The 56,593-nt window shown below is 66.5% G+C and carries 51 protein-coding genes (2 of these 51 cut by a window edge); 30 read left to right on the top strand and 21 right to left on the bottom strand.

The genetic code is table 11. The features are described 5' to 3' along the window. The 5 genes from J2W23_RS21220 to J2W23_RS21200 all read right to left on the bottom strand — a co-directional run. On the bottom strand, positions 1–375 hold the 5' end (the start) of the coding sequence (locus tag J2W23_RS21220) for an ABC transporter permease (RefSeq protein WP_307650133.1). 495 nt of this gene lie to the left of the window's left edge; the window shows 375 of its 870 coding nt (coding positions 1–375); its start codon is at positions 373–375; its stop codon lies beyond the left edge, outside the window. Then, positions 372–1,214, bottom strand: a complete 843-nt coding sequence (locus J2W23_RS21215) for an ABC transporter ATP-binding protein (protein WP_373423975.1) — start codon at positions 1,212–1,214, stop codon at positions 372–374. The genes J2W23_RS21220 and J2W23_RS21215 overlap by 4 nt, the downstream gene beginning before the upstream one ends. Positions 1,215–1,295: 81 nt before the next feature. Further along, positions 1,296–2,306 (bottom strand): ABC transporter substrate-binding protein, encoded by a 1,011-nt coding sequence (locus tag J2W23_RS21210; RefSeq protein WP_176660223.1) that lies wholly within the window; start codon positions 2,304–2,306, stop codon positions 1,296–1,298. Between the two features lie 38 nt (positions 2,307–2,344). Further along, the gene (locus J2W23_RS21205; protein WP_307650132.1) at positions 2,345–3,235 is read right to left on the bottom strand and encodes a TauD/TfdA dioxygenase family protein; all 891 of its coding nucleotides are present in this window, start codon (positions 3,233–3,235) and stop codon (positions 2,345–2,347) included. 728 nt (positions 3,236–3,963) lie between these two features. After that, positions 3,964–5,076: a class I SAM-dependent methyltransferase gene (locus tag J2W23_RS21200; RefSeq protein WP_307650131.1), complete on the bottom strand. Its 1,113-nt coding sequence runs from the start codon at positions 5,074–5,076 to the stop codon at positions 3,964–3,966. A gap of 29 nt (positions 5,077–5,105) precedes the next feature. Between J2W23_RS21200 and J2W23_RS21195 the strand changes: the two genes are divergently transcribed. From J2W23_RS21195 to J2W23_RS21155, 9 genes are all read left to right on the top strand, one after another. Continuing rightward, a complete protein-coding gene (locus J2W23_RS21195) occupies positions 5,106–5,882 on the top strand; it encodes an SDR family oxidoreductase (RefSeq protein WP_176660220.1) in 777 nt (258 codons plus the stop codon). 8 nt (positions 5,883–5,890) lie between these two features. Then, positions 5,891–6,283, top strand: coding sequence for a dihydroneopterin aldolase (locus J2W23_RS21190; RefSeq protein ID WP_307650130.1), 393 nt, complete (start codon positions 5,891–5,893; stop codon positions 6,281–6,283). Between the two features lie 52 nt (positions 6,284–6,335). Beyond that, positions 6,336–7,277 carry a tRNA 2-thiocytidine(32) synthetase TtcA gene (gene ttcA, locus J2W23_RS21185; RefSeq protein ID WP_176660218.1) on the top strand — a complete coding sequence of 314 codons (942 nt, stop codon included), beginning with the start codon at positions 6,336–6,338 and terminating at the stop codon, positions 7,275–7,277. Between the two features lie 47 nt (positions 7,278–7,324). After that, on the top strand, positions 7,325–7,969 hold the full coding sequence (locus J2W23_RS21180) for a DUF4136 domain-containing protein (protein WP_307650129.1): 645 nt from the start codon (positions 7,325–7,327) through the stop codon (positions 7,967–7,969). Positions 7,970–7,990: 21 nt separating this feature from the next. Beyond that, on the top strand, positions 7,991–8,635 hold the full coding sequence (locus J2W23_RS21175) for a histidine phosphatase family protein (protein WP_176660216.1): 645 nt from the start codon (positions 7,991–7,993) through the stop codon (positions 8,633–8,635). A 134-nt stretch (positions 8,636–8,769) separates the two neighbouring features. After that, a complete protein-coding gene (locus J2W23_RS21170; RefSeq protein ID WP_176660215.1) occupies positions 8,770–9,477 on the top strand; it encodes a Crp/Fnr family transcriptional regulator in 708 nt (235 codons plus the stop codon). 73 nt (positions 9,478–9,550) lie between these two features. Beyond that, positions 9,551–10,297, top strand: a complete 747-nt coding sequence (locus J2W23_RS21165; RefSeq protein WP_176660214.1) for a 2OG-Fe(II) oxygenase — start codon at positions 9,551–9,553, stop codon at positions 10,295–10,297. An 8-nt stretch (positions 10,298–10,305) separates the two neighbouring features. Further along, the gene (locus tag J2W23_RS21160) at positions 10,306–11,013 is read left to right on the top strand and encodes an AzlC family ABC transporter permease (RefSeq protein WP_307650128.1); all 708 of its coding nucleotides are present in this window, start codon (positions 10,306–10,308) and stop codon (positions 11,011–11,013) included. Beyond that, the gene (locus J2W23_RS21155; protein ID WP_176660212.1) at positions 11,010–11,285 is read left to right on the top strand and encodes a hypothetical protein; all 276 of its coding nucleotides are present in this window, start codon (positions 11,010–11,012) and stop codon (positions 11,283–11,285) included. Before J2W23_RS21160 ends, J2W23_RS21155 begins: the two co-directional genes overlap by 4 nt. 22 nt (positions 11,286–11,307) lie before the next feature. Here the strand turns inward: J2W23_RS21155 and J2W23_RS21150 are convergent, their stop codons facing one another. Together J2W23_RS21150 and J2W23_RS21145 are read right to left on the bottom strand one after the other, a co-directional pair. After that, entirely contained in the window at positions 11,308–14,475 is a 3,168-nt protein-coding gene (locus tag J2W23_RS21150; RefSeq protein ID WP_307650127.1) for an efflux RND transporter permease subunit, read from the bottom strand. Between the two features lie 61 nt (positions 14,476–14,536). Then, a complete protein-coding gene (locus J2W23_RS21145; protein ID WP_176660210.1) occupies positions 14,537–15,712 on the bottom strand; it encodes an efflux RND transporter periplasmic adaptor subunit in 1,176 nt (391 codons plus the stop codon). A 254-nt stretch (positions 15,713–15,966) separates the two neighbouring features. On the opposite strand from J2W23_RS21145, the gene J2W23_RS21140 reads away from it, so the two are divergent. The 9 genes from J2W23_RS21140 to J2W23_RS21100 all read left to right on the top strand — a co-directional run bounded on the left by J2W23_RS21140 (position 15,967) and on the right by J2W23_RS21100 (position 26,213). Continuing rightward, positions 15,967–16,422, top strand: coding sequence for a hypothetical protein (locus J2W23_RS21140; protein WP_176660209.1), 456 nt, complete (start codon positions 15,967–15,969; stop codon positions 16,420–16,422). A gap of 90 nt (positions 16,423–16,512) precedes the next feature. Next, complete coding sequence (gene miaB, locus J2W23_RS21135) at positions 16,513–17,880, top strand: tRNA (N6-isopentenyl adenosine(37)-C2)-methylthiotransferase MiaB (RefSeq protein ID WP_307650126.1); 1,368 nt, start codon at positions 16,513–16,515, stop codon at positions 17,878–17,880. After that, positions 17,880–19,307, top strand: coding sequence for a sensor histidine kinase (locus J2W23_RS21130; RefSeq protein ID WP_176660207.1), 1,428 nt, complete (start codon positions 17,880–17,882; stop codon positions 19,305–19,307). Before miaB ends, J2W23_RS21130 begins: the two co-directional genes overlap by 1 nt. Before the next feature lie 78 nt (positions 19,308–19,385). Continuing rightward, positions 19,386–20,054 (top strand): hypothetical protein, encoded by a 669-nt coding sequence (locus tag J2W23_RS21125; protein WP_176660206.1) that lies wholly within the window; start codon positions 19,386–19,388, stop codon positions 20,052–20,054. Then, complete coding sequence (locus J2W23_RS21120; protein ID WP_176660205.1) at positions 20,051–21,439, top strand: sigma 54-interacting transcriptional regulator; 1,389 nt, start codon at positions 20,051–20,053, stop codon at positions 21,437–21,439. Before J2W23_RS21125 ends, J2W23_RS21120 begins: the two co-directional genes overlap by 4 nt. Positions 21,440–21,632: 193 nt before the next feature. Further along, a complete protein-coding gene (locus tag J2W23_RS21115) occupies positions 21,633–21,839 on the top strand; it encodes a hypothetical protein (RefSeq protein WP_176660204.1) in 207 nt (68 codons plus the stop codon). Between the two features lie 5 nt (positions 21,840–21,844). Then, positions 21,845–23,869 carry a glucans biosynthesis glucosyltransferase MdoH gene (gene mdoH / locus J2W23_RS21110; protein WP_307650125.1) on the top strand — a complete coding sequence of 675 codons (2,025 nt, stop codon included), beginning with the start codon at positions 21,845–21,847 and terminating at the stop codon, positions 23,867–23,869. A 305-nt stretch (positions 23,870–24,174) separates the two neighbouring features. Then, a complete protein-coding gene (locus tag J2W23_RS21105; RefSeq protein ID WP_307650124.1) occupies positions 24,175–25,077 on the top strand; it encodes an RNA ligase family protein in 903 nt (300 codons plus the stop codon). After that, positions 25,074–26,213 carry an AAA family ATPase gene (locus tag J2W23_RS21100; RefSeq protein ID WP_307650123.1) on the top strand — a complete coding sequence of 380 codons (1,140 nt, stop codon included), beginning with the start codon at positions 25,074–25,076 and terminating at the stop codon, positions 26,211–26,213. Before J2W23_RS21105 ends, J2W23_RS21100 begins: the two co-directional genes overlap by 4 nt. A 69-nt stretch (positions 26,214–26,282) precedes the next feature. On the opposite strand, the gene ffh is transcribed toward J2W23_RS21100, so the two are convergent. Then, the gene (gene ffh / locus J2W23_RS21095; RefSeq protein WP_306880362.1) at positions 26,283–27,671 is read right to left on the bottom strand and encodes a signal recognition particle protein; all 1,389 of its coding nucleotides are present in this window, start codon (positions 27,669–27,671) and stop codon (positions 26,283–26,285) included. A 115-nt stretch (positions 27,672–27,786) separates the two neighbouring features. On the opposite strand from ffh, the gene J2W23_RS21090 reads away from it, so the two are divergent. From J2W23_RS21090 to J2W23_RS21055, 8 genes are all read left to right on the top strand, one after another. Beyond that, entirely contained in the window at positions 27,787–28,602 is an 816-nt protein-coding gene (locus tag J2W23_RS21090) for a cytochrome C assembly family protein (protein ID WP_206177309.1), read from the top strand. Further along, positions 28,599–28,874: a PP0621 family protein gene (locus J2W23_RS21085; protein WP_307650122.1), complete on the top strand. Its 276-nt coding sequence runs from the start codon at positions 28,599–28,601 to the stop codon at positions 28,872–28,874. The genes J2W23_RS21090 and J2W23_RS21085 overlap by 4 nt, the downstream gene beginning before the upstream one ends. A gap of 16 nt (positions 28,875–28,890) precedes the next feature. Then, positions 28,891–30,588 (top strand): two-component system sensor histidine kinase NtrB, encoded by a 1,698-nt coding sequence (locus J2W23_RS21080; protein WP_307650121.1) that lies wholly within the window; start codon positions 28,891–28,893, stop codon positions 30,586–30,588. Positions 30,589–30,592: 4 nt separating this feature from the next. Beyond that, complete coding sequence (locus tag J2W23_RS21075; protein ID WP_307650120.1) at positions 30,593–32,170, top strand: sigma-54-dependent transcriptional regulator; 1,578 nt, start codon at positions 30,593–30,595, stop codon at positions 32,168–32,170. Then, positions 32,157–32,780, top strand: a complete 624-nt coding sequence (ampD, locus tag J2W23_RS21070; protein ID WP_307650119.1) for a 1,6-anhydro-N-acetylmuramyl-L-alanine amidase AmpD — start codon at positions 32,157–32,159, stop codon at positions 32,778–32,780. Before J2W23_RS21075 ends, ampD begins: the two co-directional genes overlap by 14 nt. A 350-nt stretch (positions 32,781–33,130) precedes the next feature. Then, positions 33,131–36,043, top strand: coding sequence for a ribonucleoside-diphosphate reductase subunit alpha (locus J2W23_RS21065; RefSeq protein WP_307650118.1), 2,913 nt, complete (start codon positions 33,131–33,133; stop codon positions 36,041–36,043). A 191-nt stretch (positions 36,044–36,234) separates the two neighbouring features. Beyond that, complete coding sequence (locus J2W23_RS21060; RefSeq protein WP_176660195.1) at positions 36,235–37,470, top strand: ribonucleotide-diphosphate reductase subunit beta; 1,236 nt, start codon at positions 36,235–36,237, stop codon at positions 37,468–37,470. 196 nt (positions 37,471–37,666) lie between these two features. Then, entirely contained in the window at positions 37,667–38,197 is a 531-nt protein-coding gene (locus tag J2W23_RS21055) for a histone H1-like DNA-binding protein (RefSeq protein ID WP_042578341.1), read from the top strand. Positions 38,198–38,279: 82 nt separating this feature from the next. Here the strand turns inward: J2W23_RS21055 and J2W23_RS21050 are convergent, their stop codons facing one another. The 7 genes from J2W23_RS21050 to J2W23_RS21020 all read right to left on the bottom strand — a co-directional run bounded on the left by J2W23_RS21050 (position 38,280) and on the right by J2W23_RS21020 (position 44,719). Then, positions 38,280–39,182 carry a carbohydrate kinase family protein gene (locus tag J2W23_RS21050; protein ID WP_176660194.1) on the bottom strand — a complete coding sequence of 301 codons (903 nt, stop codon included), beginning with the start codon at positions 39,180–39,182 and terminating at the stop codon, positions 38,280–38,282. 63 nt (positions 39,183–39,245) lie between these two features. Next, positions 39,246–40,673, bottom strand: coding sequence for a zinc-ribbon and DUF3426 domain-containing protein (locus tag J2W23_RS21045; RefSeq protein WP_307650117.1), 1,428 nt, complete (start codon positions 40,671–40,673; stop codon positions 39,246–39,248). A gap of 73 nt (positions 40,674–40,746) precedes the next feature. Continuing rightward, the gene (prmA, locus tag J2W23_RS21040; RefSeq protein ID WP_307650116.1) at positions 40,747–41,637 is read right to left on the bottom strand and encodes a 50S ribosomal protein L11 methyltransferase; all 891 of its coding nucleotides are present in this window, start codon (positions 41,635–41,637) and stop codon (positions 40,747–40,749) included. 16 nt (positions 41,638–41,653) lie between these two features. Further along, the gene (gene accC, locus J2W23_RS21035; protein WP_176660191.1) at positions 41,654–43,003 is read right to left on the bottom strand and encodes an acetyl-CoA carboxylase biotin carboxylase subunit; all 1,350 of its coding nucleotides are present in this window, start codon (positions 43,001–43,003) and stop codon (positions 41,654–41,656) included. A gap of 2 nt (positions 43,004–43,005) precedes the next feature. Further along, positions 43,006–43,467 carry an acetyl-CoA carboxylase biotin carboxyl carrier protein gene (accB, locus tag J2W23_RS21030; RefSeq protein WP_307650115.1) on the bottom strand — a complete coding sequence of 154 codons (462 nt, stop codon included), beginning with the start codon at positions 43,465–43,467 and terminating at the stop codon, positions 43,006–43,008. A gap of 100 nt (positions 43,468–43,567) precedes the next feature. Next, the gene (locus tag J2W23_RS21025) at positions 43,568–44,122 is read right to left on the bottom strand and encodes a TlpA family protein disulfide reductase (protein ID WP_176660189.1); all 555 of its coding nucleotides are present in this window, start codon (positions 44,120–44,122) and stop codon (positions 43,568–43,570) included. Next, positions 44,123–44,719, bottom strand: coding sequence for a hypothetical protein (locus J2W23_RS21020; RefSeq protein WP_176660188.1), 597 nt, complete (start codon positions 44,717–44,719; stop codon positions 44,123–44,125). It abuts the gene before it with no gap. Positions 44,720–44,830: 111 nt separating this feature from the next. On the opposite strand from J2W23_RS21020, the gene mpl reads away from it, so the two are divergent. Both mpl and J2W23_RS21010 read left to right on the top strand, forming a co-directional pair. Then, complete coding sequence (gene mpl / locus J2W23_RS21015; protein WP_307650114.1) at positions 44,831–46,222, top strand: UDP-N-acetylmuramate:L-alanyl-gamma-D-glutamyl-meso-diaminopimelate ligase; 1,392 nt, start codon at positions 44,831–44,833, stop codon at positions 46,220–46,222. Further along, positions 46,219–46,728, top strand: coding sequence for a cupin domain-containing protein (locus J2W23_RS21010; RefSeq protein WP_307650113.1), 510 nt, complete (start codon positions 46,219–46,221; stop codon positions 46,726–46,728). Before mpl ends, J2W23_RS21010 begins: the two co-directional genes overlap by 4 nt. 6 nt (positions 46,729–46,734) lie before the next feature. Here the strand turns inward: J2W23_RS21010 and J2W23_RS21005 are convergent, their stop codons facing one another. From J2W23_RS21005 to J2W23_RS20980, 6 genes are all read right to left on the bottom strand, one after another. After that, positions 46,735–47,853 (bottom strand): 3-deoxy-7-phosphoheptulonate synthase, encoded by a 1,119-nt coding sequence (locus J2W23_RS21005; RefSeq protein ID WP_307650112.1) that lies wholly within the window; start codon positions 47,851–47,853, stop codon positions 46,735–46,737. 229 nt (positions 47,854–48,082) lie between these two features. Further along, entirely contained in the window at positions 48,083–48,622 is a 540-nt protein-coding gene (locus J2W23_RS21000; RefSeq protein WP_307650111.1) for a hypothetical protein, read from the bottom strand. Between the two features lie 79 nt (positions 48,623–48,701). Further along, positions 48,702–50,162 (bottom strand): metalloprotease TldD, encoded by a 1,461-nt coding sequence (gene tldD / locus J2W23_RS20995; protein ID WP_307650110.1) that lies wholly within the window; start codon positions 50,160–50,162, stop codon positions 48,702–48,704. A 56-nt stretch (positions 50,163–50,218) separates the two neighbouring features. Continuing rightward, positions 50,219–51,373 (bottom strand): rod shape-determining protein RodA, encoded by a 1,155-nt coding sequence (gene rodA, locus J2W23_RS20990; RefSeq protein ID WP_307650109.1) that lies wholly within the window; start codon positions 51,371–51,373, stop codon positions 50,219–50,221. Between the two features lie 32 nt (positions 51,374–51,405). Beyond that, positions 51,406–53,262, bottom strand: coding sequence for a sensor histidine kinase (locus J2W23_RS20985; protein WP_307650108.1), 1,857 nt, complete (start codon positions 53,260–53,262; stop codon positions 51,406–51,408). A 6-nt stretch (positions 53,263–53,268) separates the two neighbouring features. After that, a complete protein-coding gene (locus J2W23_RS20980; RefSeq protein WP_176660181.1) occupies positions 53,269–54,021 on the bottom strand; it encodes a response regulator transcription factor in 753 nt (250 codons plus the stop codon). 369 nt (positions 54,022–54,390) lie between these two features. On the opposite strand from J2W23_RS20980, the gene J2W23_RS20975 reads away from it, so the two are divergent. Together J2W23_RS20975 and J2W23_RS20970 are read left to right on the top strand one after the other, a co-directional pair. Then, on the top strand, positions 54,391–54,984 hold the full coding sequence (locus J2W23_RS20975; RefSeq protein ID WP_176660551.1) for a YqiA/YcfP family alpha/beta fold hydrolase: 594 nt from the start codon (positions 54,391–54,393) through the stop codon (positions 54,982–54,984). Positions 54,985–55,112: 128 nt separating this feature from the next. After that, positions 55,113–56,593, top strand: the 5' portion of a protein-coding gene (locus J2W23_RS20970) for a ribonuclease catalytic domain-containing protein (RefSeq protein WP_307650106.1). It continues 580 nt past the right edge of the window; only the first 1,481 of its 2,061 coding nucleotides appear in the window; its start codon is at positions 55,113–55,115; the stop codon falls past the right edge of the window.

Below are 56,593 nucleotides of genomic sequence, written 5' to 3'. Positions count from 1 at the left end.
GTCCAGCAGGTCGCGGCCGATCTGCGTGGACACCGCGAGCGTGGTGAGCGCGAAGGCCAGCACCACGCCGGCGAGGTAGCCCTGCAGCAGCACGGCCAGCGAGATGCGCACCTTCTCGATCAGCTCGACGCTCGCAAGTCCTTCGAACAGCGCACGGGCCGTGGCGGTGAAAGTGGGCAGCAGCAGGTCGTTGTCCTGCCAGCGCGCCGCGAGCTCCCAGAGCACGGCGATGGCGATGAGGATCAGGCCCTTGCGCACGCCCGCCTGCGCCCAGATGCGGGCGGGCAGCGGCAACGTGCGTTCGAGCGGGGCTTCGGTGAAAGGCTCGAGCGTGCGTTCGTACTCGGGGCGGATCGGCGGAACGATGGCGCTCATGCCGTGGCCTCCGCGTGCGCATGTTCTTCTTCGAACAGCATGTCGTGAATGCGCTGCGCCGTGCCCTGGAACTCGGCACCGCCCAGGCTCGCGAGCGAGAAACCGTGGCTGTTGACCTCGGCGCGCATGCGCCCCGGATGCGGCGACAGGAGCGCAACACGGTTGCCCACCACCAGCGCCTCCTCGATGGAATGCGTGACGAACAGCAGCGTGAAGCGCACCTCGTCCCACAGCTCGAGCAGCTCCTGCTGCATCTTGCGGCGCGTGAGCGCGTCGAGCGCGGCGAAGGGCTCGTCCATCAGCAGCACCCGCGGCTGCATCGCGAGTGCACGGGCGATGGCCACGCGCTGCTTCATGCCGCCCGAGAGCTGGTGCGGATGCACATCGGCGAACTTGGCGAGGCCGACCTTGTCGAGGTAGTGCAGTGCGCGCTCGGCCGCGTCCTTCTTGCCGAGCGTGCGAGACGCCAGCAGCGGGAACATGACGTTCTGCTTGACCGTCTTCCACGGCGGCAGTTGATCGAACTCCTGGAACACGACGATGCGGTCGGGACCGGGCTGCGTCACGCGCGCGCCGTCGAGGCGGATCTCGCCTTCGACCGGTGCGATGAAACCACCCACGGCCTTCAGCAGCGTGGACTTGCCGCAGCCCGACGGACCGAGCAGCACGAAGCGGTCGGCGGCGTGCACGTCGAAGCTCACGCGGTGCGTGGCGCGCACGACGCGTTCGGGGGTGCGGTATTCGAGGCTGACGCCGTCGACTTGCAGCAGCGGTGCGCTTTCTTGCCCCCTCTCCCGCTCGCGGGAGAGGGTTGGGGTGAGGGCAGGTGACGACGCCAGAGGCTCGCCCCTCACCCCCGCCCTCTCCCGATGGGAGAGGGAGTCACCCCGCGAATCCAGGACGGCCGCGTTGCTCACTGTTCAATTCCCCGAAGCGTTCTGCGCATCGTCGAAGAAATAGTCCTTCACCGACGCCGGCTTGTTCTTGATCGCGCCCACGCGGTGCATGAACTCTGCCAGCGCATAGGTGTTCTGCGGCGTGGTCTTGAACTGCACCTCTGGGTTCTTGATGATCTTGAGCAGCAGCTCGCGGTCGAGCTTCGCGTTGCTCACCTTCAGGTAGATATCGGCCGCCTTCTCGGGATTGGCCGTGACGAACTTCGCCGCCTCGTCGAGCGCATCGACAAAGGCTTTGTAGGTCTTGGGGTTCTCGCTGCGGAATTTCTCGGTGGCATACAGCACCGTGGCCGAGGCCGGACCGCCGAGCACCTGGTACGAATTGAGCACGATGCGCGCATTCGGATTGCCCGCGAGCTCCTGCTCCTGGAACGGCGGATTGCCGAAGTGGCCTGTGATCTCGGTCCCGCCCTTGATGATGGCCGCTGCCGCATCGGGATGCGGCAACGCCACGCTGATCTTGTCGAGCCGGTTGAACTCCTTGTCGCCCCAGAGCTTGGCCGAGGCGAACTGCAGCACCCGCGACTGCACCGACACGCCGACGGCGGGCAGTGCGATGCGGTCCTTCTCGGTGAAGTCGGCGATCGTCTTCACGTTCGGGTTGTTGGTCACCAGGTAGTACGGGAAGTTGCCGAGCGACGCCACGCCCTTCACGTTCTGCTTGCCCTTGGTGCGGTCCCACAGCGTGAGCAGCGGGCCGACGCCGGCGCCCGCGATCTCGATGTTGCCCGAGAGCAGCGCGTCGTTCACCGCCGAGCCGCCCGAGAGCTTGATCCACTCGACCTTGGCATCGACGCCCGCGGCCTTCGCGTGCTTCTCGATGAGCTTCTGCTCCTGCGCGACGTTGAGCAGCAGGTAGACGATGCCGAACTGCTCGGCGATGCGGATCTGCCCTTCGGCGTGCGCCGCGAGGCTGCCGGCGAGAAGGCCGAGGCCGGTGACGAATGCGGCGGCCTTGCGGGTGAAGCGGTTCATGGTGGAGAGCGGTCCGGAAAAAGAAAGATCGAGAGAAATCAGAACGGCGTGTCGCCGACGATGGTGGTGCGGTTCAGGCGCCGGCGCAGGTGGTCGGGCGTGCCGGCCGCCAGGTGCATCAGCGAGCGGTTGTCCCAGAACACCAGGTCGTGCGGCGCCCAGGTGTGGCGGTACACGAACTCGGGCTTCACGCTGTGCGCGAACAGCTCGGCCAGCAGGGCATCGCTTTCGTCCTGCGGCAGGCCGACGATGCGCGTCGTGAAGTGCTCGCTGACGAACAGCGCCTTGCGGCCCGTCTCGGGGTGCGTGCGCACCACCGGTTGCACGGCAGGTGCGACCTGGTCGATCTGCGCCTGCGAGAGCTTGGGCCGCCACGGGTTCTTGGCGCGCAGCTCTTCGTATTTGGCGAGGTAGCTGTGCTCGGCCTTGAGCGGAAGGATGCGTTGCTGCAGGTCAGACGGCAGCGATTCCCACGCGAGATGCTGGTCGGCGAAAAGCGTGTCGCCGCCTTCGCTCGGCAGTTCCTGCGCATGCAGCAGGGAGCCGAGGCTGGGCTTGGGCTTGTAGGAGATGTCGGAGTGCCAGTAGACGCCTGCGTCGCCAAGGCCGATGGGCTCGCCGTTCTCCTTGATGTTGGAGACGATCAGGATCTCGGGATGGTTCTTGAGCTGGAACTGGTGCAGCACGTGGATTTCTAGCGGGCCGAAGCGGCGGCTGAAATCGATGTGCTCGGCGGGGGTGATCTGCTGGTTGCGAAATACCAGGACGTGGTGGTCGAGGTGGGCGCGGTGGATGCGGGAAAAGTCTTCTTCGTTGATCGGCCTGGAGATGTCGAGGCCGATGATTTCGGCGCCTACCGGGGCATGGAAGGGGCGCACTTCGAAGTGCTGGGGCGCGGCCTCGGTGTCGTGGGGGAGAGCGGCTGTCATTCCGGGAATGTAGGGGCCGGGGGGTGCTTCTCCAACGAAATCTTCGTTGCTAGCTTATTCTTTGCTTTTTGCTTTTTTCTTTCCCGAGGCCGGGTCTCGGCCCGGCGGCCGACTCACTTTCTTTTGCTTCGCCAAAAGAAAGTAAGCAAAGAAAAGGCGACCCTGCTGTCTGCGTCCCTACGCTTCGCTGCGGGCAACCTGCGGTGCTCGACTACGGCGGGGGTCCGCAGAACTCGCTTCGCTCAAACAGCTGCGGCCCTGATCCCGCCTACGTCTCCGCTCCTCGGCGCAGCCAGAAGGGCTTGGAGACCGACACGCCATCGCTGCGCTCGGCATCATCGCGGGCCATCGCTTTGCTCGGCCCGGAACGGCACACCCAACCGCATCCACCGACCATCACAGCCAATTCAAGGCGGACACGCGGAGCGTGTCCGCCCTTCGGGCCGAGCGAAGCAAAGGCCCGGGTTGTCTCCACCCCCTTCTGGCTGCGCCGAGGAGCGCAGCGTTTCGCGGATCAGGGCTCGCAGCTGTTTGAGCGAAGCGAGTTCTGCGAGACCCCGCGAAACGCGAGCACCGCAGGTTGCCCCGTAGCAACGCGAAGGGGTCGCAGACAGCGGGGTCGCCTTTTCTTTGCTTACTTTCTTTTGGCGAAGCAAAAGAAAGTGAGTCGCCCGCCGGGGCGAGACCCGGCCTCGGAAAGAAAACCAAGTAACAAGAAGGTTGAGAGGTCAGAGCGTATGACTGCGATCCCCCTCAACAAACCCCAACGCATCCCAAGGTTCACCGACCGCAAAACCCACAACCTTGAACAGCTCCCCCATCTCATGCTCGTGAATGAGCCGAGCCGCCATCCCCCGCTCCGCAGTCGTCCCCTGCTCCATCCTCGCCAACAGCCCGCAGTTCAACAGAAACCGCGCCTGACTCGTATACCCCAGCACCTCCAACCCCGCCTCCTGCCCCGCCACCGCGATCCCGGTGAAATCGACATGCGCCGTGATGTCCTTGTAGCCCACATCGGCCAGCGGATCCCCATCCGCCTGGTGCGCCCGATGGCACATCACCGTGCCCATGTGCCGCTGCGGGTGGTAGTACTCGCTCTCGGGAAAACCGTAGTCGATGAGAAAGGCCGCCCCCTTCTCCAGCCGGTCCGCCAGCGTGGCGATGAAAGCCTGCGCCTGCGGATGGACCTCGGTGAGGTAGTCGTGCGCGCCCGGCACATCGACCGGCGGGCGCAGCTCCGTGGCGCGGTCGGCCCACGTCCAGCCGTCGTTACTCGCATTGCGCACCACGCCACGCTCGAACCACTGCCCGCCCACGCGCGCCAGCAGTTGCACGGGCATCGCATCGAGCACCTCGTTGCCGACCACCACGCCCTGCATCGATGCAGGCAATTCGCCGAGCCATTCGACGCGATCCGCATAGCGCACCAGCGCCTGCTGCTGGCGCTCGCGCAAGGTGCCCGAGAGATCGACGATGCGGTAGCGCACGTCGCCGCGTCCCATCTCGTCGAGCGCGTGCAGCAACTGCACCGCCAGCGCGCCGGAGCCGGCGCCGAATTCCCAGACCGTGTCGGTGCCGGTCTTCTCCAGCGCCTCTGCCACCTGCGCGGCGAGCGTCTGGCCGAACATCGGCGTGAGCTCGGGCGCGGTCACGAAATCGCTGCCCGAAGAAGGCATGTGGCCGAACTTGGCCGAGGTATTGGCGTAATAGCCCAGGCCCGGCGCATACAGGGCGAGCGCCATGAAGCGATCGAAGCCGATCCAGCCGCCCGCGCGCTCGACGGAGCGGGCGATCAGGTGGTCGAGGGCGGTGGGTAAACTGTTCGGGGTCTTGGTCGTCACCCCCCGATTCTCTCTCCCTCTCTCCCCGCATGAGCACCGCCCCCCTCTCCCCTGCCCGCCGCACCGTCCTCGTCACGGGTGCGGGCCGGCGGCTGGGCCGCGAGATCGCGCTGGCGCTCGCCGCGGGCGGATGGCAGGTGGCGGTGCACTACCGCAACTCGCGCGCCGAAGCCGAGAAAACCGTCGCCGATTGCGCCGCGCTCTCGGGCGATTCGGCGCTCTTCGAAGCCGACCTGGAAGACGAGCACGCCACGCGCGCGCTGCTCTCCCGCGTGGCGGCGCGCTTTCGTACCGTCGACGCCGTGGTCCACAGCGCGGCCCTCTTCGAACACGACGACGCCGCCAGCTTCGGCTATGCCCTCATGGAACGCCATGCGCGCAGCAACACGGGCGCGGCCATCCTTCTGGCGCAGGCGCTGCACGACCATCTTTCGCGGCGCGACGCGCAGGGCGCGGTCGTCCACCTGCTCGACCAGAAGCTCTGGAACCCGAACCCCGATTTCCTGAGCTACACGCTCTCCAAGGCCGCACTCGAAGCCGCCACGCCGATGCTGGCGCTGGCCCTCGCGCCGCGCGTGCGCGTGGTGGGCGTTGCGCCCGGCCTCACGCTGCCCAGCCACATGCTGGACGACGACAAGTTCGCGCAGCTGCACAAGCTGTCGCCGCTGGGCCGCTCCTCCACGCCGGCCGACGTGGTCGCCACGGTGAAGTTCGCGCTGGAGAACGGTTCGATCACCGGCACCACGCTGCTGGTGGACGGCGGCCAGCACCTGATGAAATTCGAGCGCGATTTCTCGCTCATGTGAGCACGACCATGTCCAATTCCACGCCTTCGCCTTCCCCGATCCAAGGCCGCCAGACGCTCACCCTCCAGGGCCTGCGTTTCGATGCCAACCTGGGCATCCTCGATCACGAAAAAACCGCGCCGCAACCCATCCTGGTCGACGCCGAGCTCAGCCTGGGCCCGCAGCCGCTGCTGCCGCAGGACGACGACATCTTCCACGTGCTCGATTACCGCAAGGTGCGCCGCATCATCATCGAGGAGTGCACCGCCGAGCACGTCAACCTGCTGGAGAGCCTGATCGGCAAGGTGGTGCACCGCCTGCTGCAGCTGCCCGGCGTGCTGGGCGTGCGGGTGAGGATCGCCAAGCTCGAAATCTTCGACGACTGCGAAGTGGCGATCCGCATGGAAGCCGGGGAATGGTGATCCAAGGCAAAATCGGGGTCCTTTCCCCCGATTTGCCTGAAGTAGCCCACCAATGAACGCCGTCTGGATCGACGAGGCGCCTGCCGACGCCGCAACCGTCGCCGCGCCCACCAACTCGCTGAAGATCGAGCGAGAAACGCACAAGCTCGAGAAGCGCCTGTGCCGCGAGGTCGGCCGCGCGATCGTCGACTACAACATGATCGAAGAGGGCGACAAGGTCATGGTGTGCGTCTCGGGCGGGAAGGACAGCTACGCGATGCTGGACATCCTGCTCAAGCTCAAGGCCCGCGCCCCCATTCACTTCGACATCGTCGCGGTCAACCTCGACCAGAAGCAGCCCGGCTTTCCCGAAGAGGTGCTGCCCAAGTACCTGAGCGAGCTCGGCGTGGCCTTCCACATCGAGAACCAGGACACCTACAGCATCGTCAAGCGCGTCATTCCCGAGGGCAAGACGACCTGCGGCCTGTGCAGTCGCCTGCGCCGCGGCATCCTGTACCGCGTGGCGGACGAGCTGGGCGCCACCAAGGTCGCGCTGGGCCACCACCGCGACGACATGCTGCAGACCTTCTTCCTCAACATGTTCTTCGCCGGCAAGTTGAAGAGCATGCCGCCCAAGCTGGTGAGCGACGACGGCAAGCACATCGTGATCCGTCCCCTCGCCTACGTGGCCGAAAAAGACCTGGTGCGCTGGGCGCAGCACCGCGAATTCCCGATCATTCCGTGCACCCTGTGCGGCAGCCAGGAGAACCTGCAGCGCAAGCAGGTCGGCGAAATGCTCCGCGAGTGGGACAAGAAGCACCCCGGCCGCGTGGAGAACATGTTCACCGCGCTGCAGAACGTGGTGCCCTCGCACCTCTTGGACGGAACGCGGCACGACTTCAAGGGTCTGAAGGCGACGGGCGTGGCCGACGACGAAGGCGACAAGGCTTTCGACACGCCCTCCTACGACTTGCTCTCCCAGGCACCCGCAGCCCTTCGCATCGTCCAGGGCTGATCCGGCTACCCAGGGGAATTTTGGGCATCGCTGCCCGGAGACCCTTCATGAAACGTACTTCTCTCGCTCTGCTTTTGGTAGCAGCAGCATCCGTGACTCTCAGCGGCTGCGCCACCTCCTGGGTGGTCGACAGCGACGTGAAGAGCTTTTCCTCGCTCTCCACCGTGCCGCCCGGCGCCACCTACCGCTTCGAACGCCTGCCCTCGCAGCAGGCCGACACCGCCCGGCAGGACTCGCTCGAAGCCATGGCCGCCGCCGCGCTCGAAAAAGTGGGCCTTCGCCGCGACGACGCCAAGCCGCAATACAGCGCGCAGATCGGCGCCCGTGTGACCGCCGGGCTCTCGCCCTGGGCCGATCCGTGGCTCTTCGACGGCCCCTGGGGCTACGGCTACGGCGGCGCCTACGGCTATTACGGCCGCCGCGGGTATGGCGGCTGGTACGGCGGCCCGGCCTACTTTCCGCCGGCGGCCAACCCCTGGTACGAGCGCGAAGTGAGCATCGTGCTGCGCGAGGTCGGCTCGAACCGCGTGGTCTACGAGACCCGGGCCCGCAACAACGGCCCCTACAACGCGAGCGCGGCGATCCTGCCGGTGATGTTCCAGGCCGCGCTGCAGGGCTTTCCGAATCCGCCGCAGGGCGAGCGCCGGGTGAACATCGACCTGGCCACGGCGAAGACGCCGGCCGTGAAATAGCGCACTTCTAGAATCGAGCGGATGCAAGAAGCCACCCGTTTGATTGCCGTCCGCCATGGCGAGACCGCCTGGAACGTCGACACCCGCATCCAGGGCCAGATCGACATCGGACTCAACGCCACCGGCCTCTGGCAGGCAGAGCGGGCCGGCCAGGCGCTGGCGGACGAGGACATCGGCGTCATCTATGCCAGCGACCTCGCGCGCGCCTGGCAGACCGCCGAAGCCATCGCCAGGCCGCATGGACTCGCCGTGCAGCCCGAGCCGCGCCTGCGCGAGCGCGCCTTCGGGCACCTGGAGGGCATGAGCTTCGCGGAGATCGAATCGATGCTCCCCGAAGACGCCAAGCGCTGGCGCGAGCGCGATCCCGAATTCGAACCCGTCGGCGGCGAGAGCCTGCTGACTTTCCGCGACCGTGTCACGCGCGTGGCCGCCGAGCTGGCGGCGCGCCATCCGGGCCAGCTGGTCGCGCTGGTCGCGCACGGCGGCGTGATGGACGTGCTCTACCGCGCCGCCACCCGCCAGGAGCTGCAGGCGCCGCGCACCTGGCAGCTCGGCAATGCCGCCATCAACCGCATGCTGTGGACGCCGGAGGGATTCAGCCTCGTGGGCTGGAGCGACATCGCCCACCTGGCGGCGGACGACACGCTGGACGAGACGACGACCTGATGCGCCATTGCGCAATGGCGCAATGGCCAGATAGATACGCAAAAAAAGGAATTGCGCCTTTCACCTCGAGGCAAGGCGCAAACCGCAGAATTCTCCACAGGGATCACGAGGATTTTTTGCAACGCACCTTCTGAATGAAAAGAATAGATTCCGAATCTTCAGCCTATGCCAGCTGGGATGCCTCCCTGGCCCTTTCGACCCCATGGATCGAAGCGACACACCTGGGCAGCATCGTCAGTTTGACAACAGGGGATGTGCTGGCTCGCGAAGGGGAGCGGCACAATTATTTTTATCTTCTTCGGTCCGGGTTTGTTCACTCGACAATTCAACGAAGCAATGGCGCTGAATTTCTGCTCGAAATATTCGGGCCCGGCGCAATATTTGGCGAAGGCCCCGCATTTGCCAACAGGCCCCGCCCGACCACGACGCGCGTGGTTGCACCCGCAATTCTCAGCCGGTATCTTCCGTCGGATATCACGCAGAAATTCGCCACCATGCCCGAATTGGCGGCTTCGCTCATTCAGCTTCTAGGTTTCAAGAACCAAATGATTGTTGAAAAGCTGGCAGGCGTTGCAGCGGCGCCCAAAGAGCGTGTCGTCGATTTGCTCTTGCGTATTGCCCGATTGCAATCCAACAGCGAATTTTCGTCGGCGCCGGAATCAAAGGATTTTCAAGTCGATCTCACGCACGAGAAAATTGCGGCAATGACCGCATTGAGCCGGGTGACCGTGACAAGGACATTGAACGCGCTGTCCAGGCAAGGGGTCATCGAGACGCGGGCCAAGCAGGTCATCATCCATGACGCCTCCGCGTTACGTCGTTTGCACTACAAAAATAGTTAACTCTTTGTATACCCGGATACCACGAAAACCCTAATTTGACGCCATTATCAGCCTCGCAATTCAAGAGGAAAAGATGGCAGAGTCAAACAAGTGGGTGGTTGAGGATATCAATCGCACAACGCCGAACCTCGCGGCGATCAGGAAATTTTCAACCGGGGACCGCGCAGGCCTGCGGTTCGAGAATTTTCTACAGGAATACCAGGTCGACCTGATATTGCATGCCATTTCAAAAATAGGCATTGAATATTACGAGGGCGACGACAAAGCCGGCGGCATTGTCCGCAAAGGAAAACTCGGCCCCAATTTCTTTCGTTTCAAGGCAGACCCCGGCGAATATTTCCGCCGGACGCAGGTTTACCAGGAGATATTCGACCAGCAGATTCTCGGGCTCGTCAATTTCTTTCCTCGTGTGCAGGAAGTGGCGTCGAAGATGTTTTCCCTGGGCCCTGGGGTCGCCGAGCATCAGGGCAGGCACATGATGAAATTCACGGTGCGCGTTTTGCCGGAAGCGCCGATTCACCGGGACTGGATGCCGGGCGAGAATGCCGGGCTTTCATTTGCACCGCAAATCAAGGAGCAATTTGCCTGGAATATTTACCTCAAGACGCCGAAATCGGGCGGACAGACGCGCATCTATAACGAGCAGGATCTCGCGCAGGCCGGCAACGAAAGCGAATACTTCGAGGTCACGCCTCGCGTCGGCGATTTGATCATTTTTCGCACCACACAGGCACATTCGGTATTGCCAAGCGATGGAGAGCGGCTGACCCTGTCCGGGTTTTTCGGAACCACTCCTGAAAAGGTCCTGTTCTGGGTATAAGGGTTTCGATGGAAAAGTCCCTGTCCGCACCCATGGGAATTTCGCATGGATGGATTGCGGCGCTGCCTTTCATTCCCAAGGTATTGGTATTCGGCCTTATTGTCGGCGTTGCCAGCAACAATGCCGATTGGTCCCTGGGCGAATTGGTTTTCGCCGCCTTGAGCATCAATGCCGCCACCGCCCAATTGGCCGCGCTCGAATTCAACAATTCCGCCCATATTGGCGCGCTGATTGCATTGACCGTCGGCCTCAATGCAAAGCATCTTATTTTTACCGCCTCGCTTTGGCCTTACCTGAAGAATTCCGGCAAATGGCGGGTGTGGCTGGCGGCGGCCATGGTGACCGACAGCAGCTGGACGGCATGCCACATCGCCGCCCAGCGCGGCCCGATCAACGTCAATTTCATCCTGGGCAACGCCTCCGCGCTGACCCTGGCGTGGACGGCCGGCTGCATCGCCGGATACCAGTTCGGCGCCGTTTTCACGCAGCAGATGCTGTATCGCTTTGGCATGGATGCGCTGGTTCCGCTCTCGATGGCGCTGCTGCTGCCTGTCGGCCTGCGAAGAAATCCTCACCAGCTGGCGCCTGTCGCCATCGGCGCGGTGGTCGGCCTGGCTTACTGGTGGCGAACCGATCAACAGGCCGCGGCGGTGCTGGTGGCGGGCCTGGCCGGCATGGCGGCCACGCTGTGGCTCCATAGGAAAGGCGAGGCATGAACGCCATCCTCGTCATGGCCCTGGTCACGATCGCGATCCGCCTGTCGGGCCTGGGCGCTGCCCAATGGCTGTCGCGTTGGCCGGCGGCCGAGGTCGCCTTGTCGAACGCCGGCCCCAGCTTGATGGGGGCCTATCTGTTGATCCAGATCTGCATCGCGCCGACCTTGCTCCTGCCCGTGGCCATCACCATGGGCGTGGTGTGGCGCTTCGGAGGGTTGCAGATCGCCTTTCTCGCCGGATGGCTGGCGCTGATGGCCGCGCGCCATCTTTGATGCCGAAGGGGGCTGCCTCAGTTCAGGCGTGCGCCGTTGCGTCTCCGGCCACGCCCGCTTCGGTTTTCTTCGCCTCGCCCGGCAACTCGACCATCGGCCCGGTGCCGCTGTAGCGGTCGAGCGCGAGGTAGATCGCGGGCGTGATGTAGAGCGTGATCACCTGCGAGAAGATCAGCCCGCCGACCACCGCCACGCCCAGCGGCTGGCGCAGCTCGGCACCGGCGCCCAGGCCCAATGCGAGCGGCAATGCACCCATCAGCGCGGCCAGCGTGGTCATGAGAATCGGGCGGAAGCGCAGCCGGCAGGCTTCGCGGATTGCGTCGACCGGCTTCATGCCTTCGGTGCGCTGCGCGTCGAGGGCGAAGTCGATCATCATGATCGCGTTCTTCTTCACGATGCCGATCAGGAGCAGGATGCCGATGGTCGCGATCAGCGTGAGGTCGAAGCCGAAGATCTTGAGCGACAGCAGCGCGCCCACCGCCGCCGAAGGAAGCCCCGCCAGAATCGTCAGCGGGTGGATGTAGCTCTCGTACAGCACGCCCAAGAGCACGTAGATGACCAGCACCGCGAGCACCAGCAGCACCGCCTGGCTCGACTGCGAACTCTGGAACACCGCCGCATCGCCGCCGTAGGTGGTGATGATCGACTGCGGCATGTTCAGCTCGGCCTTGAACTGGTCGATCTTCGCGGTCGCGTTGCCCAGCGGCACGTCGGGCGCGAGGTTGAACGACACCGTCACCGCCTGCAGCTGGCCCTGGTGGTTGACCGAGGTCGGCCCCACGGTGCGGTTGATGGTCGAGAAGGCCGACAGCGGCACCAGCTTGCCCGAGGTGCTGCGCACCGACAGGCGCGAGACGTCGTCCTCGAACTGGCGGTCGTTGTCAGCGGCCGAGAGGATCACCTGGTAGGTGTTGCTCGCGGCGTAGATGCTGCCGATCTGCCGGTCGCCGTAGGCGTTGTAGAGCGCGGTGCGCAGGTCGCCCACCGCCACGCCGAGCACGCCGGCCTTGTCGCGGTCGATCTCCAGCGTGGCCTGCAGGCCCCGGTTCTGCGAGTCGCTGGTCACGTCGCGGAAGGCGGGGTCGGCGCGCATGCGCTCCATGAGCTTCGTGGCCCACGGCACCATCTCGCCGGCGTTCACGCTCTGCAGCGTGTACTGGAAGCGCGCCTTGCTCTGGCGGCCGCCCAGGCGCAGGTTCTGCACCGGCTGCATGTAGACGGCAATGCCCGGGATCTCGCGGAAGCGCTGGCGCAGCGACTCGAGCACCTTGGCCATCTGCGGGCGCTGGCTGCGCGGCTTGAGCACGGCGAAAAGACGCCCCGAATTCTGCGTGGCGGTCGGGCCGCCGACGCCGACGAAGGAGCTCACGTAGTCCACGCTCGGGTCGTCCTTGAGCGTCGCGGCCACGCGGTCCTGCAGCGCCTTCATGGCGGTGAACGAAATGTCTTCGGCCGCCTCGGTGGTGATCTGGATCTGGCCGATGTCTTCCTCGGGGAAGAAGCCCTTGGGAATGGTGACGAAGAGCCAGGCGGTGACCACGAAGGTGAGGCCCGCGGCGGTGAGCATCACCCAGCGGTGCGCCAGCGTCCAGTCGAGCGTGCGCATGTAGTTGCTGTGCACCCAGCGGTAGCCGCGTTCGAAGGCCCGGCCGATGGCGGTGCCGGGCTCCGGATGCTCTTCCTCGTGGTCGATCGCGCCTTCCTTGCGCGGCACGTGCTTGAGCAGCCGGCTCGCGAGCATCGGCACCAGCGTGAGCGACACGATGGCCGACACCAGCACCGCCAGCGCCACCACCACCGCGAACTCGTGGAACAGGAGGCCGATGACGCCAGGCATGAAGAAGATCGGGATGAACACGGCCACCAGCGAGATCGAGATCGACACGATGGTGAAGCCCACCTCGCGCGCGCCGCGCAGCGCCGCCGCGAAGGGCTCCATGCCCTTCTCGACGTAGCGCATGATGTTTTCGAGCACCACGATCGCGTCGTCCACCACCAGCCCCACGGCCAGCGTGATGCCCAGCAGCGAGACGTTGTCCAGGCTATAGCCGAAGGCGTAGAGCAGTGCGACCGCGCCGATCAGCGAGATCGGAATGGTCGCCGCCGGGATCAGCGTGGCCACCAGCCGGTGCAGGAACAAGAAGATCACCAGCACCACCAGCGCGATGGTGCCCAGCAGCGTGAGCTGCACGTCGTGCACCGCCTCGCGGATGGAGAGCGAGCGGTCGTTCACCATCTGGATCTCGACCGACTGCGGCAGCTCCGCCTTGAAGCGCGGGATGAGCGCGCGCACCGCGTCCACCACCTGCACGGTGTTGGCGTTGGGCTGGCGCTGCACGGCGAGCGAGATGGAGTCCTGGCCGTTGAAGCTGCTGGCGGTTTTGACCGACTCGAAGCTGTCCTCGATGGTCGCAACTTCATCGAGCCGCACCGGCGCGCCGTTGCGCTGGCCGACGATGAGCTTGGCGAAATCGGCCGCCTTCACGAGCTGGCGATTGGCCTGGATGGTGAGCGTCTGGCGCGGGCCGTCGAGCACGCCGACGGGCGTGTTGGCGTTGGCCGAATTCACCGCCTTGGCAAGCTCGTCGAGCGTGATGTTGCGGGCGTTGAGCAGGTCGGCATTCGCCTTGATGCGCACCGCGAAGGCCTTGCGGCCGTACACGCCCACCTGCGCCACGCCGTCGATGGTCGAGAGCGTGGGGGAGATCAGGTTCTCGGCGTAGTCGTTGAGCTCGGCCGGGTTCATCGACGGCGAGATCAGCGCGATGAACAGCACCGGCGCATCGGCCGGGTTCACCTTGCGGTACGAGGGGAGCTGCGTCAGCTCCTGCGGCAGCTGGCGCTGGGCGCGCAGCAAGGCGGCCTGCACGTCGACCGCGGCGGCGTCGATGTCGCGGCTGCTCACGAATTCGAGCGTGAGCGAGGTCACGCCCTGGGTGTTGACCGAGCTGATGGTCTGCAGGCCGGGGATGGTCGAGAACTGCTTTTCGAGCGGCAGCGCGACCGAACTCGCCATGGTGTCCGGGCTCGCGCCCGGCAGCTGCGCGTTGACGTTGATGACCGGCGTGTTGTAGCTGGGCAGCGCCGCCACCGGGATGCTGAAGTACGCAAAGATGCCGATGACCACCACCGCGGCAGACAGCAGCACCGTCATCGCGGGACGACGGATGCAGAGCTCCGAGATGTTCATCGGACGACCTCCGCGCTTCGCGCTGCGGTGCGAGCTTGCTTGGGGCGGCCCGGCGCGGCGCTCATGCCCGTTCCTGCTGCGGCGGCTTGATGTCGGTGCCTTCGGACGAGGCGGCGCTACCCGGCGTCACGCCCGTGGTGCCGTTGGGCGCGGCGCCCGGCCCGCCCGTCTTCGCATCGACACGCACCTTGCCGCCCGGGCGCACGTTCTGGCTGCCCTCGATCACCACCTGCTCGCCCGGCTCGATGCCGCTCACCGCCACCTTGGTGCCGAAGGTGTGCAGCGTCTTCACCTTGCGGCGGGTGGCGGTCTTGGCGGCATCGACCACGTAGAGCGAGGTGCCGTCGGACAGCATCATCAGCGCCGCGGCCGGCACCACCGTGGCGCCGCTGAGCGTGCGCACGGTGATGCGCGTGCCGACGAACTGGCCCGGCCAGAGGCCCTGGTCGGCGTTGGCGAACACGGCCTTGGCGCGCACGGTGCCGATCTGCGGATCGACCGTGTTGTCGACGAAATCGAGCGCGCCGATGAGCGGCGTCTTGCGGCCGGCGACGAGCGCCTCGACCGGCGCCCGGCTGCGCGCGGCTTCCAGCAGATCCTGCAGGTTGCCTTCAGGCACCGGAAAGCTCACGGCGATCGGGTCGAGCTGGGTGACGGTGACCAGCGACAGCGTCGGCTGCACCAGCGTGCCCGGGTAGATGTTGACGGCGCCGATGCGCCCGGCAATCGGCGCGCGAAGGGTCGCATAGCCCAGCGCCACCTGCGCCGACTGCACGGCGGCGCGGTCGGCCGCCACGGCGGCGCGCTGCGCCTCGAGCTGCGAGAGCGTGGCATCGGCCGCGCTCTTGGCGATGAAGTTCTGCGCCACCAGGTCCTGGCTGCGCTTGTACTGGCGCTGGAGGTCGGCCAGGGTCGCCTCGTCCTTTTGCTGCTGGGCGCGGGCCCGGGCGAGGTTGGCCTGGTCGTTGCGGTCGTCCAGCGAGAAGAGCAGCTGGCCCGCCTTCACGAACTGGCCTTCCTTCACATGCACGGCGCTGACGGTGTTGGTGACCTGCGGACGCAGGTCGACGCTGTTGAGGGACACCACGCTGCCGTTGACCTGCACCGTGACCGGCACGTCCTGCTTTTCGGCGGTGGCCAGGGTCACCAGGGCGGGGGCGCCGCCGCCGGATGCGGCGCCGTTCCCCGGGGCCGCGGCCGTCTTCGCATTCTTTGCCCCGGCCTTGTCTCCGGACATGCTCCACCACCCGCCCGCGACGGCTACGATCAACACACCCGCAAGGGCAATGGCAGCATTTTTCTTCATGGGTTCTTGTGCACTTTGGGCTGACACTGGCTATTGAATCAGCGCCCGACTCACGGCGTTCATGGTTCCCGTAAAGAAATGTAAAGCAGGTCAACCGACAAGCCCGCGCTCAACCTGCTGTGGCCGGCGCGAGGGGGCCGCACCCCTCGCTAAAATCGCCGCTCCACAGCCTCTGGATATACCCCATGAACCGCTGCAAGAAAACCACGAATGCCCTCACTTTCACCGCGCTGTGCGCCCTCGCCGCAAGCGCCGGACTTTTCTCGCTGCAAGCCAGCGCACAGGACGAAATTCCCCGTCCGCAGACCCAGAACGAATCGCTGAACGGCGGGCGCAACTTTCCCATCGGCACGCTGCGCGGCAAGTTCATGGTGACCAATGCGCCCGACGTCGAACTCGACGGCAAGGCCGACCGGCTGGGCGCCGGCGCCCGCATCCGCAGCCCGCAGAACATGCTGGTGATGCCCGGCGCGATCATTGGCCAGAAGTACCTGGTGAACTACACGCGCGATGCCGCCGGCCTGCTGCGCGAAGTCTGGATCCTCACGCCCGAGGAAGCCGTCGCCAGCCGCGAATCGCTGAGCAAGCCGCTCCTGAACATCTGGCCGTTCACCACGAACGACACCCTCAATACGCAGTAACCGCTGCACATCGGCAAATAGAAAGAGGCGGCACGGGCCTTCCGCGCCCGCCGCGCCCTCCATCCCCGGAGGGCATCGAGAGAGCACCCCATGAAAAAAGTATTCATCAAGACCTTCGGCTGCCAGATGAACGAGTACGACTCGGACAAGATGGCCGACGTGCTGAACGCCGCGCAGGGCTACGAGCCGACGCAGAACGTGGACGAGGCCGACCTCATCCTGTTCAACACCTGCTCGGTGCGCGAGAAGGCGCAGGAGAAGGTGTTCTCCGACCTCGGCCGCGTGAAGCACCTGAAGGCCAAGGGCGTGAAGATCGGCGTGGGCGGCTGCGTGGCCAGCCAGGAAGGCGCGGCCATCATCGCGCGCGCCCCTTACGTCGACATCGTGTTCGGCCCGCAGACGCTGCACCGCCTGCCCGAGATGCTCAACGACCGCGAGCGGCTGGACCGCCCGCAGGTGGACATCAGCTTCCCCGAGATCGAGAAGTTCGACCACCTGCCGCCCGCGCGCGTCGAAGGCGCGACCGCCTTCGTGTCGATCATGGAAGGCTGCTCCAAGTACTGCAGCTACTGCGTGGTGCCCTACACCCGCGGCGAGGAGGTGAACCGGCCGCTGGACGACGTGCTGGTGGAAATCGCCGGCCTCGCCGACCAGGGCGTGCGCGAGATCACGCTGCTGGGCCAGAACGTGAACGCGTACCGCGGCCGCATGGGCGACACCGCGGAAATCGCCGACTTCGCGCTGCTGATCGAGTACGTCGCCGAGATCCCCGGCATCGAGCGCATCCGCTACACCACGAGCCACCCGAACGAGTTCACGCCGCGGCTCATCGAGGCCTACGCCAAGGTGCCGCAGCTCGTGAGCCACCTGCACCTGCCGGTGCAGCACGGCAGCGACCGCATCCTCATGGCCATGAAGCGCGGCTACACCGCCATGGAATACAAGAGCACGGTGCGCAAGCTGCGCGCCATCCGGCCCGACCTCGCGCTCTCCAGCGACTTCATCGTCGGCTTCCCCGGCGAGACCGACGAAGACTTCGCCAGGATGATGAAGCTCATCGACGACTGCCAGTTCGACAACAGCTTCAGCTTCATCTTCAGCCCGCGCCCCGGCACGCCGGCCGCCGCGCTGCACGACGACACGCCGCACGAAGTCAAGCTCGCGCGCCTGCAGACGCTGCAGCGCGTGATCGACGGCAACGTGCGCCGCTTCGGCGATGCGCTGGTGGGCACCACGCAGCGCGTGCTGGTCGAAGGCGCTTCCCGCAAGGACGCGAACGAACTCATGGGCCGCACGGCCTGCAACCGCGTCGTGAACTTCGAGGGCGACGCACGCCTGGTCGGCCAGATGACGGACCTGCGCATCACGCGCTCGCTGGCCTACACGCTGCGCGGCGAGGTGGTGACGCGCGAATCGTCGCCGGTGCTGCAGCAGCCCGCCGTGGCGCTCGCCCACTGATGGCGAAGCGACCGTCGATCCGGGGCTCGTTCCAGCAGCTCCTGCTGTTTGCCTTTTTGCTGATCACCGCGCTGCTGGTGGGCGTGGCGCTGCGCTCGGTGTTCCAGTACGACGCGCTCATGACCCAGAGCCGCGACGCCGCGGCGCGCGCGCTGCGCCTGTCGGGCGCGGCCCAGTCGCTGGCCGAACGCAGCGCGGCCATGGAACGCGCCGGGCGCCAGTCGCTGGTGCTCAACGACGCGGTGCTGCGTCGCCGCTTCGACGAGGCCGCGCGCGAATCGCACCAGGTGCTCGAGAGGCTCGAGAAGAACGGCCTCTTGCCCGCGAGCATCGAGCCGTGGCGCGTGCAGCTGGGCGTGATCGAAGGCCTGATGAGCGGCAGCGCCGACAGCGCCCTCGCCCGCGAAAGCACGATGGCCATGCAGTTCCGCGAGCTCGACACGCTCAACACCAGCCTCGCGCAGCAGGCCCAGTTCCTCATCGAGATGCAGAACGATGCGCTTGCCAAGCGCATCGAGAACGCGCGCCGCCGGCTGATGCGCGAAGTGGTGGCCGCGAGCGTGCTGGCGGTGGTGCTGGCGCTGGCCTTCGGCATCTGGCTTGCGCGTCCGTTCAAGCGCATGGAGCATGCGATCGTCGGCCTCGGCCAGAACCGGCTGGACGAACCGATCGACATCCGCGGCCCGGCCGACGTGCGGCGGGTGTCGCAGCAGCTCGAATGGCTGCGGCTGCGGCTCACCGAGCTGGACGCCGACAAGGCGCGGTTCCTGCGCCATGTGTCGCACGAACTCAAGACGCCGCTGGCCGCGCTGCGCGAAGGCGTCTCGCTGCTCGAGGACGGCGTGACGGGCCCGCTGAGCCCGGCGCAGCTCGAAGTGGCGCAGATCCTGAACCAGAACACCGTCTCGCTGCAGAACCAGATCGAGGCACTGCTGCGCTTCAACGCCGCCGCCTTCGAGGCGCGCGAACTGCGCCGCGAACGCACCGAACTGCTGCCGCTCATCGAGGAGCAGATCGAGGCCCAGCGGCTGCAATGGCAGTCGCACGGGCTTCGCGTGCGCGCCGAGGGCGAGCCGATCGCGATCACCGTCGACCGCACCAAGCTCGGCACGGCCATCGCCAACCTGCTGTCGAACGCGATCCGCTTTTCGGTCACGGGCGGTGTCATCACGCTCGCGGTGTCGGGCACGCCCGATGCCGTCCATATCGACGTGAACGACGCCGGGCCGGGCATCGCCGAGGGGGATCGCGACCGGATCTTCGAACCGTTCTTCCGCGGCGAACGTCAGCCCGAGCACACCGTGAAAGGCACCGGCATCGGACTTTCCATCGTGCAGGAGTACATTGCAGCCCACGGGGGCCGCATCACGCTGCAGCCTGGCGGACCCGGTGCACGTTTTCGCATCGAGCTGCCGCGCACGGCCTGAACCCCGATCTGCTTGCCGGCACGCCCCAGCTTCCTTCTGAATCACCGCTTCGCGCCCCTTCGTCCCTTTTTTCGACCCATGTCTTTTTCGTTCGTCCGCAGTTCCACCCTCGCAGCGGCGCTGGCCATGCCCTTCGCCCTGCTGCTGGCCGCCTGCGCCACGCAGCCCAAGCCGCCCGCCGAGGCCGATGCGTTGCCCCCGCCCGCCGTCGTGCCGCGCGTGATGCCTGTCGAGGCCGAGCCCCGCGCGCCCGCCACGCAGCCGGCTTCGCTCTTCACGCTGATGACCCAGGGACCGCAGGCGGCCATGCTGTCGTATGCCGACAAGGTGCGCCCGCTCGGCGGGAACGAACTCAGCACCGAGATCGCCCGCCTCGGCGACCCCGGCGACTCCCCGACCACGCAGATGCAGCTGGCGCTCCTGCTGTCGCAGACCCGCGTGCCGGCCGACCTGGCGCGAGCGCTGGGCCTGATGCAGCGCGTGATCGCCAACCCGTCGCCCGAAGCGCAGCCCCTGCACCCGCTCGCGCGCGCGCTGGCCGCCCGTTATGTGGAACAGCGCCGCGTCGAGGACGACCGCGACAAGCAGGTGCAGCAGCTGCGCGACAGCCAGCGCCGCATCGACCAGCTCAACGACCGCATCGAAGCGCTGCGCGCCATCGAACGCAGCTTCGCGCGGCCCTCCGCCACGCCGGCCCCGGCCGCGGTTCCGGCGCCGGCAACCAACGGAAACAAGCCAAGTCCATGAGTACCTCCGGCGCCCGCCTCCTCGTGGTCGACGACGACCCGGACATGCTGCGTCTGATCTCGATGCGGCTGGTGTCGGCGGGCTACCAGGTCACGGCCGTGACCTCGGCGGAAACCGCGCTCACCCAGTTGGAGATCGAGCATCCGCAACTGGTATTGAGCGACGTGCGCCTGCCGGGCCGCGACGGCCTTGCGCTCTTCGACGAGATCCGCAAGCGCCATCCCTCGCTGCCCGTGATCCTTTTGACGGCCCACGGCACGATTCCCGACGCGGTCGAGGCGACGGCGCGCGGCGTCTTCACCTACCTCACCAAGCCCTACGACGCCCGCGAACTGCTCGACAAGATCGGGCAGGCGCTGGCGCTCGGCGCTCCCGCCAGCACGCCGGCCAAGAGCGGCGACGAAAGCTGGCGCGCCGAAATCGTGAGCCGCAGCAACCGCATGGCCGAGTTGCTGGCCGAGGCCCGCATGGTCGCCAAGTCGGACGCCTCGGTGCTGCTGCGCGGCGACTCGGGCGCCGGCAAGGAACTGCTGGCGCGCGCCATCCACAAGGCCAGCGCGCGCGCCGACAAGCCGTTCGTGGCGGTCAATTGCGGGGCCATTCCCGAAGCGCTGCTCGAATCGGAACTGTTCGGCCACATGAAGGGCGCCTTCACCGACGCTCACGCCAATCACAAGGGCCTGTTCCAGCAGGCCGACGGCGGCACGCTGCTGCTCGACGAAATCGGGGACATGCCGCCCGCCCTGCAAGTGAAGCTGCTGCGCGTGCTGCAAGAGCGCGCGGTGCGGCCGCTGGGCGCGAGCCAGTCGATCGAGGTCGATGTGCGCATCGTCTCGGCGACCCATCGCGACCTGGACGCCGCGATGGAAGCGGGCCAGTTCCGCGAAGACCTCTATTACCGCCTGAACGTGGTGACGCTCACCCTGCCGCCGCTGTCGGCGCGGCGCGAAGACATTCCGCTCCTGGCCAACCACTTCCTGCAGCGGCTGTCGACCAAGTACGGCAAGCGGCTTTCCGGCTTCGCGCCCGAGGCGCTGAAGGCGCTGACCACCGCCGCCTGGCCGGGCAACGTGCGCCAGTTGTTCAACGTGGTGGAACAGGTGTGCGCGCTGTCGAGCTCGCCGCTGATCCCGCTGGCGCTGGTGCAGCGCGCGCTGCGGGTGCCGACGGTCGAGGTCCAGACCTATGCCGAGGCCAAGCAGCGTTTCGAGCGCGATTACCTCGTCGGCCTGCTCAAGCTGACCGACGGCAACGTGGCCGACGCGGCCCGCCTGGCCGACCGCAACCGCACCGAGTTCTACCGCCTGCTGCAGAAGCACGAGCTCACACCGGGCCACTTCAAGGCCGACGCTGTCGCTCCGGGCTCGGACCCTGTCGCCGAGTAGCGACGCCCCTAAGTCGTTGATTTAAAAGGGCATATCCCACCAGCCACCAAGGCTTGTCGGGATTCGGCGACAAAAACTGGGGTTTTGGGGGCCTGCGGCGGGCCTCCCCACCGAAAACCGTATCCAGATCGCTCCAAGTCATTGATCTGAAAGCGTTTTTCCAGGCTGGCACAGGGTTTGCCCCTGTACTGGCATGACAGCACTTACCAGCCCATCTTTCGCACTGCGCCAGCAGCGCGACGGCCTGCGTCAAAAGCAGTTTTCCCTCTCGCGGCCCCGTGCCGCGGGCCATTCGCTCGCCGCGCTCGCCAGTGCAGGCGGCGCCGAGCCGGATTGCGTCATCAAGCGCTTTCCTGCCATTGGCGACACCCCTTCTTCCCTCGACAAGCAACGTTGGTAAATCACATGAAGCCCACTGACTTCTCCCAACTGAACGTGCTGACCGAAGCCGATTTCTCGCACCGCAGCCCGGTCCGCGAAGAGCGCCACCCCAACTCGGTCACCGCGCCGCCCGTCAACCGCGGTTCGATGACGCCCCGCCCCTGGCGCGGTTTCTGGAACAGCATCGGCACCGCCCTGCTGGTCAAGCTCGGCGCCGGCCGTGCGGCCGAAGGCACCGACGCTGAGTCCGCCGAATCGACCCAGCAGGTCAAGCAGCCGTGGCAGCGCGCCGCGGCCCGCCGCCGCAACGCCTTCATGCTGCTCACCGTGCTGAGCACCGTGATCGCCTCCACGCTGTTTGCCGGCGTGCAACCCGACTACGACAACGTCTGGCTCGAATACGGCCAGATCGGCCTGTACGGCCTGCTCTCGGGCTGGGTCGTGACCGGTTTCGTGACCGCCCTCATGGGCTTCTATGTCTCGGTGCGCGGTGACAAGCACGCGCTGTCGGCCAAGCAGGTCGCCAACCACCCGATGAACCCCGAGGCCCGCACCGCGATCATCATGCCGATCTGCAACGAAGACGTTGCCACGGTGTTCGCGGGCCTTCGCGCCACCTGCGAGTCGGTCGCCTCCACCGGCCACGCCAAGCAGTTCGACGTGTTCGTGCTGTCCGACAGCTACAACCCCGAGACCGCCGCCGCCGAGCGCGCCGCCTGGGAAGACCTGCGCGCCGCCCTGGCCGACAGCCCGAACCAGCCGCAGGTCGAGGTGTACTACCGCCTGCGCACCCGCCGCACGCACCGCAAGGCCGGCAACGTGGCCGACTTCTGCCGCCGCTGGGGCAAGGACTACCGCTACATGGTCGTGCTCGACGCCGACTCGGTGATGAGCGGCGACTGCCTGACCTCGATGGTCAAGCTGATGGAAGCCAACCCGACCGCCGGCATCATCCAGACCGCGACGCAGGCCATCGGCCACGTCACGCTGCACGCCCGCGCACAACAATTCGCTTCCCGCGTGACGGGCCGCCTGTTCACGCTGGGCATGCAGTTCTGGCAACTGGGCGAATCGCACTACTGGGGCCACAACGCGATCATCCGCGTCGAGCCCTTCATGAAGCATTGCGCGCTGGCCCCGATCAAGGGCACCGGCGGCATGTCGGGCGGCATCATGTCGCACGACTTCGTCGAAGCCGCGCTGATGCGCCGTGCCGGCTACAACGTGTGGCTGGTGTCCGACCTGGTCGGCAGCTACGAGCAGCAACCGCCGGACCTCCTGGCCGAGTTGCAGCGCGACCGCCGCTGGTGCCAGGGCAACCTGCAGAACGCCCGCCTGATGGCCGAGCCCGGCATCCACCCGGTGCACCGCGCGATGTTCGTGACCGGCACCATGGCCTACGTCTCGGCGCCCCTGTGGCTCGCTTTCCTGACGCTGGGCACGGCCCTGTGGCTCAGCGGTTCCAGCCTCGTGTCGAGCTGGAGCGTGCTGCCTGCCGAACTGGCCGGCCTCTGGGTCTGGACCCTGTGCCTGTTGTTCCTGCCGCGCGTGCTGGGCATCGCTGCCGTGCTGATGCGCGGCGAGCAACGCCAATACGGCGGCACCTGGGGCCTCGTGAAGAGCTCGGTGATGGAAAGCGCCCTGGCCATCGTGCAGGCGCCGGTCCGCATGCTGGCTCACTCGCTGTTCGTTCTGGTCGCCCTCACCGGCATCAAGCTCGACTGGAAGTCGCCCCCGCGTGAAGCCAACGCCGTGCCGTGGAAGATCGCTGCCACGCAGTTGGCCCCGATGACGCTGGTGATCGGCATGCTGGCCGTCGGCGTCGCGATGATCGACCCGAGCGCGCTGATCTGGCTCATGCCTGTCGGCCTGCCGCTGCTGCTGGCGATTCCGCTGACCGTGCTGACCAGCCAGATCGCGCTGGGCACCACGCTGCGCGACCGCGGCTTCCTGCTGATTCCCGAGGAATCGCGTTCGCCGGCCGTGCTGCGCCGCGCGTGGATGCATGCGCTGCGCCTGGCGCGTCCTGCGGCTCTGGCTGCGGCGTGATGCGCTGAAGACACAGCACCTCCAAAAGCCGGCCTGAGGGCCGGCTTTTTTCATGGTGCGTGGCTAGAATCGCCCACTCTTTTTCTTTCAACCCACGGATCGTCCGATCCCCTGGAGCGCCAAGTGCCCCGATTCGCCGTCATCACTCTCTGACGCCGACAACACCACTTCACTGGTCATGTCGGGCGCCTAGCTGCGTACCCCGCTGACCAGACACGGCCTCCCCGGCCATCGAAGTCGACTTTCTCTTCCAGCTTCGCTCCCGCACGTTGTCGGTTCTTCCTGATTTCCATCTGGAGAACAACGTGTTCCCTCTCTCTTCTTCCCTTTCATCGATCCCGCTGCTCAAGTACCCGCGTACTGCGCACCTGGAAGGCTCGCGGCTGCAGGCCGGCGATACCGACGACGGCCAGACGCCGTTGTCCGCGCTGCACGGCCAGCACGTGGTCATCGAGGAAAAACTCGATGGCGCGAATGCCGCCGTGTCGTTCACCTCGGCAGGCGAATTGCTGCTGCAGTCGCGTGGCCACTACCTGGCCGGCGGCGCGGGCGAACGGCAGTTCAACCTGTTCAAGCACTGGGCCGCGGCGCACGAAGCCGCGCTGCTCGAACGGCTCGAAGACCGCTACGTGATGTACGGCGAGTGGTGCTTTGCCAAGCACAGCTGCTGGTACGACCGGCTGCCCGCGTTCTTTCTGGAGTTCGACCTGTACGACCGCCAGGCGGGGTGCTTTCTCTCCACGCCCGCGCGGCATGCGCTGCTGGCCGGTGGCCCGGTCGTGTCGGTGCCTGTGCTGTACGAGGGCGCGATGCCGCGCAGCGCGAAGGCGCTGCGCATGCTGGTGCAGCCGTCGCTGGCGCGCAGCGCCAATTGGAAGCCGGCCTTCGAGCAGGCCGTGGCGCAAGAGAGCCAGCCGCTCGATCTCGTGCGACAGCAAACCGACCTGTCCGACCTCGCCGAAGGCCTGTACCTCAAGGCCGAATCGGGCGGCCGGGTGACCGGCCGCTACAAATGGGTTCGGCCCGACTTCGTACAGACCATCCTCGATTCGGGCTCGCACCACAGCCGTCGGCCGGTGCTGCCCAACCAGCTCGCGCCGGGCGTGGACCTCTACGCGCCGACGCCGCAGGTGAGCTGGCAAGACCTGGGCCTGCGCACGCTGCGCGAACCCACCGACCTGGCAACCAACGCAAGGAGGCCGCGATGACTTACGACGATCTGCGGGCACTGGTCCCCGCGCCCGCCCAAGGCTGCGACTGGGCCCGATGCTGCGACCTGCTGCCGGCCTTGCTGCGCCTCGAAGAAACGCCGCAGGACGCGTACTACCACGCCGAAGGCAACGTCGGCATCCACACGCGCATGGTGCTCGATGCACTCCTGGCCGACGCGCATTACCAGCGCGCCGATGCCGATGGCCGCTTCGTGCTGTTCATGGCCTGCCTGCTGCACGACATCGCCAAGCCCGACACCACCGTGATCGACGAAGCCAGCGGCCGCATCGGCCAGCCCGGTCACTCGCGCCGCGGATCGGTCGACGTGCGGGTGCTGATGTGGAAGGCCCGCGTGCCCTTCGCGTTGCGCGAGGCGGTCTGCCGGATCATCGCGGTGCACCAGGTGCCGTTCCACGCCTTTGCCTCGCGCAAGGGCGAGCGGCCCGAGTGGCTGGCGCACCGGCTCTCGTGGGAACTGAACCTGCCCGACCTGTGCTGCGTGGCGCGCTGCGACATGCTCGGCCGCCACTACGAGAAGCGCGCCGACAGCCTCGCCGACATCGCGCTCTTCGAGCAGCTTGCGCAGGAAGAAGGCTGCTGGGATGGCCCGCGCAAGATGGCCGATGCGCACACGCGCCTGGCCTACTTCCGCGGCGCCGACACCAGCCCCGACTACCCGCTGTTCCAGCAGCCGGGCGCAGAGGTCACGGTGATGTGCGGCCTGCCCGCGAGCGGCAAGAACCACTGGGTGGCGCGGCATCGCAAGGGCTGGCCGATCGTGTCCTTCGACGACGCGCGCGCCGAGCTGGGCCTCAAGCACGGCGAGAACGATGGGCTCGCCGCGCACCATGCGGTCGACCAGGCGAAAGCGCTGTTGCGCAAGCAGGAGCGCTTCGTCTGGAACGCCACGCACCTGAGCCAGCAGATGCGCACCAAGACGCTGGACCTGCTCTGGGCGTACCACGCGCAGATCGAGCTGGTGTACCTGGAAGTGCCGCATCCCGAGCTGATGCGCCGCAATCGGGAGCGCGACACGACGCTCTCGAACGCGGGCATCGAGCGGATGCTGCATCGCTGGGAGTTGCCGGCGCCGATCGAGGCACACGACACGGTCTACGACGTACAGACCTGAAAACGACGAAGCCCGCCGGGAAATTCCCCGGCGGGCTTCTGTTCTTGTCTATCTATATATGTACGAGGCTCAGAACGGCAGCTTCGGCCCGCCGGGACCACCCATCCCGCCCATGCCCTTCATGCCGCCCATCTTCTTCATCATCTTCATCAGGCCGCCACCCTTCATCTTCTTCATCATCCCCTGCATCTGCTCGAACTCGTTGAGCAGGCGGTTCACTTCCTGAACCTGCACGCCCGCGCCGGCAGCGATGCGGCGCTTGCGCGTGGCCTTCAAGAGCTCGGGCTTGCGGCGCTCCAGCGGGGTCATGCTCTGGATGATCCCTTCCTTGCGGCGGATGTCGCGCTCGGCGCGCGTCATGTCGGCTTCGGTGGCCTTGGCGGCCATCTGCGTGGGCAGCTTGTCCATGAGGCTGGAGAGGCCGCCCATCTGCTTCATCTGTTGCAGCTGGCCGAGGAAGTCGTTCAGGTCGAAGCCCGCGCCGCTCTTGACCTTGGCCGCGAGCTTCTGCGCCGCCGCCACGTCGACGCCGGCCGTGACCTGCTCGACCAGCGCGACGATGTCGCCCATGCCCAGGATGCGGCCCGCATGGCGCTCGGCATCGAACACCTCCAGGCCGTCGATCTTTTCGCTCGTGCCGGCGAACTTGATCGGCACGCCCGTCACCTGCCGCACCGACAGCGCCGCACCGCCGCGCGAATCGCCGTCGGTCTTGGTCAGGATGATGCCGGTGAGGGGCAGCGCCTCCTTGAAGGCCTTGGCGGTGTTGATCGCGTCCTGGCCCTGCATGGCATCGACCACGAACAGGGTCTCGACCGGATCGAGCGCTGCATGCAGCTGCTTGATCTCGGTCATCAGCACTTCGTCGATCGCGAGGCGGCCGGCGGTGTCGACCAGCAGCACGTCGAAGTAGTGGCGCTTGGCGTGGTCGAGCGCGGCGCGGGCGATGTCCAGCGGCTTCTGGTCGGGCGTGCTCGGGAACCACTCGGCGCCGGCCTGCTTCGTCACGGTCTTGAGCTGCTCGATGGCGGCCGGACGGTACACGTCGCCCGACACCGTGAGCACCTTCTTCTTGCGCTTCTCGATCAGGTGCTTGGCCAGCTTGGCGGTGGTGGTGGTCTTGCCGGCGCCCTGCAGGCCGGCCATGAGGATCACCGCCGGCGGCTGGGCCGCGAGGTTGATGTCCGAGACGCCCTCGCCCATCGTCGCCGCGAGTTCGCGGTTCACGATGCCGACCAGCGCCTGGCCCGGCTTGAGCGAGCCCAGCACTTCCTGGCCGAGCGCCTTCTCTTTCACCCGGGCGACGAAATCGCGCACCACGGGCAGCGCCACGTCGGCCTCCAGCAGCGCCATGCGCACCTCGCGCAGCATGTCCTGCACGTTGCTTTCGGTGATGCGGGCCTGGCCGCTCATCGTCTTGACGAGGCGGGAGAACTTTTCTGTAAGGGCGGTGGCCATGAGCGGGAATGCCTTGCTGCCCGCTGCGGCGGGCCGGATGGAAAGTCTGAAAGACGAGGGGAGAACTTGAAGTCGGGCGCGGGGAACGCAAGGTCCAGCCGGTACACTCCGGCCGATGATTTTAGCGATCCCCTCCCCACTCGGCGTGGCGCTGGGCATCGCCACCGCAGCAGCCTACGGATTTGCCGCTGCCGCGGGCGCCCGGCTCAGCCGTCAAACCACCCAATGGGCCCTTGGAATTGCGTGGCTTCTGCATGCAGCCGTGCTGGCGCATGGACTGGTCGGCAGCGAGCCGCGCTTCGGCTTTGCCCCCGCGCTGTCGGTCACGGCCTGGCTGGTGCTCACGGTCTATGCGATCGAAAGCCGCCTGTATCCCCAATTGAAGGTGCGGCGCGCGCTCGCTTGGCTGGGTGCAGCGGCCGTGCTGCTGGCCATCCTGTTCCCGGGGACGCCGCTGCACGTCACCGCTTCGCCGTGGCTTCCTCTGCATCTCGCGCTGGGCATCGCCTCCTACGGGCTGTTCGGCGCGGCCGTGGTTCATGCCTGGCTGATCACGCGCGCCGAAAAGCAGATCCGCCTGACGACCGGCGCGCCTCCCGAAGGCGGTGTGCCGCTGCTCACGCTGGAGCGCCTCACCTTCCGCTTCGTGACCGCGGGCTTCGTGCTGCTGTCGGCCACGCTGCTGGCCGGCCTGCTGTTCACCGAGCAGTTGTACGGCGCCGCGGGCCGCGCCTGGAAGTGGGACCACAAGACGACCTTCTCGGTGCTCGCCTGGGTCACCTTCGCCGTTCTTCTGATCGGCCGCGCGCGCTTCGGCTGGCGCGGCCGCACGGCCCGCCGCGTGCTGTACGCCGGCTCCGCCCTGTTGCTGCTGGCCTATGTGGGTTCCCGCTTCGTGCTCGAAGTGGTGCTGGCGCGTCCTCCCGTATGAAATACCTCCTCGTCCTCGCCGTGCTCTGGATCGCCATCTGGCTCTGGCGCAAGAACCGGCGCGAAGAAATGCGCGACGCCCAGCGCGAGCGCATGGCCAAGGCGCAACAACAGCGCCCGGCCGCACCGACGGCGGTCGGCGCGCCGCAGGCGATGGTGCGCTGTGCCCATTGCGGCCTGCATCTGCCCGCGAGCGATGCCATCGCCGGCCCCGACGACGCGGTCTATTGCAGCACCGCCCACCGTCAGGCCGCGGTCGCGGCGCGCGGCTGAACACGCCCCCTGCTCCATGAGCACTCCCCTCTGGGCGCGCGGCGAGCCGGTCACCGATTGGGACGTGCTCGAGCCAGGCGGCAGCGAAAGCACGGCACTGCTGCGGCTCTGGCGTGGCTTCATGGCGGCGCGCTGCTTTGTCGCGCTGGTGCTGGTGGTGCTGCAGGGCGTGGCCTTCGCGCTCGGGCAGACGATGCAGGCGGTGGCCATCGCGATCTGCGCGGCCTACCTGGTCGTCACCTGGCTGGAGTTGCGCTATGCGCACTTCGAACCGCCGATTCGCGGTTTCTCGACGCTCTGGCTGCTGACCATCGGCATCGACCTCGCCACCTTCACCGCGCTGCAGGTGCTGCAGAGCGGCAACGTCAACTACACGCCGCTGTTCGCGCTGCCGGTGCTCATGAGCGCGGTGCTCGGCACGATGATCGTGAGCCTGGGCACCACGGCCACCGTCACGCTCTTGCTGCTGGCCGATGCAGGGTGGCACTGGCTGCAGCAGCCGGGCGACTCCTCGGCCCGCTTCGTGCAGGCGGCACTCACCGGCACCGGCCTCTTCGTGGTGGCGCTGCTCGCGCACGAACTGGCGCGCCGGCTTGCGCGCGAAGAGGCGGTCGCGCAGCGCAACCGCAGCAGCGCGCAGATGCAGGCGGAGGTCAACGACCTGGTGATCGAGACGCTGGCCGAAGGCGTGCTGGTGATCGATGCCGAAGGCATGGTGCACGCGGCCAACCCGGCCGCCGACGCGATCCTCGGCCAGGGCCTGGCGAAGCTGCCGCTGCCGTTCGCGTTGCACGCCCAGCCCGCCTGGCATGCGCTGGCCGCGCTCTCGCGCCAGACTTTCGCGCGGCGCGCGCCGCAGTCCGAGGAAATCCCCGTCGCACAGGCCCGCGGCGCGGCGCGCGAGGTGCGCGTGCGCACCCGGCTCACGCCCACCAGCGACAAGCGTGCCGACAGCCTCTGCGTGATGTTCCTGCAGGACCTGCGCGAACTCGAGGCGCGCATCCGCACCGAGAAGCTGGCCGCGATGGGGCGCATGTCCGCCGCCGTGGCGCATGAAATCCGCAACCCGCTGGCGGCTATTGCACAGGCCAGCGCGCTGCTCAGCGAAGACCTCACCGACCCAGCCCACCGCAAGCTGACCGACATGGTCCAGCACAACGCGCAGCGGCTCGCCCGCATCGTGGACGACGTGCTCGACGTCTCGCGCGCCCGCCAGCAACGCGTGCTCTCGCTCGGCGAGCAGGTGGTGCTCGATCCGGCGGTGCAGGTGCTGGCCGAGGAATGGGTGCGCCAGACGCAGCGCAAGGGCGTGCGCATCGCGCTCGAGGCGCCCGGCATCGACGTGCGCTTCGACGCGGAGCACCTGCGCCGCCTGCTGGTGAACCTGCTGGACAACGCATCGCGCTATGCGGGCAAGGGAGAGGGCGCGATCCAGGTCATCACCACGCTGCAGCGCCCGGGCACCAACCGGCCGGCCTTGCAGGTGTGGAGCGACGGCGCGCCGCTGGAGCCGGCGGTGCAGCGTCACCTGTTCGAGCCCTTCTTCTCGTCCGAAAGCCGCTCCAGCGGCCTCGGCCTTTTTCTCTGCCGCGAGCTGTGCCGGCGCCATGGCGCCACCATCGGCTACGAGCGGCGGGCGCTGGTGGCGGGCGGACCCGAGGGCAATGAATTCTTCGTCAGCTTTGCCGCCAGCGAGAACCGGCTGACACAATAGCGTCGTGAGCACCCCCCTCCCTTCCGCCCCGCGTCCCGCGCAGATCCTTGTCATCGACGACGAGCCCGACCTGCGCACGCTGTATGAACTGACGCTGCTGCGCGAAGGCTATCGCGTCGAGGCCGCGGGCAGCGTGTCCGAAGCCTGGCAGCACCTGGAGGCCGCGCGCTTCGATGCGGTGATCACCGACATGCGGCTGCCCGACGGACAGGGCATGGAGATCATCCATCGCATCCAGAAGAACCAGCGCAGCGAGCGCTGCGTGGTGATGACGGCCTACGGCTCGGCGGAAAACGCGGTCGAGGCGCTCAAGGCGGGTGCGTTCGACTACCTCACCAAGCCTGTCGACCTGAAGCAGTTCCGAGCCGTGGTCGCCTCCGCGGTGCAGGCCACGCGAGCCCCGGTCGTGCAGGTCAAGCCGGAGAAAGCTGCCGTTGCAAGCACCGGCAGCGAACGCGCCGAGGCCGCATCGGTCACCGGCAGCAGCGGCATCGCGGCGCTCGATCGCCTGGTCGGCGAATCGGACCCGATGCGTCTCGTCAAGTCGCGCATCGCCAAGGTGGCGCGCGGCATGGCGCCGGTGCTGGTGCGCGGCGAGTCGGGCACCGGCAAGGAACTGGTGGCGCGTGCGGTGCACGCCTGCAGCCAGCGCAGTGACGGGCCCTTCGTCGCGGTCAACTGCGGCGCGATTCCCGAGAACCTGCTCGAGGCCGAATTCTTCGGCGCGAAAAAAGGCTCGTACACCGGCTCCTCGCAAGACCGCGACGGCTACTTCCAGGCCGCGCGCAGCGGCACGCTGTTCCTCGACGAAATCGGCGACCTGCCGCTGGCGATGCAGTCCAAGCTCCTGCGCGCGATCCAGGAACGCAGCGTGCGCTCGATCGGCTCGACGCAGGAAGAGGCGGTCGACGTGCGCATCGTGAGCGCCACCCATAAAGACCTGCACGCCGAGGTGCAGGCCGGCCGCTTCCGGCAAGACCTTTTCTATCGCCTCAACGTGATCGAGATCGCGGTGCCCGCGCTGCGCGACCGCCGCGAAGACCTGCCCGCGCTCTGCGCCGCGCTGCTCGCGCGCATCGCGCAGGACGGCGGGCTGCCGGTGCCGCACCTGTCGGCCGAGCTGCTGCGCCGCCTCGCGCTGCATCCGCTGGACGGCAACGTGCGGGAGCTCGAAAACCTGCTCCATCGCGCGGTCGCGCTGAACGATGGCGACGAACTGCACCTGGACCTGATGGGCGGCCATGTCGCCACGACGATGGCCGCCGCCGACATGGCCTCGGCGACGCCCGAACAAGCTGCACCGCGCAGCGACATCCCGGCGCCGGTCGCAGAACCCAGGCCGGCATCGGCGGCGGAATTCAGGCCCGCGCCGCCGCCGCTGCCCTCCGACCTGCAGGCCTATCTCGACCAGCAGGAGCGCGAGATCCTCGTGCGCGCACTGCACGAGAGCGGCTTCAACCGCACCGCGGCCGCCGCACGCCTGGGCATGAGCCTGCGCCAGATCCGCTACCGCATCGCGCGGCTGGGCATCACCACGCCCAACGGCGACGATGGCGCCAGCAGCAGCCATGTCGACGACTGAGGAAACCCTCCCGCACAACACGCCGCCCGCCGACGACGGGCTCTGGCGGGCCGGCTGGTACCGCTTCGCGAAAGCCCTGCCCTCGCCGAACTTCGGCCCTCGCCCCGGCGGCGCGCAAACCGATCTGATCGTGCTGCATTCGATCAGCCTGCCGCCCGGCGAATACGGTGGCGATGCGGTGCAAAAGCTCTTCACCAACCGCCTCGATTGGGACGCGCATCCGTACTTCCAGTCGATTCGCGGCATCGAGGTGTCCTCGCATTTCTATGTGCGCCGCAACGGCGAGCTCTGGCAGTTCGTGAGCTGCGACGACCGCGCCTGGCATGCGGGCGTGTCGTCATGGCGCGGCCGCGGCAACTGCAATGACGACTCGATCGGCATCGAGCTCGAAGGCCTCGAAGGCCAGAGCTTCGAGACCGCGCAATACGAGACGCTGGCGAGCCTCTGCCCCGCCATCGCACAGCACTACGCCATCGCATTCATCGCCGGTCACGAGCACATCGCACCGGGCCGAAAACAGGACCCCGGCGCAGGCTTCGATTGGCGATTGCTGCACGCGCAACTGGGCTGGAAATCACAGATGTTTCCCCCATCTGTGATGGAGCGCTAATTTTTTCAATCGCATGACGCCCCGCGATGCCCTGCCCTTCGGCCGCATCGCTTGAGCGAATGCAAATGTGAACCTCAGCAACCATGCGGCTTGCAGGCTCAAATCAGCTCGCAAGCCACGCCCCATGCGGGTTGCGCGACCATAGGCCAGTATTCACGCGGCATCGCCAGCCATGGCCTATGGCTAGAGAGATACCCGCAGTAGGTGAACCACTCACAAAACACTACCTGTAGTGGCTTGTAGACCCCTGGCACCCTAGATATAGTGTCCTCCGTCCGGTCAACAACGCCGGCGCGGCGCCCAGCCAAGGCGTCGCCACCCAACAAGAATTGCCAACCGAGAGGAAGCGAATGCAAACTGCCCTGAACACCCCATCGACCCCGCGTGCCGTTCCCTCCACGCCCCCCCAACAGCGAGACACCGCCGGCTCCCCCACCGGCCAGAACCTCGCGCACTACCAGATCATTCGCCGCAACGGCGCCGTCGTTCCCTTCGAGCCGAACAAGATCGCCATCGCGATGATGAAGGCCTTCCTGGCCGTGCACGGCACCCAGGGCGCGGCTTCGGCCAGCGTGCGCGAGACGGTCGACGTGCTCACGCAAGGCGTGATCCGTGCCATGGTGCGCTCGCGTCCGGGCGGTGGCACCTTCCACATCGAAGACGTGCAGGACCAGGTCGAACTCGGCCTGATGCGCGGCGGCCACCACGAGATCGCCCGTGCCTACGTGCTGTACCGCGAACGCCGCACGCAGGAGCGTTCCAAGCAGGTCGAGCAGGAAGCGCCGGCCACGCCGACGCTGCATGTGCTGGACAACGGCGAACGCGTCGCGCTCGACCTGAACCAACTCAAGGGCCTGATCGAATCGGCCTGCGAGAACCTGGGCGACAGCATCACCGCCGCGCCGATCGTCGCCGAGACGATGCGCAACCTCTACGACGGCGTGCCGCTCGACGAGGTCTACAAGGCCTCGATCCTGGCGGCCCGCACGCTGATCGAGAAAGATCCCGACTACACCTTCGCCACCGCACGCCTCTTGCTGCACACGATCTTCAAGGAGATCATCGGCCGCGAAGTGATGCCGGTCGACCGTGCCACGGCCTACGCCGACTACTTCCCGCAGTTCATCAAGAAGGGCGTGGAGAACGACCTGCTCGACGAGAAGCTGCTGCAGTACGACCTGCCCCGCCTGGGCGCGGCCCTCAAGGCCGAGCGCGACAACCAGTTCGACTACCTGGGCCTGCAGACGCTGTACGACCGCTACTTCCTGCACGTGCGCAAGACCCGCATCGAACTGCCGCAGGCCTTCTTCATGCGCGTGGCCATGGGCCTGTCGCTCGGCGAAATCGACCGCGAAGCCCGCGCCATCGAGTTCTACGAAGTGCTGTCGTCGTTCGACTTCATGTCGAGCACGCCCACCCTCTTCAACGCCGGCACGCTGCGCTCGCAGCTCTCCAGCTGCTACCTGACCACCGTGCCCGACGACCTGGACGGCATCTACGAGTCGATCAAGGAAAACGCGCTGCTCTCGAAGTTCGCGGGGGGCCTGGGCAACGACTGGACCCGCGTGCGCGCACTGGGCAGCCACATCAAGGGCACCAACGGCGAATCGCAAGGCGTGGTGCCGTTCCTCAAGGTGGTGAACGACACGGCCGTGGCGGTGAACCAGGGCGGCAAGCGCAAGGGCGCCGTCTGCACGTACCTGGAAACCTGGCACCTGGACATCGAGGAGTTCCTGGAACTGCGCAAGAACACCGGCGACGACCGCCGCCGCACGCACGACATGAACACGGCCAACTGGATCCCCGACCTGTTCATGCGCCGCGTGATGGAAAAGGGCACCTGGACGCTGTTCTCGCCCTCCAACGTGCCTGACCTGCACGACCTGTTCGGCGCCGACTTCGAAAAGGCCTACGTTGCCTACGAAGAGAAGGCGGCCCGCGGCGAGATCAAGCCCGCGCGCACCATCCAGGCTTCGGACCTGTGGCGCAAGATGCTCACGATGCTGTTCGAGACCGGCCATCCCTGGATCACGTTCAAGGACGCCTGCAACGTGCGCTCGCCGCAGCAGCACGCCGGTGTCGTGCACTCGTCGAACCTCTGCACCGAGATCACGCTGAACACCAGCGACACCGAAACGGCCGTCTGCAACCTGGGTTCGGTGAATCTGCTGCAGCATCTGAAGGACGGCAAGGTCGACCAGGAAAAGCTCAAGCGGACGATCTCGACCGCGATGCGCATGCTCGACAACGTGATCGACATCAACTACTACGCCGTGAAGAAGGCGCGCGACTCGAACCTGCGCCACCGTCCGGTGGGCCTGGGCCTCATGGGCTTCCAGGACGCGCTGTACGAGCTGCGCATTCCCTACGCCTCGCAGGAAGCCGTGCAGTTCGCCGACGAGTCGATGGAAGCCATCTGCTACCACGCCTACTGGGCCTCGACCGAGCTGGCCAAGGAACGCGGCAAGTACTCGAGCTACAAGGGCTCGCTGTGGGACAAGGGCATCTTGCCGATCGACACGCTCGAGCTGCTGGAGAAGGCACGCGGCGGCTACGTCGAAGTGGACCGCTCGGCCACCCTCGACTGGGACGCGCTGCGCTCCAAGATCAAGGCCGACGGCATGCGCAACTCGAACTGCGTGGCCATCGCACCGACCGCGACCATCTCGAACATCATCGGCGTGGACGCCTCGATCGAGCCTTGCTTCGGCAACCTCTCGGTCAAGTCGAACCTGTCGGGCGAATTCACCGTGATCAACCACTACCTGGTGCGCGACCTGAAGCGCCTGGGCCTGTGGGACGACGTGATGGTGATGGACCTGAAGCACTTCGACGGTTCGCTGCGTCCCATCGACCGCGTGCCGCAAGACGTGAAGGCGCTCTACGCCACCGCGTTCGAAGTGGAAACCACGTGGCTGGTGGAAGCCGCCGCGCGTCGCCAGAAGTGGATCGACCAGGCGCAATCGCTCAACATCTACATGGCCGGTGCATCGGGCAAGAAGCTCGACGACACCTACAAGCTCGCATGGCTGCGCGGCCTGAAGACCACCTACTACCTGCGCACGCAGAGCGCGACGCACGCAGAAAAATCGACGGTGCAATCGGGCCGTCTCAACGCGGTGTCGTCGGGCAACGACGCACCCTCGGGCATGAGCGCACTCGAAGCCGCCGCTGCTGCAGCGAAGGCACAGATGAGCGCGATGCCTGCCACCGACATCGCGTTCTGCGGTGTGGACGATCCGACCTGCGAAGCGTGCCAGTGACACGCCCATGCTCGCGACAGTGAGTCAGTGAGGTGCATGCGAAAGTCGCGCGACGTTCAAGCAATGAAGGCATTGACTGACATCGCGCGATGCATGCGAGCAACATAACAACCACATAAATGGAGCGCGATGTGAACGAGCACTTTGCAACTCACATCGTTACTCCGATAATTTGAGCATTGGATTTTTCTATGTTGACCTGGGACGAAGAAGTCAAGCCCTCCTTACCAAAGGATATGCAACAAGGATTGCAGCACCACAACGCATCGACCAGCGGCTTGCCCGCAGGCCGTTCGGTGGACGCTCCGACTTCGTCGATTGCACAACCCACGCTGCGCACGCTCGATGACGGCGCCGCAGTTCGTCCGGTTGTCGCCGCAGCAGCAACGCCTGCCGCCACCCAATCCACCCAGCGCGTCAAGGCTTCCGACAAGCGCATCATCAACGGCCAGACCGATGTCAATCAGCTGGTGCCGTTCAAGTACAAGTGGGCTTGGGAAAAATACCTCGCCACCTGCGCCAACCACTGGATGCCGCAGGAAGTGAACATGACGCGCGACATCGCGTTGTGGAAGGACCCCAACGGCCTGACCGAAGACGAGCGCCGCATCGTCAAGCGCAACCTCGGCTTCTTCGTGACCGCCGACTCGCTGGCCGCCAACAACATCGTGCTGGGCACCTACCGCCACATCACGGCCCCCGAGTGCCGCCAGTTCCTGCTGCGCCAGGCCTTCGAGGAAGCGATCCACACGCACGCGTACCAGTACATCGTCGAATCGCTCGGCCTGGACGAGAGCGAGATCTTCAACGCCTACAACGAAGTGCCGTCGATCCGCGAGAAGGACCAGTTCCTGATCCCGTTCATCGACGCCATCAGCGACCCGTTCTTCAAGACCGGCACGCACGAGACCGACCAGACGCTGCTCAAGTCGCTCATCGTGTTCGCCTGCTTGATGGAAGGTCTCTTCTTCTATGTCGGCTTCACGCAGATCCTGGCGCTCGGTCGCCAGAACAAGATGACCGGTGCCGCCGAGCAGTATCAGTACATCCTGCGCGACGAGTCGATGCACTGCAATTTCGGCATCGACCTGATCAACCAGCTCAAGCTCGAGAATCCTGGCCTCTGGACCGCCGAGTTCAAGGCCGAGATCAAGGACCTCTTCATGAAGGCCGTCGAGCTCGAATACAAATACGCCGAAGACACCATGCCGCGTGGCGTGCTCGGCATGAACGCCTCCATGTTCAAGGGCTACCTGCGGTACATCGCCAATCGGCGTGCACAGCAGATCGGCCTCGAAACGCTCTTCCCGAACGAAGAAAATCCGTTCCCCTGGATGAGCGAAATGATTGACCTGAAGAAAGAGCGCAATTTTTTCGAAACCCGCGTGATCGAGTACCAGTCGGGTGGTGCGCTCTCCTGGGATTGAATCTTTCCGATAAGAATTAATGAATTCAAGAATTGCCCTTGCCACCGATCGCGCCGAAGAGCGCGGCATGGACGAGGGCTCAGGTGTTCATGGTGCTGGGGCTCAGATTCCAACGCCATGAATCGCTTCACGCTCCCAACGTGCGTGGAGTGCTTCAATAGGTTGATTTTTTCAACTTGATCAAGGAGAAATAGAAATGGCAACTGCAAAGAAAGCGCCGGCTAAGAAAGCCGCTGCAAAGAAGGCTCCGGCAAAGAAGGTCGCGGCCAAGAAGGCTCCGGCAAAGAAGGTAGCAGCGAAGAAGGCTCCGGCCAAGAAGGTTGCTGCCAAGAAGGTCGCCGCCAAGAAGGCTCCTGCCAAGAAGGTAGCAGCGAAGAAGGCAGCACCGGCCAAGAAGGCTGCTGCGAAGAAGGCTCCGGCGAAGAAGGCCGCTGCCAAGAAGGCGCCGGCCAAGAAGGCTGCGGCTAAGAAGGCTCCTGCCAAGAAGGCAGCTGCCAAGAAGGCCCCTGCAAAGAAGGCCGCCGCCAAGAAGGCTCCTGCGAAAAAGGCTGCGGCCAAGAAAGCCGCGAAAAAGCCCGCTGCCAAGCCTGCCGCTGCTGCCAAGAAGCCTGCTGCAAAGAAGGCTGCCAAGGCACCCGCCAAGGCTGCTGTAGCGCCTGCCCCTGCCGCGCAAACGACGCTGAATCCCCAGGCAGCTTGGCCGTTCCCCACGGCCAGCAAGCCCTGAGTTTTCTCAGCGCCCTTGACGGCAAAAAACCCGGCACCTCACGGTGTCGGGTTTTTTTATGGGCGCTCGAAAGAGGGGCGTCTTACAGGCCCAGCGCCTTCCGGTCGACTTGATAGTTCTGTGGACCGCGCTGCGCGATCTTGAGTGCGCCGATGCGGTTGCCCAGCGCCGCGCATTGCGCGAGCGGCCATTCCTTTTCCAGGCCGAACAGCAGCGCGCCGCGCCATGCGTCGCCGCAACCCGTGGGCTCGATCACGGCAGTGGGCGTCACGCCCGGCACGTGCTCGCGCTCGCCATCGATCCAGACTTCGCAGCCCTCGGCCGCCAGCGTGACCACCAGCCCGCGCACGCGCTTGGAGATCTCGGCCAGACTCCAGCCGGTGCGCTGCGACAGCATCTTGCCTTCGTAGTCGTTGACCACGACCCAGCTCGCGAGATCGACAAAATGCTTGAGCGCATCGCCGTCGAACATCGGCAGGCCCTGGCCCGGATCGAACACGAACGGAATGCCGGCGGCGGCGAACTGCTCCGCGTGCTGCAGCATCGCATCGCGGCCATCGGGCGCGATGATGCCGACCTTGATGTCCTCGCGCGCAGCCACCTTGGTGATGTGCGCCTGCTGCATCGCGCCGGGATGGAACGCGGTGATCTGGTTGTTGTCGATGTCGTTCATGATCATCGCCTGGGCGGTGAAGGTGTCGTCGAGTTGGCGCACGAACTCGGTACTGATGCCCAGTGTCTGCATGCGCTCCAGGTAGTCGGCGCCGTCGCTGCCGAGCGTGGCCATCGGCAGCGCCGTGCCGCCCAGCGCGTTGAGGCTGTAGGCAATGTTGCCAGCGCAGCCGCCGAAGTCGCGACGCAGGCCCGGCACGAGGAACGACACATTCAGGATGTGCAGCTGGTCCGGAAGGATCTGATCGGCGAACCGTCCCTCGAAAGTCATGATGGTGTCGAACGCGAGGGAACCGCAAATCACTGCTGCCATGGGTGGACCGTTTTCGTTGGATGAAGATGGATGGGAGAAAGACGCTCGCGCACAGGCGTGCGACTAGGGATAGAAAGCTTCCACACGGTAGCCCGCGATGGGCGGCAGCGCGGCCGACTCCGTCGGCGACAGGGTCAGCGGCAACGAGGCCGCGCGCTCGGCGCGCGCCGCGAGCACCGACGGCGCACCGTAGTCCGCGGGCATCAGCACGCGCCGCACCACCGCACGCTCCTGCGTGTCGAGCAGCGACAGCTCGACAGCCGGCATCGCAAGCGGCACCGTGGCGGCGTTGCGCAAGGTGAAGCTCAGCCGGTAGTCGTTGCCGCCGCTCTTCTCTCGTGCGAAGGCCGCGCCCTCGATCATGATGTCGCCGATCTGGCGCAGGGCCGAGAGCTCGCAGCCGGTGTACTGGCACAGCGCCGCCAGCGCGGGGCGCAGGCCGGGCTGGCGCGCGACGATCCCGTCGCGCTCATGGCGAACGATCTGCAGGATGAGCAGCAGGACGGCAAGCACCGCCAGGACGACCAGCAGTCGCCGCACGCCCTTTCGCTGCCAGAAACCGGGCGCTTGAACGTCGTGCTCTTCGTCGTCGGAAAAACGGTGATCCTCTTCGCGCTCCGCGAACATCGGCGGCAGCGAGGCGGGACTCTCCGGCTCGCTCGCCTCCCGCACCACCGACGACGAGGATGACGACGCGGCCTTGGCCGCAGCCCTGGCCTCGCGCGACTTGTTGGCGCTCGCGATCTTGGCCGATTTGATGCGCGCACGCCGCAGCGCTTTCTGCATCTGGACCTGGTCGTGGTCTTCCTCTTTTTCTTCCTTCTCTTCGGCGCCGTCGTCGATGGCAGGCTCGACCAGTCCATGCGTCTTGATGCGAGGTTCGGGCAGCGGCGGCACCGGAGGAGGCGGCGATGGCGGCGGCGGCGCGAGATTCAGGTCGATGTTCGGGAACGGTGGCAGGGAGCTTGCCGGTGGCCGCCACGTGGGTTCGCTGACATCCAGGTCGGACCACGGCTCGTCCGCGATGATGCCGTGCACGGGCAGCGAGAGCGCCGGGGATTGCGGGGGCGATGCGGGTGGCGATGGTGGCGGAGCCGGCTCGGGCTGCGGCGCGACCGCCACTTCCGCAGCCTCGAAGGCTTCCGGGGCGGGCGGCGGATGCGCCACCTCGGCATGGGCCTGCGCCTCAGGCTCGTCGTCGAAGAAATCCGCGTCTTCGGAAGCCTGGGAAGGGGCCTGCGCCGCTGCCGGCGGCGCATCGGCCTGGTGCCCGGAGGAAGGTTCGACCAGCGAGGGCGAATAAGCGGCAGCCGGGGATGGTGCGGGGGGCGCTCCGGCCGGCGCTCCATCGGATGATTCGTGCAGGTCGAGCGTCGCATCGAACACATGGCTGCAGCGGCCGCAACGCACCCAACCATCCGAGATGCGAAGCTGGTCGCGCACCACCTTGAAGGTGGTGGTACAGGCGGGGCAACGCGTGACGAGGCTCATGACCGGGCGATTGTAGGGTTGGGCCCCCGCCACGCGAACGGTGCGCGGCAGTGCAAAAACCCGGCCGCGCTGCTCAGCAGCGTGCCGTCATGAGGATCCAGCCGTCCTCGCTGTCGCTGACCTCGAGGGTCGCATATGGCGCGTAGGCCTCTTTCAGCTCGTCGGCCTGGCGCTCGAGGATGCCGGCCATCACCAGCGATCCGCCCGGCGCCACATGGCTGCGCAGCAGCGGCGCGAGCAACCTGAGCGGCGTGGCCAGTATGTTGGCGAGCACCGTGTCGTAGGTGCCCTTGGCCGCGTCAGGCAAACCGGCGTTCAGGCTGGTGCCGTTGGCTTCTGCATTGAGCCGGGTCGAGGAGACCGCGGCTTCGTCGATGTCGACGGCATCGATGTCGCGCGCGCCGAACTTCGCCGCGCCGATCGCCAGGATGCCGGAGCCGCAGCCGTAATCGAGCACGCGCTGCTTGGCGAAGGCGCCCTCGCCCTGTCTGGCGATCCAGCGCAGGCACATGCGCGTGGTGGGATGCGTGCCGGTGCCGAAGGCCAGGCCCGGGTCGAGACGGATGACCTGCTTCGCCTGCTCGGGCGGCTCGTGCCAGGTCGGCACGATCCAGAACTCGGGCGTGATCTCGACCGGCGCGAACTGCGATTGGGTGAGCCGCACCCAGTCTTGCTCTGGCACGTTCGCCACGCCGAGTACCGTGCAGCCTTCGAAGAAGTCCTGCAGTGCAAGCAGCGATGCGGCTTCGTTCGCGAGTGCCTCTTCGGCGAAGAGTGCAATCACGCGCGAGCGCTGCCAGCCCTCCTTGGGTGGCGGCATGCCGGGTTCGCCGAACAGCGCCTGCTCGGCATCGGTCTGGGCATCGGCGTCCTCGACGGACACGCTCAGCGCATCGAGCGCATCGAGCGCGTCGCTGAGCATTTCGACCCGGTCTTCCGGTGCCATCAGGCGAAGTTCGAACATGGCGTCGTCTCGTGGATCAGCGCTTGTGCGCCGCGAGCCACTCTTCAAGATAGTGGATGTTCGTGCCGCCGCTCATGAACTTGGCGTCGACCATCAGCTCGCGGTGCAGCGGGATGTTGGTCTGGATGCCTTCGATCACGGTCTCGTTCAGCGCCGTGCGCATGCGGGCCATGGCCTGCTCGCGCGTGTCGCCGTACACGATGATCTTGCCGATCATCGAGTCGTAGTTCGGGGGCACGAAGTAGTTGGTGTAGGCGTGCGAATCGACGCGCACACCGGGGCCGCCCGGTGGGTGCCACATCGTGATGCGGCCCGGCGATGGCGTGAACTTCCAGGCATCTTCGGCGTTGATGCGCACCTCGATGGCGTGGCCGCGCATCTCGATCTGGCGCTGGGTGAACGGCAGCTTCTCGCCGGCGGCCACCATGATCTGCGTCTTCACGATGTCGATGCCGGTGGTGAACTCCGTCACCGGATGCTCCACCTGCACGCGCGTGTTCATCTCGATGAAGTAAAACTCGCCGTTCTCATAAAGGAACTCGAAGGTGCCGGCGCCGCGATAGCCGATCTTCTTGCAGGCCGTGGCGCAGCGCTCGCCGATCTTCTCGATCAGCTTGCGCGGAATGCCGGGGGCCGGCGATTCCTCGATCACCTTCTGGTGGCGGCGCTGCATGGAGCAGTCGCGCTCGCCCAGGTAGACCGCGTTCTTGTGCTTGTCGGCGAGGATCTGGATCTCGATGTGGCGCGGGTTCTGGAGAAACTTCTCCATGTACACGGCCGGATTGCTGAAGGCCGCGCCGGCCTCCGCCTTGGTCATCTGGATCGCGTTGACCAGCGCCGCCTCGGTGTGCACCACGCGCATGCCGCGGCCACCGCCGCCGCCCGCCGCCTTGATGATGACCGGGTAACCGATCGCGCGGGCAATGCGCTTGTTGGTGGCGGCGTCGTCCGAGAGCTCGCCCTCGGAGCCGGGCACGCAAGGCACGCCGGCCTTGATCATGGCCTGCTTGGCCGAGACCTTGTCGCCCATCGTGCGGATGTTCTCGGGCGTCGGACCGATGAACTGGAAGCCGCTCTGCTCCACGCGTTCGGCGAAGTTGGCATTCTCGCTCAGGAAACCGTAGCCGGGGTGGATGGCTTCGGCATCGGTCACTTCAGCCGCCGAGATGATGGCCGGCATGTTGAGATAGCTCTGCCCCGAAGGCGCCGGGCCGATGCACACGGCTTCCTGCGCCAGCTTGACGTACTTGGCCTCGCGATCGGCTTCGGAATAGACCATCACGGCCTTGATGCCCATCTCGCTGCAGGCGCGCTGAATCCGGAGGGCAATCTCCCCCCGGTTGGCAACCAGGATCTTCTTGAACATGGTCACTCGATGATGAACAGCGGCTGGCCGTATTCGACCGCTTGCCCGTTTTCGCCGAGGATCTGGGTGATCGTGCCGGACTTGTCGGCTTCGATTTCGTTGAGGATCTTCATCGCTTCGATGATGCAGATCGTGTCGCCCTCATTCACCTTGCTGCCGACTTCGACAAAGGCCGGGGCGCCCGGGCTGGACGAACGGTAGAACGTGCCCACCATGGGCGACTTGACCGCATGGCCGGCGGGAGCGGCCTCGACCGCGGGGGCGCTTGCGGCGGCCGGGGCAGCAGGTGCACCTGCTGCCGGGGCGGCAGCGGGCGGTGCTGCGAGGGTTTGCACATACTGCACCGGAGCGGCGCCGCCGCCCTTGACGATGCGAACCTTGCCTTCGGTTTCGGTGATTTCCAGTTCGGAAATATTCGATTCGGACACCAGATCGATCAGTGTCTTGAGTTTGCGCAGATCCATGGGACTCCAGTGCCGGCTTTGCCGGTCATTCGGATATAACTGGGCTGAAAATCGGCGATTTTCAGCGTTTGGTGGCTAACGCCAGCTTGGGCGGCCGATTCTAACCATGAACAAGTTCACGCCGCCAAGTCTCCAGATCGGCGGTTTCGAGCTTGCCCATTTTACGAGCTGCAACAGAGCCGTTACCGTTCAGCACCAGCGTGAAGGGCAATCCACCACCGGTATTGCCCAGGTGCTTGACCAGTTCCGTGCCTTGCAGCCCCGCGAGGCCCGTGGGATAGGTGACCGGCGTGCGTTGCAGGAATTTGCGCACCGCGCTGGGTTGGTCAATGGCCAATCCAACCACTTGCCATCCGTTGGCGCCATTTTCACGAAAGAAGGCGTCGATCATGGGCATTTCTTCGACGCAAGGCGGACACCAGGTCGCCCAGAAGTTGAGCAGCAGCGGCTTGCCGCGAAGGCTCGAGAAAACGAGCTCACCACCCTCCGGCCGTTCGAATTTCTGGGCCCAGAAGCTCGCGTCCAGCTGCTCGCCACCCGCCGCATTGCTGCCGGCGCTGTGTTCCCGCCACCAGGCGCCACCCACCCCGGCAGCGGCGGCCACCGCCGCCACGCCGCCATAGAGCATGCCGCGTCGTGTCGGCGAAGAAGTCATTCACTTGTCCTTTTCTCTTTCAATCAGTCGGCGCAATGCGGGCAGATCGCCGCGTGGCGTGCGGCCCTGGGCGTCGGGCTTGAGGGCACCACGCAGGTCGTCCAGGTCATAGACCAGCAGGTGCACGCCGATTTCCTCGCCGAGCGCACGGCTCGGCGCATGCACGCTCAAGGCCTCGACCTGCTCACCATGAAAGCCGGTGACCATGCGCGGTTCGTAGTCCACGTGGTGGTCGATGAGGGCGATCTCGGCGGACTTGGAATCATCGCAGAACAGCTGGATATAAATGTCCGAGAGCCGTGTGGCCGTGCCATGCCAGACGGCACCGCCCACATGCGGGCGAAAGGCGGCCATGCGCTCCATCCATTCCAGCGCCAGCAGGCGCAGCGCATGCAATTCCTGCGGCTGGGTATCGGCGCAAAAGAGCGCGATGTAGTCCCGCACCTCGGCCTCGACTTCGTCGTTGTTCGGCAGCGAAGTGCGCGCCGACAGGCCCAGGTCGCGCAGGGCCCGGCGTTTGGCGGGGCCATATTCCAGCCCTTCCTCGACGACAAGGCGGGCTGCGGTGGCGGCGATTTCACGCTTGGACGTGTCCATCGGGGCATTTTGCCCGCAGTAGGCGTCACGCACACGAAATCAACATGAAGCTCGGGGCGAAGGCCGGGCTTGGTCGGCGCCCCTCGAATTCCGCCTCCCTAGAATCGCCCGATGCACATTCATATTCTGGGTATCTGCGGCACGTTCATGGGTGGCGTCGCCGCCCTGGCGCGCGAAGCGGGCCACCGGGTCACGGGCTGCGACGCCGGCGTGTACCCGCCGATGAGCGACCAGCTGCGCTCCCTGGGCATCGACCTGATCGAAGGCTTCGGCGCCGATCAACTCTCGCTCGCGCCCGACATGTTCGTGGTCGGCAACGTGGTTTCGAGGGCGCGCATGCCTGATGGCAGCCCCAAGTTCCCGCTGATGGAAGCCATCCTCGATGCCGGCAAGCCCTACACGAGCGGCCCGCAATGGTTGGCCGAGCACGTGCTGTTGGGCCGCCATGTGCTGGCGGTGGCCGGCACGCACGGCAAGACGACGACCACGTCGATGCTGGCCTGGGTGCTCGAACAGGGCGGCAAGGCGCCGGGCTTCCTGGTTGGCGGCGTGCCGCTGGACTTCGGCGTGTCGGCCCGGTTGGGCGACGGCGCCGCCTTCGTCATCGAGGCCGACGAGTACGACACCGCATTCTTCGACAAGCGCAGCAAGTTCGTTCACTACCGGCCGCGCACCGCCGTGCTCAACAACCTTGAGTTCGATCACGCCGACATCTTCGACGACCTCGCCGACATCGAGCGCCAGTTCCATCACCTCGTGCGCACCGTACCCGGCACCGGGCGGCTGGTGGTGAACGCGACAGAAGAGAGCCTGCAGCGCGTGCTAACCCAGGGCTGCTGGAGCGAGCTCGCGCGCTTCGGCACGGGCGGTGAATGGCAAGCCCGCGGCTCGCACGACGCCTTCGACGTGCTGCGGCAAGGCAAGGTGGTCGGCCGGGTCGAGTGGGAACTCTCGGGCCTGCACAACCAGATGAACGCGCTGGCCGCTATCGCGGCCGCCGACCACGTCGGCGTTGCGCCGGCCGATGCCGCGCGCGCACTCGGCAGCTTTCGCAACGTGCGCCGGCGCATGGAGCTGCGCGGCACGGTGGGCTCGGTCACCGTCTACGACGACTTCGCCCATCACCCCACCGCCATCCGCACCACGCTCGAGGGCCTCCGCAAGAAGCTCGACGACGCGGGCAAGCAAAGTGAGCGCATCCTCGCCGCCTTCGAGCCGCGCAGCAACACGATGAAGCTCGGCGTCATGGCCGCCCAGTTGCCGTGGAGCCTGGAGTCGGCAGATCTTTCGTTCTGCCACACGGCCGGACTCGACTGGGATGCCGCTGCCGCCCTGGCGCCGATGGGCGACCGCGCGCAAGTCGCCGGGGCCGTCGAGCCGCTGGTCGCGCAAATCGTCGCGGCCGCGCGGCCGGGCGATCACATCGTCTGCATGAGCAACGGCGGCTTCGGTGGCGTGCACGACAAACTGCTTGCGGCCCTGCGCGCCGCGACGGCATCATGAGCGCCATGCGCGCCCGGGAACTGATCGACAGCCTGAAACTGCAGCCCCATCCGGAGGGCGGCTGGTACAGCGAGGTGTTCCGTTCGGCGGCCACGGTCATGCCAGCCGACGGCCGTGGGCCACGCGGCGCGCTCACCAGCATCTATTTCCTGCTCGAGGCGGGTCAGCATTCGCGCTGGCACCGGGTGCTGTCGGACGAAGTCTGGGTGCATCTCGAAGGCGTGCCGCTGGCCCTCTGGACCTGCGATGCCGCAATGCGAACGGCGCCAGCCCATGTGCGGCTGGGCCCGGTCGATGCGCACGGCACACGCCCCCAGCACGTGGTGCCAGCCGGCCAGTGGCAGGCAGCCCGGCCGATCCAGGGCCATTCGTCGGGCGACTACACGCTGGTCGCCTGCATGGTCGGCCCGGGCTTCGACTTTGCCGACTTCTCCATGGTGCCGCCCGACAGCGACGAAGCGGCATCGATGCGGCACCACTGGCCCGAACTGGCCGGAATGCTCTGACCCTTTTCAGCCGCGGCGGGCCTTCACGGCCTGCGACAGCGTCTCGAGCACCTGCGTCGAATCGTCCCAGCCGATGCATGCATCGGTGATGCTCTTGCCGTATTCGAGGCCCGAGAGCTTGTCCTTGCCCGGCGTGAATTTCTGGGCGCCGGCCTGCAGGTGGCTCTCGACCATCACGCCGAACACGCGGTTGGAGCCGTTGGCGATCTGGCCCGCGATGTCCTTGGCCACGTCGATCTGCTTCTGGTGCTGCTTGGAGCTGTTCGCATGGCTGCAGTCGACCATCAGCGTGGGCGGCAGCTTGGCGGCTTCGAGGTCCTTGCAGGCGGCTTCGACGCTGGCGGCGTCGTAGTTCGGCGCCTTGCCGCCGCGCAGGATCACGTGGCAGTCGCGGTTGCCGTTGGTCTGCACGATCGCGACCTGGCCGTTCTTGTGCACCGAGAGAAAGTGATGGCCGCGGGCCGCGGCCTGGATGGCGTCGGTCGCGATGCGGATGTTCCCGTCGGTGCCGTTCTTGAAGCCGATAGGGGCCGAAAGACCCGAGGCCAGCTCGCGGTGCACCTGGCTTTCGGTGGTGCGCGCGCCGATGGCGCCCCAGGAGATCAGGTCGCCGATGTACTGGGGCGAGATCACGTCGAGGAATTCGCTGCCCGCCGGCAGGCCGATGCGGTTGATGTCGATCAGCAACTGGCGCGCGATGCGCAGGCCTTCGTCGATGCGGAAGCTCTCGTCCAGGTACGGGTCGTTGATCAGGCCCTTCCAGCCGACGGTGGTGCGCGGCTTCTCGAAGTACACGCGCATCACGATCTCGAGCGTCCCGGCGTATTTTTCGCGCTCGACCTTCAGGCGCTTGGCGTATTCAATGGCGGCGGCCGGGTCGTGGATCGAACAGGGGCCCATGATCACCAGCAGCCGGTCGTCCTTGCCGGCCATGATGTTGTGGATGTTGCGGCGGGTGCCCTCGATCAGCGTTTCGACCGGCGTGCCGCGGATCGGGAAAAAGCGGATCAGATGTTCAGGAGGGGGCAGCACGTTGATGTCCTTGATGCGTTCGTCGTCGGTCTTGCTGGTTTTTTCGACGCTCGCATACCAGCTGTCGCTGGCCGGGGCAGTGTTCGTGCTCATGGTGCTGTTCCTTGTTGGAGTGAATATCGTCAGGGCATAAAAAAACCGCCGGGGCTTGGGGCGCCGGCGGTTTTGGGAGGGTGTTCGTTTGCTTTACGCGCTCGCCTCTCGTCCGCCGGAAACCGGGAACCAAAAGTAGGCAAAAAAGTAAGCGCGGAGGGCGGACATAGGGGCGAAATGTAGCACGGAAAACAAAGACCCGGTCAAGCGGCCGGGTCCAAGGGGTGGTTTACCGGTAGCCCGATTCGTTGGCGTTGTGAATGATCCAGATCAGGTTGCCGCTGGTGTATTCACCCATGCCGCCGCCCGCGAAGATCAGCCGTCCCTGGCCCTTGTAGGTCATCTCGAAACGATGGCGATCGCTGCCGAAATAGAACGGAATGAAGGCCTTGCCCGTCACGTAGGCGCCCTGGTCGGTGGGCGGGCCGGCGAGGTCGGTGACCTGCTTGGCGCTCATGCCGATCTGCAGGCGGGTGAACTTGCTGTTGCGCGCAGGATTGCCGGTGATCTCGCCTTCGTAGCCGTTCAGGCCCTTGACGGTGCGGCCGCTGCCGGCTTCGACCTTGGACGAATCGATCACGTTGCCCCGAGCATCCATGCCGGCACCGGAGCCGCTGCGCGCAGGCGCTGCCGGAGCGGCCGCCGCGGGCGCTGGCGCAGCCTGGGGCTGACTGCCCGAACCGCCGCGCGATGCGCAGCCGGAACTGGCCAGCGCGACCAGCGCGGTCATGGCCCAGAAGGCCGCGGGCGAAGTGATCCTGTTCCCCATGAAATGCTCCTTGAATGCGTCGTGCGCAAAAGGGCGCAGCTTAGCAACCGGAGGAAACGCTCGGCAAGTGACGAAAGTCCTAAGCCGTTCCACCTACCGTGAGCCCGTCGATGCGCAGCGTGGGCTGGCCGACGCCAACCGGCACGCTCTGGCCTTCCTTGCCGCAGGTGCCCACGCCGGAGTCGAGCGCCATGTCGTTGCCGATCATGGTCACGCGGGTGAGCGCGTCGGGGCCGTTGCCCACGATGGTCGCGCCCTTGACCGGGTACTGGATCTTGCCGTTCTCGACCCAGAAGGCCTCGCTGGCCGAGAACACGAACTTGCCGCTCGTGATGTCGACCTGCCCGCCGCCGAAGTTGGTGGCGTAGAGGCCCTTCTTGATGCTGGCCACGATTTCCTGGGGATCCTTGTCGCCGCCCAGCATGTAGGTGTTGGTCATGCGCGGCATCGGCACGTGGGCATAGCTCTCGCGGCGGCCGTTGCCGGTGGGCTTGACCTTCATGAGGCGGGCATTCATCGAGTCCTGGATGTAGCCCTTGAGGATGCCGTCCTCGATCAGCACGTTGCGCTGGCTGGCATTGCCTTCGTCGTCGACGTTGAGCGAGCCGCGGCGGTCGGCGATGGTGCCGTCGTCGAGCACCGTGACGCCCTTGGCGGCGACGCGCTGGCCGATGCGGCCGGAGAACGCGCTCGAACCCTTGCGATTGAAGTCGCCTTCCAGCCCGTGGCCGATGGCCTCGTGCAGCAGGATGCCGGGCCAGCCGGAACCGAGCACCACGGTCATCTCGCCGGCGGGCGCCGGACGGGCGTCCAGGTTGGTCAGCGCGGCCTTCACGGCCTGGTCGACGTATTCGGCGATCTGCTCGTCGTCGAAGTAGGCGAGGCCGAAGCGCCCGCCGCCACCGCCGGAGCCGACTTCGCGCCGGCCGTTCTGCTCGGCGATCACGGTGACCGAGAGGCGCACCAGCGGGCGCACGTCGGCGGCCAGCGTGCCATCGGCGCGTGCCACGAGCACCACGTCGTATTCGCTTGCAAGGCCGGCCATGACCTGCGCCACGCGCGGATCGCGCGAACGCGCCAGCTTCTCGGTCTTTTCGAGCAGCTTGACCTTGGCCGTGCTGTCGAGCGTGGAGATGGGATCGACGCCGTTGTAGAGCGACCGGCTCGAGGCGATCTTGCGGGTCGGCGTCTTCACGCGGCCGGTGCGGCCCGCGGAGGAAATCGAGCGGACCGTGCGGGCCGCGTCGAGGAGCGAGGCTTCGGAAATGTCGTCCGAGTAGGCGAATGCGGTTTTCTCGCCGCTGACCGCACGCACGCCAACGCCCTGGTCGATGCTGAAGCTGCCGGTCTTGACGATGCCCTCCTCGAGGCTCCAGCCTTCGCTGCGCGTGTACTGGAAGTAGAGGTCGGCGTCGTCCACCTTGTGGGAGGTGATCTCGGCCAGGGCCTTGCTCAGGTGCGATTCGTCGAGTCCGAATGGCGTGAGCAAGAGTTGTTGGGCTGTTGCCAGGCGCTCGATGGTAGGTTCGCGAGAGATCATGGCTGCCATTCTAGGCAGCCACCCTCTCCCGCGCCGCGCCCAAGGGCACTCGGGCGCTAGTTCTGCGCCAGCTTCCTCGCCCTGGCGATCGACATCAGGATGCCCAGCCCCAGCCCCAGCGTCACCATCGCCGTCCCGCCGTAGCTGATGAACGGCAGCGGCACCCCCACCACCGGCAGGATGCCGCTCACCATGCCCATGTTCACGAAGGCGTAGGTGAAGAAAATCATCGTGACCGCCCCTGCCAGCAGTCGCGAGAAGAGCGTCGTCGCGCTGGTCGCGATGGCCAGCCCGCGGAAGATCAGGAGGATGAAGGCCGAGATCAGCGCCAGGTTGCCCACCAGCCCGAATTCCTCGGAATAGGCGGCGAAGATGAAGTCGGTGGTGCGCTCGGGAATGAATTCGAGGTGCGTCTGGGTGCCCTGCATGAAGCCCTTGCCGCCGACACCGCCCGAACCGATGGCGATCATCCCCTGGATGATGTGGAAGCCCTTGCCCAGCGGGTCCTTGCTCGGGTCGAGCAGCGTGCACACGCGCTGCTTCTGGTAGTCGTGCAGCACGCGCCAGTCGACGCCGTCGGCGCACAGCGTCGACTCGAAGCTCACGATCAGCGTTATCGCAATGGCGCCGATCACCACCGGCGGCACGATCAGCTTCCAGGGCAGGCCGGCGAAGAAGATCACCGCCAGGCCCGCCGCCAGCACCAGGAGCGATGTGCCCAGGTCAGGCTGCTTCATGATGAGCCCGACCGGCACCGCCAGCAGCACCGTGGCCACCACGAAGTCGAGCGGCCGCAACTGGCCTTCGCGCCGCTGGAACCACCAGGCCAGCATCAGCGGCATGGCGATCTTCAAGATTTCGCTGGGCTGGATCACCATGCCGACGTTGATCCAGCGCTGGGCGCCCTTCTTGGTGATGCCGAAGAGCGCCACCGCGATCAAGAGGGCCACGCCCGCGGCGTAGAGCGGCACCGCGAACATCATCAGCCGCTGCGGCGGCACCTGCGCCACCACGAACATGATGAAGCCGGCCAAGAGCATGTTGCGGCCATGGTCGACGAAGCGCGAGCCGTGGTCGTAGCCGGAGGAATACATGGTCAGCAGCCCGGCAAAGGCGAGCAGCAGCACGGCGAAGGCCAGAAAGCCGTCGAAGCCCTGGAAGATGGGCGCAATTCGACGCGCCAGGGAGGGCTGGTTGAACACGGCAGACATGGGGGCGGATTATCCGCGCCCCGCATGCCACTTCAGCCGAAAGCGAGCTGAACGACCGTGCGCCCCGGTCGGCTTTCGACCGCCAGCCGGGCCCCGATGGCCCCCGCGCGCTCCCACAGCGCCCTCGGAACCTGCGAGGCGTCGAAGCCCCGGCCGTTGTCGATCACCCGCAACCGCACGGTGTCGCCCTGCATGTCCGCCTCGATCCGCAGCACGCTGGCCTGGGCGTGCTGCAGCACGTTGGAGATGGCCTCGAACAGCAGGAACTGCAGCTGCCGCATGGCGTGCGCATCGAGCCGCTGCACCGGCCCGACTTCGTCCACCGCCCATTCGAACGCGATGCCCGCCGCCACCAGCCGGGGTTCCAGCCGGTAGCGCAGCGCCGCCAGCAGCGCGCCGACATCGCCCGGCGGCAGGTGGATCGAGTCGATCGACAGCTTGAGCTGGTCGAGCGAGTCGCGCAGCGTGCGCAGCAGTTCCTCGGAGCTGGTCTGGCCCGACTGCAATTGCCGGATCGCCGAGCTGATGTGCGAGCCCACGCCGTCGTGCATGTCGCGCAGGATGCGCTCGCGCTCGTGGGTGCGGGCCTGGTCGCGCGCCACCTGCTCGAGCTCGGCATAGGTCAGCGCCAGTTCGCGCTCGCGTTGCGCGACCCGGTCGGCCAGGGCCGCAACCCATCCGCGCGCCTGCGTGCTCACCGCATGAAAACGCCGCAGCACGATCAGGAGCAGCGCGATGCCGAAGAAAATCGACGAATAGCGCACCCAGGTGGTCTCGCCGTAGGCGTCGCTCAGGCGGATCACCAGCCAGTCGCGCACACCGAAGGCCACCGTGACGAGCGCGGCGATGCCCACCAGCATTCGCTCGGTGCTCGGGTTGCGCACGGTCGCCACCACGAAGCCGCCCACGAAGACGCCGATGATCACGATCTCGATGGCGAGCCAGCCGGTGAGCCACACCGGTTGCTCGCGCTGCAGCGCCAGCGTGCTCGCCACCACCGTTCCCGCGACGACCGCGGCGAGCGGCCAGCGCAGCCATTGCAGGCGCGGATTCCGGGCCCACCCCGCGAGGTGGTAGCAGAACATCATGGCCGAGGCCGCCCACCCCGCATAGCAGGCGGCCATCAGCACACCCCAGGGAACCCAGGGCAGCGGCGGCTCGGCGATCACGCCGTCGGCCACGCGGATCGCCCAGCAGAATTCGGCCAGCGCCGCCCAGAAATAGATGCCGTCGCGCCGGTGTCGCCCCACGGCGCCGGTGTCTACCTGCGTGAGCCAGAGTGCCAGCGCAATGCTGCCGACGATCAGGCTGAAGGCGGTCAGCAGCACCGAGCCGGTGAAACGCCAGGCGTACGCGCTCTCGAAGAGTTCGGTGCGCACCGGCGTGGCCGGACCGACGACCACGCGCGAGAGTCCCGCGCGCCGGGCGCTGTCGGCGCGCAGTCGGATCTGCAGGTGGTTCTCGCCGGCAGTCAGCAGGCGTCCGGGCACGGGCACATAGATGGGCGCCTTGGCGTAGTCGGCTTCGTTGGCCGCGCCCAGGTCGCCGTAGACCTGCAGCAGCGCCCCGTTGAGCTGTACCTCGAAGACGTTGCCGACGCGGGGAATGAAGATGCCCCAGGGCGTTTCCGGCGCGGCCGGGAGGGTGAACGGCAGGTCGAAGCTCGCCACGCCCGGCCGCCCCCGGTGCTGGCGGTCCCAGTGGTAGGAGAGTTCGACCGGCCCGGTGCGGGTGATGCCGTCGACCGACGTCGTGATGGTGCCCTGGCGCAACTCGATCGAGCCATCGACGGCCTGGAGCGGCGCCCCCGCCGCGGCCCCCACGCCGGCAGGGCCGGTCACGAGCACCGCCAGCCACAGCGAAAGCAGTGCGCCCAGCCTCGCCAGCATCCGTCCTCAGCCCGGGTGGGGCAGCAGGCCGAGGCGCGTGGCTTCGAAGACTGCCTCGCTCTTGGAGTGCACTGCGAGCTTGCCGTAGAGGTTCTTGATGTGGGTCTGCACCGTGTGCACGCTCAGGCCCTTGAGCCGCGCGATTTCCGCGTACGAGAAGCCGCGGGCGATCAGCGTCAGCACCTCGTGCTCGCGCGCGGACAGCAGGCCGCGCTCGTTCTCGTCGAAGGCAGCCTCGGGCGTTGCGCCCGCAGCGGCCATGCCAGGCCCGGGGCTGGCCGATTGCAGGCTGCGGTACTTGGCCAGCACCCGCCGCGCGATCATGGGCGAGATCGGCGATGCGCCGGCCTTCATCTCCACGATGGTCTGCGCGATGTCCTCGGGTGCGGCGTCCTTGTGGATGTAGCCCACGGCGCCGGCCTCGATGCTGGCGAGCACGTTCTCCTCGTCGCCGAAGACCGACACCACCAGCGGCTCGCAGCCGGGAAAGCGCGCGACGGCATCGCGGATCACGTCCAGGCCGGTGCCGTCGGGCATGCCGAGGTCGACCAGCAGGACATCGGGGATCGTCGTGGTGCGTGCCAGCCAGCCCCGCGCCTCCTGCACCGTGCCCGCGCTGCCGAGCCAGAAAAGACGCGGGCTGCGCTGCACGCTGGCCTCGAAGAAGGCGCGCGCGCGGCTGTCGTCCTCGACCACGAGGACACCCCAGCGGCGCAACGTCCCGTCATCCAGAGCCTCTGTATTCATGGGATGAAGCATAAGCCTCGGCGCCTTGCCGAACGCTGGACATGCATACCCCTTTCATGGGATGCGCACGGCAAATCGCATCCCGAGAATTGGGCGTTTTCTTTTTCTTTTTTCCCCGCGGGTTCATCGCCGTGCGTACGACGCCGGCAACGAGGAGCAGCCCATGAATACTTTCGAACTCAAGCCAGGCGAAGGTCGCGGGGCCAGGGCCGACGGAACATTCATGCGGTGTAAGTCGTTATGAGTTATCGCTTTCCCCAAGAGCCCCTCGCCGCACGGTTTTTGAATGCCGCAAGCCGCTTTGCAGGCACGGACCTCATGCAGAATTACCTCGCCTCGGCCAGCGAGGTGCGGCGTTCGCACCTTCCCGCCCTTCCCCCCATGGACCCGCAAACCACCCATCTGCTGTACCTGCACGGCTTCCGTTCCTCGCCCCGCTCCACGAAGGCGCGGCTCGTGGCGCAACGGGTGGCGCAAGCGCATCCGAACCTGGAATGGTGGTGCCCGCAGCTGCCGCCCTCTCCGCACGACGCCATCGACATGGTGATGAAGGGCATCGCGCACTGGCCGCGCAAGTCGATGGCCGTGATCGGCTCGTCGCTGGGCGGCTTCTACGCCACCTATGTCGCCGGCATGACGCGCTGCCGCGCCGTGCTGCTCAACCCGGCCGTGCATCCCGCGCGCGACCTCACGCTCTACATCGGCGACCAGACGGTCTGGCACGACCCGGCCGAGCATTTCTATTTCCGGCCCGAGTACATCCACGAGCTGCGCGCCATGGAAGTCGGCTCGCTCACGCGGCCCGAGCGCGTCTTCGCGATCATCGCCAAGGGCGACGAGGCGCTCGATTGGCACGAGATGTCGGCGCGCTATCCGGACAGCAACATCAAATTGCTGGAAGGCGGCGACCACGCGTTGTCGGATTTCGAGACGGCGCACCTGGACGACGTCATGGCGTTTATCAACCCTGTCTGAATTCCAGGAACACCGCGGAACCGGCTTCGCCGAGCCGCGGGTGTTGCCCCCGGCAGGGGGAAGGAGGCCACACGAAGCAGGCAAGCCTGGGGGCGAGCCCATTTCTCGCCGTGGGACAATCCGCGCCTATGTTTGTATTGTTTGAAGAAGCCGGCAAGTACCTCGGCGGCCGTGTCCTGTCGGAGGCCGAAGCCTCGGCGCAGGTCGAGCTCGAGACCGGCAAGCGCGTCAAGGTCAAGGGCGCCAACATCGTTCTGCGTTTCGAGAAGCCCTCCCCGGCCGAGCTGATGGCCGAGGCGCGCACGCTCGCCGCCGCGATGGACCTCGACCTGGCCTGGGAATTCGCGGCCGAGGGCGAATTCGGTTTTGCCGACCTGGCCGCCGACTATTTCAGCGACAAGCCCACGCTCGCCCAACAGGCCGCCGCGCTGTTCGCGCTGTTCGAGGCGCCTCACTACTTCCGCCGCGCGGGCAAGGGGCGCTTCAAGAAGGCGCCGGCCGAGATCGTGCAGCAGGCGCTCGCCGCCATCGAGAAGAAAAAAGTCATCCAGGCGCAGATCGTCGAATGGGCCGGGCAACTGGCCGAGGGCGTGTGCCCGCCGCCGATCCGCGAGCAGCTCTACAAGATCCTGTTCAAGCCCGACAAGAACGCCCCCGAATACAAGGCCGTGGTCGACGCCGCGCGCGCCACGCAGCGCCCGCCGCTCGACCTCTTGGAACGCGCCGGCGCGATCGATTCGCCCTACCAGTTCCACTGGCGCCGCTTCCTGTTCGAGAACTTCCCCAAGGGCACCGGCTTTCCCACGCTCGCGGCACCGGCCATCGCGGATGAGTTGCCCGTCGCCACCGGCGTCGAGGCCTTCTCGATCGACGATTCGCAGACCACTGAAATCGACGATGCGCTGTCGGTGCAAGGCCTGGGCAGCGGCACCGTCACCGTCGGCATCCACATCGCGGCACCGGCCCTGGCGCTCACGCCGGGCAGCGCCATCGACAACGTGGCGCGTGCGCGCATGTCGACGGTCTACATGCCGGGCTACAAGATCACGATGCTGCCCGACGAGGTGGTGAATACCTACACGCTGCTCGAAGGCGCGGACCGCCCGGCCGTGTCGCTCTACGCACGCTTCGACGAAGCCACGCTCGAGCTGCAGGGCACCGAGACGAAGCTCGAACGCGTGCCCATCGTCGCCAACCTGCGGCACGACCAGCTCGATGGCTTCGTCACGCAGCCCTGGCTCGAAGATGCCGCGTTCACGAGCGAGAACACGCCCGAGGCCGCCGCGAACCTGCGCGCCCCGCTCTCCTTCCTGTTCCGCCTCGCCAAGCAGCTGAAGGCGCAGCGCGAAGTGGTGCGCGGCAAGCCCGAGAACTTCAACCGGCCCGACTACAACTTCCGCCTCGTCGGCAACGACGGCAACGAACCCACCGGCAACGAAGAGGTGCAGATCACCACGCGCCAGCGCGGCGCGCCGCTCGACCTGATCGTCTCGGAAGCGATGATCCTGGCCAACAGCAGCTGGGGCGGCTGGCTCGGCGAACTCGGCGTGCCCGGGCTCTACCGCAGCCAGGCGAGCCTGGCGCCCGGCATCAAGGTGCGCATGGGCAC

It is taken from the genome of Variovorax boronicumulans, from assembly GCF_030812215.1.
In the GTDB taxonomy this organism is placed as follows: Bacteria; Pseudomonadota; Gammaproteobacteria; order Burkholderiales; family Burkholderiaceae_C; genus Variovorax; species Variovorax boronicumulans_C.
The sequence above is the reverse complement of the archived record's forward strand: the minus strand, read 5'-3'. Positions and strand labels throughout refer to the sequence as shown.

What these genes read in the sequence shown, in the direction of transcription:
- J2W23_RS21210 (WP_176660223.1), bottom strand. Translation starts at nt 2,306, where the DNA reads ATGAACCGCTTCACCCGCAAGGCCGCCGCATTCGTCACCGGCCTCGGC.
- J2W23_RS21205 (WP_307650132.1), bottom strand. Translation starts at nt 3,235, where the DNA reads ATGACAGCCGCTCTCCCCCACGACACCGAGGCCGCGCCCCAGCACTTC.
- J2W23_RS21195 (WP_176660220.1), top strand. Translation starts at nt 5,106, where the DNA reads ATGAGCACCGCCCCCCTCTCCCCTGCCCGCCGCACCGTCCTCGTCACG.
- J2W23_RS21190 (WP_307650130.1), top strand. Translation starts at nt 5,891, where the DNA reads ATGTCCAATTCCACGCCTTCGCCTTCCCCGATCCAAGGCCGCCAGACG.
- ttcA (WP_176660218.1), top strand. Translation starts at nt 6,336, where the DNA reads ATGAACGCCGTCTGGATCGACGAGGCGCCTGCCGACGCCGCAACCGTC.
- J2W23_RS21180 (WP_307650129.1), top strand. Translation starts at nt 7,325, where the DNA reads ATGAAACGTACTTCTCTCGCTCTGCTTTTGGTAGCAGCAGCATCCGTG.
- J2W23_RS21175 (WP_176660216.1), top strand. Translation starts at nt 7,991, where the DNA reads ATGCAAGAAGCCACCCGTTTGATTGCCGTCCGCCATGGCGAGACCGCC.
- J2W23_RS21170 (WP_176660215.1), top strand. Translation starts at nt 8,770, where the DNA reads ATGAAAAGAATAGATTCCGAATCTTCAGCCTATGCCAGCTGGGATGCC.
- J2W23_RS21165 (WP_176660214.1), top strand. Translation starts at nt 9,551, where the DNA reads ATGGCAGAGTCAAACAAGTGGGTGGTTGAGGATATCAATCGCACAACG.
- J2W23_RS21160 (WP_307650128.1), top strand. Translation starts at nt 10,306, where the DNA reads ATGGAAAAGTCCCTGTCCGCACCCATGGGAATTTCGCATGGATGGATT.
- J2W23_RS21155 (WP_176660212.1), top strand. Translation starts at nt 11,010, where the DNA reads ATGAACGCCATCCTCGTCATGGCCCTGGTCACGATCGCGATCCGCCTG.
- J2W23_RS21150 (WP_307650127.1), bottom strand. Translation starts at nt 14,475, where the DNA reads ATGAACATCTCGGAGCTCTGCATCCGTCGTCCCGCGATGACGGTGCTG.
- J2W23_RS21145 (WP_176660210.1), bottom strand. Translation starts at nt 15,712, where the DNA reads ATGTCCGGAGACAAGGCCGGGGCAAAGAATGCGAAGACGGCCGCGGCC.
- J2W23_RS21140 (WP_176660209.1), top strand. Translation starts at nt 15,967, where the DNA reads ATGAACCGCTGCAAGAAAACCACGAATGCCCTCACTTTCACCGCGCTG.
- miaB (WP_307650126.1), top strand. Translation starts at nt 16,513, where the DNA reads ATGAAAAAAGTATTCATCAAGACCTTCGGCTGCCAGATGAACGAGTAC.
- J2W23_RS21130 (WP_176660207.1), top strand. Translation starts at nt 17,880, where the DNA reads ATGGCGAAGCGACCGTCGATCCGGGGCTCGTTCCAGCAGCTCCTGCTG.
- J2W23_RS21125 (WP_176660206.1), top strand. Translation starts at nt 19,386, where the DNA reads ATGTCTTTTTCGTTCGTCCGCAGTTCCACCCTCGCAGCGGCGCTGGCC.
- J2W23_RS21120 (WP_176660205.1), top strand. Translation starts at nt 20,051, where the DNA reads ATGAGTACCTCCGGCGCCCGCCTCCTCGTGGTCGACGACGACCCGGAC.
- J2W23_RS21115 (WP_176660204.1), top strand. Translation starts at nt 21,633, where the DNA reads ATGACAGCACTTACCAGCCCATCTTTCGCACTGCGCCAGCAGCGCGAC.
- mdoH (WP_307650125.1), top strand. Translation starts at nt 21,845, where the DNA reads ATGAAGCCCACTGACTTCTCCCAACTGAACGTGCTGACCGAAGCCGAT.
- J2W23_RS21100 (WP_307650123.1), top strand. Translation starts at nt 25,074, where the DNA reads ATGACTTACGACGATCTGCGGGCACTGGTCCCCGCGCCCGCCCAAGGC.
- ffh (WP_306880362.1), bottom strand. Translation starts at nt 27,671, where the DNA reads ATGGCCACCGCCCTTACAGAAAAGTTCTCCCGCCTCGTCAAGACGATG.
- J2W23_RS21090 (WP_206177309.1), top strand. Translation starts at nt 27,787, where the DNA reads ATGATTTTAGCGATCCCCTCCCCACTCGGCGTGGCGCTGGGCATCGCC.
- J2W23_RS21085 (WP_307650122.1), top strand. Translation starts at nt 28,599, where the DNA reads ATGAAATACCTCCTCGTCCTCGCCGTGCTCTGGATCGCCATCTGGCTC.
- J2W23_RS21080 (WP_307650121.1), top strand. Translation starts at nt 28,891, where the DNA reads ATGAGCACTCCCCTCTGGGCGCGCGGCGAGCCGGTCACCGATTGGGAC.
- ampD (WP_307650119.1), top strand. Translation starts at nt 32,157, where the DNA reads ATGTCGACGACTGAGGAAACCCTCCCGCACAACACGCCGCCCGCCGAC.
- J2W23_RS21065 (WP_307650118.1), top strand. Translation starts at nt 33,131, where the DNA reads ATGCAAACTGCCCTGAACACCCCATCGACCCCGCGTGCCGTTCCCTCC.
- J2W23_RS21060 (WP_176660195.1), top strand. Translation starts at nt 36,235, where the DNA reads ATGTTGACCTGGGACGAAGAAGTCAAGCCCTCCTTACCAAAGGATATG.
- J2W23_RS21055 (WP_042578341.1), top strand. Translation starts at nt 37,667, where the DNA reads ATGGCAACTGCAAAGAAAGCGCCGGCTAAGAAAGCCGCTGCAAAGAAG.
- J2W23_RS21050 (WP_176660194.1), bottom strand. Translation starts at nt 39,182, where the DNA reads ATGGCAGCAGTGATTTGCGGTTCCCTCGCGTTCGACACCATCATGACT.
- J2W23_RS21045 (WP_307650117.1), bottom strand. Translation starts at nt 40,673, where the DNA reads ATGAGCCTCGTCACGCGTTGCCCCGCCTGTACCACCACCTTCAAGGTG.
- prmA (WP_307650116.1), bottom strand. Translation starts at nt 41,637, where the DNA reads ATGTTCGAACTTCGCCTGATGGCACCGGAAGACCGGGTCGAAATGCTC.
- accC (WP_176660191.1), bottom strand. Translation starts at nt 43,003, where the DNA reads ATGTTCAAGAAGATCCTGGTTGCCAACCGGGGGGAGATTGCCCTCCGG.
- accB (WP_307650115.1), bottom strand. Translation starts at nt 43,467, where the DNA reads ATGGATCTGCGCAAACTCAAGACACTGATCGATCTGGTGTCCGAATCG.
- J2W23_RS21025 (WP_176660189.1), bottom strand. Translation starts at nt 44,122, where the DNA reads ATGACTTCTTCGCCGACACGACGCGGCATGCTCTATGGCGGCGTGGCG.
- J2W23_RS21020 (WP_176660188.1), bottom strand. Translation starts at nt 44,719, where the DNA reads ATGGACACGTCCAAGCGTGAAATCGCCGCCACCGCAGCCCGCCTTGTC.
- mpl (WP_307650114.1), top strand. Translation starts at nt 44,831, where the DNA reads ATGCACATTCATATTCTGGGTATCTGCGGCACGTTCATGGGTGGCGTC.
- J2W23_RS21010 (WP_307650113.1), top strand. Translation starts at nt 46,219, where the DNA reads ATGAGCGCCATGCGCGCCCGGGAACTGATCGACAGCCTGAAACTGCAG.
- J2W23_RS21005 (WP_307650112.1), bottom strand. Translation starts at nt 47,853, where the DNA reads ATGAGCACGAACACTGCCCCGGCCAGCGACAGCTGGTATGCGAGCGTC.
- J2W23_RS21000 (WP_307650111.1), bottom strand. Translation starts at nt 48,622, where the DNA reads ATGGGGAACAGGATCACTTCGCCCGCGGCCTTCTGGGCCATGACCGCG.
- tldD (WP_307650110.1), bottom strand. Translation starts at nt 50,162, where the DNA reads ATGATCTCTCGCGAACCTACCATCGAGCGCCTGGCAACAGCCCAACAA.
- rodA (WP_307650109.1), bottom strand. Translation starts at nt 51,373, where the DNA reads ATGTCTGCCGTGTTCAACCAGCCCTCCCTGGCGCGTCGAATTGCGCCC.
- J2W23_RS20985 (WP_307650108.1), bottom strand. Translation starts at nt 53,262, where the DNA reads ATGCTGGCGAGGCTGGGCGCACTGCTTTCGCTGTGGCTGGCGGTGCTC.
- J2W23_RS20980 (WP_176660181.1), bottom strand. Translation starts at nt 54,021, where the DNA reads ATGCTTCATCCCATGAATACAGAGGCTCTGGATGACGGGACGTTGCGC.
- J2W23_RS20975 (WP_176660551.1), top strand. Translation starts at nt 54,391, where the DNA reads ATGGACCCGCAAACCACCCATCTGCTGTACCTGCACGGCTTCCGTTCC.